Annotated in this window: 44 protein-coding genes and 1 pseudogene; 19 read left to right on the forward strand and 26 right to left on the reverse strand. The window is 65.0% G+C overall.

The window, feature by feature from the left end; genetic code table 11:
* Both AC4FIJ_RS12650 and AC4FIJ_RS12655 read left to right on the forward strand, forming a co-directional pair.
* Positions 1-200 (forward strand): annotated as a pseudogene (locus AC4FIJ_RS12650) (electron transfer flavoprotein subunit beta/FixA family protein); the annotation flags it as partial.
* 1 nt (position 201) lies between these two features.
* Positions 202-1,143 (forward strand): electron transfer flavoprotein subunit alpha/FixB family protein, encoded by a 942-nt coding sequence (locus tag AC4FIJ_RS12655; protein WP_490337074.1) that lies wholly within the window; start codon positions 202-204, stop codon positions 1,141-1,143.
* A 342-nt stretch (positions 1,144-1,485) separates the two neighbouring features.
* On the opposite strand, the gene AC4FIJ_RS12660 is transcribed toward AC4FIJ_RS12655, so the two are convergent.
* The 6 genes from AC4FIJ_RS12660 to AC4FIJ_RS12685 all read right to left on the reverse strand — a co-directional run bounded on the left by AC4FIJ_RS12660 (position 1,486) and on the right by AC4FIJ_RS12685 (position 8,837).
* Positions 1,486-2,697 carry a DUF445 domain-containing protein gene (locus AC4FIJ_RS12660; RefSeq protein ID WP_490337075.1) on the reverse strand — a complete coding sequence of 404 codons (1,212 nt, stop codon included), beginning with the start codon at positions 2,695-2,697 and terminating at the stop codon, positions 1,486-1,488.
* A 74-nt stretch (positions 2,698-2,771) separates the two neighbouring features.
* Entirely contained in the window at positions 2,772-6,242 is a 3,471-nt protein-coding gene (locus tag AC4FIJ_RS12665) for an efflux RND transporter permease subunit (protein WP_490337076.1), read from the reverse strand.
* A gap of 10 nt (positions 6,243-6,252) precedes the next feature.
* Entirely contained in the window at positions 6,253-7,464 is a 1,212-nt protein-coding gene (locus AC4FIJ_RS12670; RefSeq protein WP_490337077.1) for an efflux RND transporter periplasmic adaptor subunit, read from the reverse strand.
* Between the two features lie 225 nt (positions 7,465-7,689).
* Positions 7,690-7,956 carry a GlsB/YeaQ/YmgE family stress response membrane protein gene (locus AC4FIJ_RS12675; RefSeq protein ID WP_490337078.1) on the reverse strand — a complete coding sequence of 89 codons (267 nt, stop codon included), beginning with the start codon at positions 7,954-7,956 and terminating at the stop codon, positions 7,690-7,692.
* 98 nt (positions 7,957-8,054) lie between these two features.
* Positions 8,055-8,354, reverse strand: a complete 300-nt coding sequence (sciP, locus tag AC4FIJ_RS12680; protein ID WP_230279639.1) for a CtrA inhibitor SciP — start codon at positions 8,352-8,354, stop codon at positions 8,055-8,057.
* Positions 8,355-8,837 carry a hypothetical protein gene (locus tag AC4FIJ_RS12685; RefSeq protein ID WP_490337079.1) on the reverse strand — a complete coding sequence of 161 codons (483 nt, stop codon included), beginning with the start codon at positions 8,835-8,837 and terminating at the stop codon, positions 8,355-8,357.
* Between the two features lie 126 nt (positions 8,838-8,963).
* Here AC4FIJ_RS12685 and mnmA point away from each other — a divergent pair, with 126 nt between their 5' ends.
* Positions 8,964-10,124, forward strand: a complete 1,161-nt coding sequence (mnmA, locus tag AC4FIJ_RS12690; protein WP_490337080.1) for a tRNA 2-thiouridine(34) synthase MnmA — start codon at positions 8,964-8,966, stop codon at positions 10,122-10,124.
* Here mnmA and AC4FIJ_RS12695 read toward each other — a convergent pair.
* Positions 10,064-10,471 carry a hypothetical protein gene (locus tag AC4FIJ_RS12695; RefSeq protein WP_490337081.1) on the reverse strand — a complete coding sequence of 136 codons (408 nt, stop codon included), beginning with the start codon at positions 10,469-10,471 and terminating at the stop codon, positions 10,064-10,066. The two genes, mnmA and AC4FIJ_RS12695, sit on opposite strands and share 61 nt — an antisense overlap.
* Before the next feature lie 44 nt (positions 10,472-10,515).
* On the opposite strand from AC4FIJ_RS12695, the gene AC4FIJ_RS12700 reads away from it, so the two are divergent.
* Positions 10,516-11,652: a serine hydrolase domain-containing protein gene (locus AC4FIJ_RS12700; RefSeq protein ID WP_490337082.1), complete on the forward strand. Its 1,137-nt coding sequence runs from the start codon at positions 10,516-10,518 to the stop codon at positions 11,650-11,652.
* Here the strand turns inward: AC4FIJ_RS12700 and AC4FIJ_RS12705 are convergent.
* Genes AC4FIJ_RS12705 through pdxH form a run of 3 tightly spaced genes read right to left on the reverse strand, consistent with a single transcriptional unit; the run spans position 11,646 to position 14,068 of the window.
* Positions 11,646-12,440, reverse strand: coding sequence for a PhzF family phenazine biosynthesis protein (locus tag AC4FIJ_RS12705; protein ID WP_490337083.1), 795 nt, complete (start codon positions 12,438-12,440; stop codon positions 11,646-11,648). The two genes, AC4FIJ_RS12700 and AC4FIJ_RS12705, sit on opposite strands and share 7 nt — an antisense overlap.
* Complete coding sequence (locus AC4FIJ_RS12710) at positions 12,440-13,417, reverse strand: cation diffusion facilitator family transporter (RefSeq protein WP_490337116.1); 978 nt, start codon at positions 13,415-13,417, stop codon at positions 12,440-12,442. The genes AC4FIJ_RS12705 and AC4FIJ_RS12710 overlap by 1 nt, the downstream gene beginning before the upstream one ends.
* A gap of 24 nt (positions 13,418-13,441) precedes the next feature.
* Positions 13,442-14,068 carry a pyridoxamine 5'-phosphate oxidase gene (gene pdxH / locus AC4FIJ_RS12715; RefSeq protein WP_490337084.1) on the reverse strand — a complete coding sequence of 209 codons (627 nt, stop codon included), beginning with the start codon at positions 14,066-14,068 and terminating at the stop codon, positions 13,442-13,444.
* Between the two features lie 181 nt (positions 14,069-14,249).
* Here pdxH and AC4FIJ_RS12720 point away from each other — a divergent pair, with 181 nt between their 5' ends.
* The 9 genes from AC4FIJ_RS12720 to AC4FIJ_RS12760 all read left to right on the forward strand — a co-directional run bounded on the left by AC4FIJ_RS12720 (position 14,250) and on the right by AC4FIJ_RS12760 (position 24,955).
* Entirely contained in the window at positions 14,250-15,245 is a 996-nt protein-coding gene (locus AC4FIJ_RS12720; protein WP_490337085.1) for a DnaJ C-terminal domain-containing protein, read from the forward strand.
* Positions 15,246-15,378: 133 nt separating this feature from the next.
* On the forward strand, positions 15,379-16,266 hold the full coding sequence (locus AC4FIJ_RS12725; protein WP_490337086.1) for a YihY/virulence factor BrkB family protein: 888 nt from the start codon (positions 15,379-15,381) through the stop codon (positions 16,264-16,266).
* A gap of 68 nt (positions 16,267-16,334) precedes the next feature.
* A complete protein-coding gene (gene fabI, locus AC4FIJ_RS12730) occupies positions 16,335-17,168 on the forward strand; it encodes an enoyl-ACP reductase FabI (RefSeq protein ID WP_490337087.1) in 834 nt (277 codons plus the stop codon).
* 62 nt (positions 17,169-17,230) lie between these two features.
* Positions 17,231-18,025, forward strand: a complete 795-nt coding sequence (locus AC4FIJ_RS12735; protein ID WP_490337088.1) for a polysaccharide biosynthesis/export family protein — start codon at positions 17,231-17,233, stop codon at positions 18,023-18,025.
* A gap of 19 nt (positions 18,026-18,044) precedes the next feature.
* The gene (locus tag AC4FIJ_RS12740) at positions 18,045-20,264 is read left to right on the forward strand and encodes a GumC family protein (protein WP_490337089.1); all 2,220 of its coding nucleotides are present in this window, start codon (positions 18,045-18,047) and stop codon (positions 20,262-20,264) included.
* 7 nt (positions 20,265-20,271) lie between these two features.
* Complete coding sequence (locus tag AC4FIJ_RS12745) at positions 20,272-21,615, forward strand: hypothetical protein (protein WP_490337090.1); 1,344 nt, start codon at positions 20,272-20,274, stop codon at positions 21,613-21,615.
* A complete protein-coding gene (locus AC4FIJ_RS12750; protein ID WP_490337091.1) occupies positions 21,612-22,751 on the forward strand; it encodes a glycosyltransferase in 1,140 nt (379 codons plus the stop codon). Before AC4FIJ_RS12745 ends, AC4FIJ_RS12750 begins: the two co-directional genes overlap by 4 nt.
* Before the next feature lie 49 nt (positions 22,752-22,800).
* Positions 22,801-23,991, forward strand: a complete 1,191-nt coding sequence (locus AC4FIJ_RS12755; protein WP_490337092.1) for a cytidylyltransferase domain-containing protein — start codon at positions 22,801-22,803, stop codon at positions 23,989-23,991.
* A 7-nt stretch (positions 23,992-23,998) separates the two neighbouring features.
* On the forward strand, positions 23,999-24,955 hold the full coding sequence (locus AC4FIJ_RS12760; RefSeq protein ID WP_490337093.1) for a hypothetical protein: 957 nt from the start codon (positions 23,999-24,001) through the stop codon (positions 24,953-24,955).
* On the opposite strand, the gene AC4FIJ_RS12765 is transcribed toward AC4FIJ_RS12760, so the two are convergent.
* Positions 24,946-26,136, reverse strand: a complete 1,191-nt coding sequence (locus AC4FIJ_RS12765) for a polysaccharide pyruvyl transferase family protein (protein WP_490337094.1) — start codon at positions 26,134-26,136, stop codon at positions 24,946-24,948. The two genes, AC4FIJ_RS12760 and AC4FIJ_RS12765, sit on opposite strands and share 10 nt — an antisense overlap.
* A gap of 23 nt (positions 26,137-26,159) precedes the next feature.
* The gene (locus AC4FIJ_RS12770; protein ID WP_490337095.1) at positions 26,160-27,440 is read right to left on the reverse strand and encodes a hypothetical protein; all 1,281 of its coding nucleotides are present in this window, start codon (positions 27,438-27,440) and stop codon (positions 26,160-26,162) included.
* A gap of 143 nt (positions 27,441-27,583) precedes the next feature.
* Here AC4FIJ_RS12770 and AC4FIJ_RS12775 point away from each other — a divergent pair, with 143 nt between their 5' ends.
* The 3 genes from AC4FIJ_RS12775 (at position 27,584) to AC4FIJ_RS12785 (ending at position 30,260) form a co-directional block, all read left to right on the forward strand.
* Positions 27,584-27,751 (forward strand): hypothetical protein, encoded by a 168-nt coding sequence (locus AC4FIJ_RS12775; RefSeq protein WP_490337096.1) that lies wholly within the window; start codon positions 27,584-27,586, stop codon positions 27,749-27,751.
* A 119-nt stretch (positions 27,752-27,870) separates the two neighbouring features.
* Positions 27,871-29,907 (forward strand): acyltransferase family protein, encoded by a 2,037-nt coding sequence (locus AC4FIJ_RS12780; protein WP_490337097.1) that lies wholly within the window; start codon positions 27,871-27,873, stop codon positions 29,905-29,907.
* Entirely contained in the window at positions 29,904-30,260 is a 357-nt protein-coding gene (locus AC4FIJ_RS12785; RefSeq protein ID WP_490337098.1) for a hypothetical protein, read from the forward strand. Before AC4FIJ_RS12780 ends, AC4FIJ_RS12785 begins: the two co-directional genes overlap by 4 nt.
* On the opposite strand, the gene AC4FIJ_RS12790 is transcribed toward AC4FIJ_RS12785, so the two are convergent.
* A complete protein-coding gene (locus AC4FIJ_RS12790; protein WP_490337099.1) occupies positions 30,257-31,468 on the reverse strand; it encodes a hypothetical protein in 1,212 nt (403 codons plus the stop codon). The genes AC4FIJ_RS12785 and AC4FIJ_RS12790 overlap by 4 nt on opposite strands.
* Positions 31,465-33,054, reverse strand: coding sequence for an O-antigen ligase family protein (locus AC4FIJ_RS12795; protein WP_490337100.1), 1,590 nt, complete (start codon positions 33,052-33,054; stop codon positions 31,465-31,467). The genes AC4FIJ_RS12790 and AC4FIJ_RS12795 overlap by 4 nt, the downstream gene beginning before the upstream one ends.
* Positions 33,055-33,324: 270 nt before the next feature.
* On the opposite strand from AC4FIJ_RS12795, the gene AC4FIJ_RS12800 reads away from it, so the two are divergent.
* The 3 genes from AC4FIJ_RS12800 to AC4FIJ_RS12810 are packed head-to-tail and all read left to right on the forward strand — an operon-like array spanning position 33,325 to position 37,250.
* Entirely contained in the window at positions 33,325-34,209 is an 885-nt protein-coding gene (locus tag AC4FIJ_RS12800; protein ID WP_490337101.1) for an N-acetylneuraminate synthase family protein, read from the forward strand.
* 45 nt (positions 34,210-34,254) lie between these two features.
* The gene (locus tag AC4FIJ_RS12805) at positions 34,255-36,105 is read left to right on the forward strand and encodes a polysaccharide pyruvyl transferase family protein (RefSeq protein WP_490337102.1); all 1,851 of its coding nucleotides are present in this window, start codon (positions 34,255-34,257) and stop codon (positions 36,103-36,105) included.
* A gap of 41 nt (positions 36,106-36,146) precedes the next feature.
* Positions 36,147-37,250 (forward strand): class I SAM-dependent methyltransferase, encoded by a 1,104-nt coding sequence (locus AC4FIJ_RS12810; RefSeq protein WP_490337103.1) that lies wholly within the window; start codon positions 36,147-36,149, stop codon positions 37,248-37,250.
* Here AC4FIJ_RS12810 and AC4FIJ_RS12815 read toward each other — a convergent pair.
* The 12 genes from AC4FIJ_RS12815 to AC4FIJ_RS12870 form a co-directional block, all read right to left on the reverse strand.
* Positions 37,165-38,514: an oligosaccharide flippase family protein gene (locus AC4FIJ_RS12815; protein ID WP_490337104.1), complete on the reverse strand. Its 1,350-nt coding sequence runs from the start codon at positions 38,512-38,514 to the stop codon at positions 37,165-37,167. The two genes, AC4FIJ_RS12810 and AC4FIJ_RS12815, sit on opposite strands and share 86 nt — an antisense overlap.
* A complete protein-coding gene (locus tag AC4FIJ_RS12820) occupies positions 38,492-39,523 on the reverse strand; it encodes a hypothetical protein (protein WP_490337105.1) in 1,032 nt (343 codons plus the stop codon). The genes AC4FIJ_RS12815 and AC4FIJ_RS12820 overlap by 23 nt, the downstream gene beginning before the upstream one ends.
* 69 nt (positions 39,524-39,592) lie before the next feature.
* Complete coding sequence (locus AC4FIJ_RS12825) at positions 39,593-41,380, reverse strand: right-handed parallel beta-helix repeat-containing protein (RefSeq protein ID WP_490337106.1); 1,788 nt, start codon at positions 41,378-41,380, stop codon at positions 39,593-39,595.
* A 43-nt stretch (positions 41,381-41,423) separates the two neighbouring features.
* Positions 41,424-42,836: a sugar transferase gene (locus AC4FIJ_RS12830; protein ID WP_490337107.1), complete on the reverse strand. Its 1,413-nt coding sequence runs from the start codon at positions 42,834-42,836 to the stop codon at positions 41,424-41,426.
* A 242-nt stretch (positions 42,837-43,078) separates the two neighbouring features.
* Positions 43,079-43,648, reverse strand: coding sequence for a hypothetical protein (locus tag AC4FIJ_RS12835; protein ID WP_490337108.1), 570 nt, complete (start codon positions 43,646-43,648; stop codon positions 43,079-43,081).
* Between the two features lie 103 nt (positions 43,649-43,751).
* Positions 43,752-44,267: a demethoxyubiquinone hydroxylase family protein gene (locus tag AC4FIJ_RS12840; RefSeq protein WP_490337109.1), complete on the reverse strand. Its 516-nt coding sequence runs from the start codon at positions 44,265-44,267 to the stop codon at positions 43,752-43,754.
* A gap of 2 nt (positions 44,268-44,269) precedes the next feature.
* Entirely contained in the window at positions 44,270-44,770 is a 501-nt protein-coding gene (locus AC4FIJ_RS12845; protein ID WP_490337110.1) for a disulfide bond formation protein B, read from the reverse strand.
* 7 nt (positions 44,771-44,777) lie between these two features.
* Positions 44,778-46,118, reverse strand: coding sequence for a S41 family peptidase (locus AC4FIJ_RS12850; protein ID WP_490337111.1), 1,341 nt, complete (start codon positions 46,116-46,118; stop codon positions 44,778-44,780).
* A gap of 131 nt (positions 46,119-46,249) precedes the next feature.
* A complete protein-coding gene (locus AC4FIJ_RS12855) occupies positions 46,250-47,407 on the reverse strand; it encodes a murein hydrolase activator EnvC family protein (protein ID WP_490337112.1) in 1,158 nt (385 codons plus the stop codon).
* Positions 47,408-47,411: 4 nt separating this feature from the next.
* Positions 47,412-47,834 (reverse strand): 23S rRNA (pseudouridine(1915)-N(3))-methyltransferase RlmH, encoded by a 423-nt coding sequence (locus AC4FIJ_RS12860; protein ID WP_490337113.1) that lies wholly within the window; start codon positions 47,832-47,834, stop codon positions 47,412-47,414.
* A 78-nt stretch (positions 47,835-47,912) separates the two neighbouring features.
* Positions 47,913-48,302: a ribosome silencing factor gene (rsfS, locus tag AC4FIJ_RS12865; RefSeq protein ID WP_490337114.1), complete on the reverse strand. Its 390-nt coding sequence runs from the start codon at positions 48,300-48,302 to the stop codon at positions 47,913-47,915.
* Positions 48,303-48,483: 181 nt separating this feature from the next.
* A partial coding sequence (locus AC4FIJ_RS12870) for a nicotinate-nucleotide adenylyltransferase (protein WP_490337115.1) occupies positions 48,484-49,050 on the reverse strand: 567 nt, incomplete at its 5' end.

Genomic DNA, 49,050 nt, shown 5'->3' on the forward strand with positions numbered 1-49,050 from the left:
CGCGCTATGCGAGCCTGCCCAACATCATGAAGGCGAAGAAGAAGCCGCTCGAGACCAAGACGCCGGCCGATTACGGCGTCGACATCGCGCCGCGTCTGAAGACGCTGAACGTATCCGAACCGCCGGTGCGGCAGGCGGGCGTGAAGGTCGCCGATGTCGATGAGCTGGTCGCCAAACTCAAAGCAATGGGAGTCGCCTGAGATGAAGACGCTTGTTTATGTCGATCACGACAATGCGCATCTGGGCGATGCGACGCTGGCAACCGTAACCGCCGCATCGAAGCTGGGCGAGGTGCACCTGCTGGTCGCGGGCGCGGGCTGTAGCGCGGTCGCCGACGCCGCCGCGAAGATCGCGGGCGTGGGCAAGGTCCATGTCGCGGACGACGCGGCCTATGAGCACCAGCTGGCCGAGAATGTCGCGCCGCTGATCGTCTCATTGATGGACGCAGGTGAGCATGGGCATGACGCGGTGCTGTTCCCCGCCACCACCACCGGCAAGAACATCGCGCCGCGCGTGGCGGCTCTGCTCGACGTGATGCAGATCAGCGACATCCTGTCGGTCGAGGGCGAGAAGACATTCACCCGCCCGATCTATGCGGGCAACGCCATCGCGACGGTCGAGAGCACCGATGCCAAGCTCGTCATCACCGTACGCGGCACCGCCTTCGACAAGGCCGAAGCCGAGGGTGGCTCTGCCGAGATCGAAGCTGTGGCCAGCACCGGCGACACCGGCAAGTCCAGCTTCGTGTCCGCAGAGCTCGCCGAGAGCGAGCGGCCCGAACTGACCAGCGCCAAGATCATCGTCTCGGGCGGCCGCGCATTGAAGGACGGCGAGACCTTCGAGAGCATCATCATGCCGCTCGCCGACAAGCTCGGCGCGGGCGTGGGCGCAAGCCGCGCCGCGGTGGACGCGGGCTATGTCCCCAACGACTACCAGGTCGGCCAGACCGGCAAGATCGTAGCACCGGAAGTCTATATCGCCATCGGCATCAGCGGCGCCATCCAGCACCTTGCGGGCATGAAGGATTCGAAAACCATCATCGCCATCAACAAGGACGAGGACGCACCCATCTTCCAAGTCGCAGACATCGGGCTCGTTGCGGATCTCTACAAGGCCGTGCCGGAACTGACAGAAAAGCTGTGAGGTGAGGGGCGGTCGCAAGCGATGCGGCCGCCCCCCAATCCTGAAGCGCTTCTGTGAAAGTTATCCGGACCACTGGCCCGGTGAAATTCGTCCTGCTAGCGGCGCTGGGCGCTTTGCCGCCCTGCGTGCACGACGGATTGCACAGATCTCGCTACGATTGATCGTCGACCAGCAGGGGTCCGTTTCCGACTGCGCCGTCCTCAGTGGCACCGAGGCAAAAGAGTTCGCAGACGTCCCTTGCAAACCGTTTCTCTCGCAGCCCTATATTTTCGAGCCGGCGCGCGGCGCTGATGGGCAGCCCATCGCCTCATGGGCTCAACAGACAGTCAGATACCGGATCCCCTAGAACACCCAGACATCCACCGCGTGGATCGTCAGCCCGACCAGACCGCCAACCAGTGTGCCGTTGATCCGGATGAATTGCAGGTCGCGTCCGACAGCACTCTCGACCCGGTCGGTGATCGTCGTCGCATCCCACCGCTTGACGGTTTCCGATACCAGCCGGACGATCTGGTCGCCATAACGATTGGCGATCCCTACCGCGCTTCGGCGAGCGAAACGGTTGACCTGCAACTGCAGGCGCGGGTCGCTGCTCAGCGCCTGCCCCAGCTCGCGCAAGGCGCCGGTGAACTGGCTTCCCAGCTGGCTGTCCGGATTGCGCGCCGCCTCGATCAGACCCTCGCGCAGACGCTCCCAAACACCCTGCCACCATCCCGCCACTGCGGGGTTAGCCAGCATTTCATGCTTCATACCTTCGACCTTTGCACGCATCTCGGGATCGTGCACCAGATCGTGCGCCAGCTTATCAAGCCCCTCTTCCACCTTCTTGCGCAGGGGATGGTCGGGATCGACCAGCATTTCGGCAAGCAGGCGGTAAAGCCCGTCCAGCACAGAATTGGCCAGCCTTTCATCCAGTCCGGTAAAACGAAGCAGGGCATTGGCGCGGTCATGGATCATAGTCCGGACAAGGCTCTCGTTCGCCTCCAGGGTCTTGCCTGCCCAGCGCACGATAGCCTCCAGCAAAGGCAGGTGGCGCTTGTCCGCAATGGCCGCCGCCAGCATCTGGCCCAGCAGGGGAGACACCTCCAGCTTGCCCAGTTGCGCCGCCAGTCCATGCCGCACCTGGTCCCCCAACCGGTCGGGGTCGAGCGATTCGAGCGCATTCGCCAGCAACTCGGCTGCCCCTGCCCTTACGCCTGTTGCGGGACCACGCACCGGGGCCGCCAGATAATCGCCAGCGGCCCGCGCGATGTTCATCGCCCTCATCCGGCGCGCCACCACGGCGGGCGTCAGGAAATTGGACCGCAGGAACCGAGCCATCGAATCGGCGATGCGGTCCTTGTTCGTCGGAATGATCGCGGTATGCGGGATCGGAATACCCAGCGGGTGCCGGAACAGGGCCGTCACGGCGAACCAGTCCGCCAGCGCACCGACCATCGCCGCTTCGGCAAAGGCAGTGACGAAATCGAGCCCGGTGCCGCGCTCTTCGAAACTGCGCGCAATGACGAACACGATCGCCATCAGGACGAGAAGACCGGTGGCGACCCTGCGCATGGTTCGGCCGCGATCGGCCTGATCCTCAATGGGCGCTATGGATTGCGTATCCGCCAATAGACCCTGCGTGCCGCCTATTCGGCCGGCACGCGACCCGGCTCGGATCCGTCCTCAGCACGGTGCGAGGGATCGTAGGTCAACAGGCGCTTGCGCATCAGCGGGCCGATCCGCTTCTCGAACCCGTCGGCCAGACTGAAGCCTGCAGGCACGATCAGCAGGGTCAGCAGCGTCGACAGGATCAGCCCGCCGATCACAATGATGCCCATCGGCGCGCGCCATGCGGAATCGCCCGTCAGCGAGATCGCCGTCGGGATCATGCCCATGGTCATCGCCACCGTCGTCATGACGATAGGCTGGGCGCGCTTGTGGCCCGCCTCGATGATGGCCTGCATGCGCCCGGCGCCCGCGGCCATCTCCTCGATCGCGAAGTCGATCAGCAGGATCGAGTTCTTCGCGACGATTCCGAACAGCATCAATATGCCGATGAAGACCGGCATGGACAGTTCGTAGCCGGTCAGGATCAGCAGGATCACGCCGCCCAGCGGAGCCAGAAACAGCGAACCCATGTTGACCAGCGGCGACACGAAGCGATGGTAAAGGAGCACCAGCACCGCAAATACCAGCAGGATCCCGGACGCAAGCGCGACGGTGAACGAGCTCAGCATCTCTTCCTGGAACTGATCGACGCCAAACGCCTCGTTCGAAATGCCCGTGGGCAGGTTCTGCATGATCGGCAGCTTCTGGATCGCCTCGTCCACCGTGCCCTTGGCAACGCCTGGGGCCAGGTCGGCTCCAACGAACACGCGGCGCTGCTGGTTATAGCGCTGGATCGTCGTGGGGCCCGAGCCGAAGCCGATCTCCGCCACGCGTTCCAGAGGCACCGATCCGCCCGACGCGGTCTGCACTGGCAGGTTGCGGATCACGTCCAGGTCGCGCCGCGCGTCCTGCGACAGGCGGACCCGGATAGGGATCTGCCGGTCCGACAGCGAGAAACGCGCCGCGTTCTGGTCGATGTCGCCCATGGTCGCGATGCGGATCGTCTGGCTCAGCGCCGAGGTCGTGACGCCCAGGCTGGCGGCCAGATCGCTGCGGGGCCGGATGATCAGCTCAGGACGCTGCAAATCGGCCTCGACCCGCGGCGCGACCGTGCCGGGGATGGTCCGCATCTGGTCGGCCAGTTCGCGCGCGGTGGATTCCAGCAATTCGGGATCGGAGCCGGACAGCATGACCGAAATCGCACGACCCGTTCCGCCGCCGCCCTGATTGTCTTGGAAGCTCACGCGCGCGTCGGGAATATCCTGCAGCAGCGGAGTCAGCTCGCGCTCGAAATCCTGCTGCGTCTTCTCGCGGTCCTCGCGAAGGTTGATGAACATGCGGGCATTGCCCTCGTTCACGCGCACCAGCGCGCTGCGAACCTCTGGCCGTTCGTTCACGATGCCGGCGACGCGGTCCATCACCGCGTCGGTCTGTTCAAGCGTGGTGCCGGGCACCATTTCCAGCCGGATGCGGCTGAAGTCAGAATCGAAGTTCGGGAAGAACTGCATCGGTACGGACATGATCAGCATGACCGACCAGATCAGCGATCCCAGCCCGATGCCGACCATCCAGGTCCGATGATCACGCAGCCGGGCGGACCAGCGGCCGGTGTAATAGGCGTGATAGCGCGCGACATGGCCGCCCATCATCCTGAACAGCAGTCCCAGCAGCTTGATCGTGACGAAGGCGAACGCAGCTGGGACGACCATCACGGCAAGGAAGAAGATCGCCTCGATCAGCAGCTTGGCCAGTCCAACCAGCGGCTGCAACAGATTGCTGGGATTGGTGGGCAGGATCACGGTCAGGTCGAGCTTCGCATAGATGAACTGGAAGCCGACGACGAGACCGCCGACCAGTGCCGCCAGCACCAGCAGCGTGAACACGATCTCGAACAGGGCCGACGTGAAATGCAGCGGCTCACGCGTCAGCGTGCGGCGCACGGCCACGGCCCGCGAATTGTCGAGCGACCAGCGCAGGACGCCCATGTAGCGGTCCATCAGGCGGCCTTCGCCATGGCTGGCGTGGCCTTTGGCCTTGAGGAAATAGGCCGCGACCATCGGCGTGATCATTCGCGCGACGGCAAGGCTCATCAGCACCGACACCACGACGGTCAGGCCAAAATTCTTGAAGAACTGTCCCGGCACACCGCCCATCAGGCCGACGGGCAGGAACACCGCGACGATCGAGAAGGTCGTGGCAACGACGGCCAGTCCGATTTCGTCCGCGGCATCGATCGATGCCTGGTATGCGCTTTTGCCCATGCGCATGTGGCGCACGATGTTCTCGATCTCCACGATGGCGTCGTCGACCAGCACGCCCGCGACCAGCCCCAGCGCGAGCAATGACAGCGAGTTGAGCGTGAAGCCCAGCAGGTCCATGAAATAGAAGGTGGGAATTGCCGACAGAGGGATCGCCAGCGCCGCGATGATGGTCGCACGCCAGTCCCTCAGGAACAGGAAGACGACGAGCACGGCCAGCACCGCCCCCTCGACCATGGCGTCGATCGAGCTTTTGTACTGCGCCTTGGTATAGGGCACCGATGTGAAAAGCGTCTCGAAGGTGACGCCGGGGTTTTCTTCGGCAATCTGGTCGAGCTGCTCCGTGGCGGCGTCGAATACGGTAACGTCCGATGCACCGCGCGCACGGGCGACGGAGAAGGTGACGACCTGGCGTCCGGCCACCTTGGCGAGCGAGGTAACCTCGCTGTAGCTGTCAGTCACGGTCGCGAAATCGGCCAGCCTGACCGTGCGCCCGCCGCCCAGCGGCACTTGCAGTTGCGAAAGTTCGTAAGCCGTCTCGGCATTGCCGAGCACGCGGACCGACTGGCGCGAACCGGCCACCTCGGCCTGGCCGCCCGCGGCGTCGACGTTGAGCTGGCGCAGCTGCGCATTCACCTGGCTGGCGGTAACGCCCAGCGACTGCATGCGTGCTGGATCGAGCACGACCAGAATCTCGCGATCGACGCCGCCGGCGCGGCCGACTTCGGCGAGCCCGGGGATCGAAAGCAGGCGCTTGGTGACGGTATCGTCGACGAACCAACTCAGTTGCTCGATCGTCATGTCGGGGGCCGCCACGGCGAAGTAGCCGATGGGATCGGACGAGGTCTGCGCGCGGAATACCCGCGGCTCGAGAATGCCGTCGGGCAGTTCGCCGCGGATCTGGTCGATCGAGGCCGTCACCTCGTTCACCGCCTGTGCGACGTCGGCGCCGATCTCGAACTCCGCCACCGTCTGCGAATTGCCTTCGCTGGCGGTGGAATTGATGTTGACCACGCCTTCCACGTTCTGGACCGCGGCTTCGACAAGCTGGGTGATCTGGTTCTCGATCTCGGTCGGGGCGGCGCCCGGCTGCGAGATTTGCACGATGACCACCGGGAACTCGATATCGGGCTGGTCCTGCACTTCCATGCGCATGAAGCTGACGATGCCCGCCAGCATCAATCCTGCGAAAAGCACGATCGGAACGACCGGGTTGCGGATCGACCATGCCGATATGTTGCGAAGATCCATGCCCCGAGCCTCAGCCCGCGATTTCTTCGACGGTCGGTTCGACCACGTCGCCGGGGCTCAGGAAGCCGCCTGCGCGCAGAACGATCCGTTCCTTGCCGGTCAGACCGCCGCGGATGGTGATGCCCTTTTCGGTGACCATGCCCAGCTGAACCGACTTGCGCGCCACCCTGTTCTCATCGTCCACGACATAGACATAGCTGCCCTCGGCATCGGACATGATCGCGGATTCGGGCAGAATGGGTGCGGTGACCGAGCCGGAACGGATGCTTGCCGTGGCAAAACCGCCGGGACGCAGCGCCCTGTCATAGGGTAGCGCGATGCGCGCGATGCCCTGGCGCGATGCCTCGTCGATGGTCGGGGCCAGCTGCCAGACCTGTCCGGTAAAGGTCTGTTCACTGCCTACCGGGGTCACCTCGGCTGGCACGCCCTCGCTCAGGCGCGCAAGGTCACTCTCGCCGACACGGGCGTTCAGTTCCATTTCACCGCCGCGAGCCAGCACGAACAGGGGCCCGCCACCCGCGCCGACGACCTGTCCGCGCTCTACATTGCGTTCCAGCACCAGCCCTCCGGCAGGTGCGACGATGTTGAGCCGCGCGGTGCGCGCACGCAATTCGTTCAGCGTTGCCTCGGCCACGCGAACACGTGCATTGGCGGCATCGCGCGTCGCCGTCAGGCGATCGACGTCGGCTGTGGAGATGAAACCGCGATCGACGAGCTTGAGCGCGCGGTCGAGATTGGCCTGCGCCAGATCGGCATCCGCCCGCGCGACCTGAACCTGCGCGGCTTGCGCCTCGGCCTGGCGGCTCTGTACCGAGCGGTCGATCACGGCGAGCACCTGTCCGGCGCGAACCCAATCGCCCGCATCGACGCGCACATCTTGGACCTCGCCGCCCTCGCCAACCGAACCTATGGGCATCGGGCGGCGCGCGCCCAGCGTTCCGGTCGCGGTGATCTCACCGGCGACGGTGGTGTTGCCGGGCATGACGACGCTGACGATGGGGACCTGCACCTCGGACTGTTCGGGTGCGGCGGAACTGCGCCAGATGAAGAAACCGACGATGGCGGCAATGACGGCCAGAACGATGATCGCGATGACGATGCGGCGCTTGTTGGGCGCGCGTGCGTCATCGTCCGTGCCGAAATCGGATAGCTCGCTATCCACCATCCGGTCGTGCATCGCTGGAATCGCCCCTTCAGTCTCGATGGACCTGTCGTAATTCATTTTGGTCGCCTGCTGTCGTCCGTCCCCAGACGACTTTAAAAACGCACCGACCGTTCCCTGCGGTCAGCGGTTAAGGCTTGGGCGCCCTAGAATGAACCGGAGCACTTACGCCGAACGATGGGCCCGCAGTCACCACGGAACCCATCGATGATTTCGGCTGTTATCACTTGCTGCTCTGCGAAACAATTGCGTTTCGCAGAGCAGAATACAACGTTCGTCCGATGTTTAGCGAACTCGCCCACGCTGGACGAGGTTCACGATGGCAAGCAGGACCACCGCGCCGATAAAGGCAATGATCAGTCCGGTAAGGGAAAATTCCTGAACCGAACCCTGCACGCCGAACAGCGGACCGGCCAGAGCGTTTCCGATCAGCGAACCGATACAGCCTACGACGATATTCCAGAAAATGCCCATCGAGGCATCGCGATTCATAAGCATGCTTGCAAGCCAGCCGGCGACGCCGCCGACGATAAGCGCAATAATCCAACCCACGGCAGTTCTCCTCTTTGTTGCTGGAGGTTGAACGGTTGCGTGAGTTGGATGTTCCTGTGCGTCTCCAATATTCGACGTCAGGCTCTATTTATTGTGCTTCAGTATTTCATCTGCCGTTCGTAAAGGTCGCGGTAATGCTGGATACGCGTGACGCGCAGACCCTTCATGCCCGAACGTTCCACGGCGCGCTGCCATGACGCGAATTCCTCAAGCGTGAGGTCATAGCGCTCGCACGCATCGTCAATCGAAAGCAGACCGCCGTTCACGGCCGCGACCACTTCCGCCTTGCGGCGCACGACCCACCTTTTCGTGGAGGGAGGGGGCAAGTCATCAATCGTGAGCGGCTCGCCAAGCGGTCCGATCACCATTGATGGCCTGATGTCCTGGTTCTCGATCATCTAGTCCTCAACATTCAAGCCGGATGCCGGACCGGTTTGACCAGTCGGCACGCCGCATCCTGACCCGGTGATATGCCGCGAAGTTTTAGGATCGGGTAAACGCGTGATCGCTTTCTCGTCATGCGCGCAGCGGATCTCGAAAATCGCGAGGCCTTCCTCTTCCGAAGCATGGCCGTGTCCGCACAGCGCTTCGGCTGCGCGTGGGTCGAAACTGCCTTCGGCGCGGATCCAGCTGGCCATGGCCTCGTTCTCGCCCCGCAGCGATCCGCGCAAGTCACGTTCGGCACAAAGCTTCGCGCGAAGAGAATGCCAGTCCAGCGCGCGCGATCCATGTCCCGCGATATCGTATCCCGCAATATTGTCCGGGTCCGATCCGGCAGGCTCGTTCGCTTGTCCGCCCTGTGCCGCGTCGTTCGCCCGGTCATCCGCCCGGCGCGATCCCGTCTTTTCCGTATCGGACAGATTGGGGAATTTTGCGAACATGGCTGTCAGCATGGCCCCAATTGGTCAACAGATCGTAAACAGCCAAAGGCTTTGCGGCGGCGCGGGCCGAAAACCGGCCTTTCGGCGGTTTATCGCAAGGGGCAATCGGTGTATGGGCGGCGCATCATGAATGCCCCCGTCACGAATCCCGCCGTCGAGTCGCTCGATCCGGCCGCCTTGTTCGATCTGCCCGCCCCGCTGGCGCAGCGCCGGATCGTGGTGGCCATGTCCGGCGGTGTCGATTCCTCGGTCGTCGCCGCGCTCGCCGCGCAAAGCGGTGCCGAGGTGATCGGCGTCACTCTCCAGCTTTACGATCATGGCGAGGCGGTGAAGCGTAAGGGCGCCTGCTGCGCCGGGGACGATATCCGCGATGCGCGGGCCGTGGCCGACCGGCTGGGCATTGCGCATTACGTATTCGACCACGAAAGCAGCTTTCGCGAGAGCGTGATCGATGGCTTTGCTGACGAATATCTGCAGGGCCGCACGCCGATCCCCTGCATTCGCTGCAACATGGGGCCCAAGTTCACCGATCTGTTCAGGATGGCGCGCGATCTTGGCGCGGATTGCCTTGCGACCGGCCACTACGTGCGCCGCGTCATGGGCAGCGCGGGCCCCGAACTGCACCGCGCCCACGATCCGGCCCGCGACCAGAGCTATTTTCTCTACGCCACGACCGAGGACCAGCTCGAATACCTGCGTTTTCCCTTGGGCGGATTGCCCAAGGCGGAAGTACGGCGCATCGCGGAGACGCTGGGCCTTGGCGTCGCGGCCAAACCCGACAGCCAGGACATTTGCTTCGTCCCCGACGGCGATTACGCCTCGCTGGTCAAGAAGCTGCGGCCCGAGGCGGGCGATGCGGGCGATATCGTCCACGCCGAAACGGACGAGGTGCTTGGCCGCCATCGCGGGATTGTGCACTACACCGTCGGCCAGCGCCGCGGCATAGATATCGGCGGCCACCCCGAACCGCTCTACGTCATCCGCATCGATGCCGCGAACAACGCCGTGGTCGTCGGCCCGAAACGCCTGCTGGCGGTTCAGGCCATGCGCGTGATCGAGACCAATCGCATCGGCCCCGTTCCCTCCGAAGGGCTGACCGCCAAGGTCCGCTCGCTGGCAAAACCCGTGCCGGTTACGATCGAGGGACCGCTCGGCGACGGAGCAGAAGTGCGCGTCCGCTTTGGCCAGCCCGAATTCGGGGTCGCGCCCGGGCAGGCGGCAGTGATCTATGCGGGCGACCGCGTGATCGGCGGCGGCTGGATCGAGGAAACCTTCGCGTCCACCTGACCGGTCCACGGCTCCAGCACGCAGCCCCAGCCCTCGCGATAGCGTGCGCGCGTCGAGGCCAGCATGGGCACGGCGGCAGTGACCGTCTGCGCATCCTCGTCCAGCGACAGACGCACCATGCTCATCCCCGGCTCGAAATCGGCACGGCACTGGTCGATGTCGCGGCCCTCGACATAATGGCACGAACAGGCGATCCGCGCGCCGAAATCGGTGCCCGCCTGCGCCTGCTCGGCCATGCCCGGCCCCCAGACGAAGGCGGCGGTGACAAAACACGCCACCACGCCCAGCGCGCCCGCCAGCCACAGCCTGCGTTTCAGGGTCGGCTTCGTTTCCACAGGGCTGCTCAATGCAATCTTGCCTTTCGATGGGCGCGGGCGGATCAGGCTGCCTGATGCCTCGCCCGATCTTCCGCCACAAGTGGCCGACCGCCCTTTTCGCCGCCCTTGCGCTATACGCCTGTGGATCGGGCGGCGAAGGCCAAGTCGCACCGCCATCGGAGGAATCGCTGTCTGCCGTCGCGGCCGATCCCGGCGTGGACCGGACTGCACTGGCCTATGCCATCGACGGCCTGTTCGATGCCGAAAGGATCGGTGAAACCCGCGCGCTGCTGGTGCTGCATGACGGAAAGCCGGTAGCCGAACGATATGGTGAGGGTTTCGGCCCCAATACGCCGCAGCTTGGCTGGTCACTGTCCAAGACGGTCACCGGCCTGATCGTGGGCATGCTGGTGGCCGACGGATCGCTGGCGCTGGACGCGCCCGCACCGGTCGAACGCTGGCAAAGGCCGGGCGATCCGCGCGGGGCCATTACCCTGCGCCACTTGCTGCAGATGCGGTCGGGCCTGCGGCATAGCGAGATGGCGGAGCCCGCCTATGCCAGCGACACCGCGCGCATGCTCTATCGCGACGGGCGCGACGACATGGCGCATTACGCGCTGACCCAGCCGCTCGACCATGATGCCGGTTGGCAGTTCGCCTATTCGACAGCGGAAACGCAGATTCTGTCCGACATTGCGACCCGCGCGCTAACCGGCAGCAACAGCCCTGCCGAACGGCAAGAGGCCATGCAGGCGTGGCTGGAAAGCCGGCTTTACGAACCTCTGGGTCTGTCCACCATGCGGGCGGAATATGATGCGACTGGCACGCTGATCGGCGGCGCGATGTTCCACGCGAGCGCGCGCGACTGGGCGGCGATTGGCGAGTTGATTCGGCGCGGCGGCGTGCACGATGGCGTCCGCATCGTGCCGCGGGGCTGGATCGCCTTCATGGCCGGGCGCAATCCCGCCGACGGCGCCTATGGCGCGCATCTATGGCGAAACCATCAGCGTGAGGATGATCGCAATCCGGTGGTGTTCGGCGGCAGGGGTCCGGCCGACGCCGTCGCGGCATTGGGGCACCGCGGGCAATATGTTCTGGTCGTGCCCTCGCGCGGCCTGACCGTCGTGCGTCTGGGCAACGGCAGCAATGCCCGGCAGGACGCGTTGAACGATGCGATGCTGAATTTGACGGAACTGTTCCCCGCTCAATAGCGGAACATGCCCTCGACCACGGTGACGCATTCGCCGCCCAGCCACGCGGTGTCCCCGTCCAGTCGGCACGTCAGCGTTCCGCCCCGCCGCGAAGCCTGATGCGCGGTGAAGTCGGGCCGTCCCAGCCGCTCGGCCCAGAACGGGGTGAGCACGGCATGGGCCGATCCGGTCACGCTGTCCTCGGGCACGCCCGCGCCCGGTACGAATACCCGGCTGACGACATCGGTGCCGGTGCCCGGCGCGGTGCAGATGAACTGGTGGTCGCCCATGGCCGCAAGCGCGGCGAAATCGGGCGACAGGCCGCGCACGGCCGCTTCGTCTTCAAACAGGAAGACATTGTAGCGATCGGGCGAGCGATTGATGGCCTGTGGCACGGCGCCCAGGGCGGCGGCAGCCTCGGGCCAGTCGCCCGGCTGGGTCGGGATCGCTGGCAGGGCCAGTTCGTAGCCGGCCGCGCTGCGCCGCATCGTCAATACGCCCGCCTGCCGCGTCAGAAAGCGGATCTGGTCGCCGCCGCCCTGTTCCAGCAGCACATGCCCCGCCGCCAAAGTCGCATGGCCGCACAGACGAATCTCGCATTCTGGCGTGAACCAGCGCAGGTGCCAGTCCGCCTCGTCTGCGTCACAGGGAACGAGGAACGCTGTTTCGGCGAAATTGTTTTCCTCGCCGATCTTCTGCATGATTTCATCCGGCGGGAAGCCATCCTCCCACAGCATCACGGCGGCCTGATTTCCGCCAAAGGCGGCGGTCGTGAAGGCATCGACATGCCAATAGGGTATCGCGGGCATCAGGATCTCCCTTCAGGCTCGGGCAGCAGTTCGGGATCGGGGCCGGTTTCCAGCAAATCGACCGAGGCGTAATTGCCTTCTTCGTGCATCCCTTCGGGATCGGGATGGATCAGGAACTCGGTGCCGGGAAACTCGTCTTCCAGCTGCGCCTCGATCCGATCCATCACGTCATGCGCGTCGCGCACAGTCATGTTTCCGTCCACCCAGACATGAAACTGGGCGAAGTCGCGGTCGCCGCTGGTGCGGGTGCGCAGATCGTGCACGCCTTCCAGCCCCGGCGTGCCGCGGATCAGTTCCAGCAGTCTTTCGCGCTTTTCGACCGGCCATTCCTTGTCCATCAGATTGTCGACCGCCTCGCGTGAGGCCTGAAATGCGTTCCACGCCAGCCATCCCGCGATCGCCAGCGCAAACAGCGGGTCGGCACCCGAAAACCCGATCCAGCCATCCAGCGCAAGCGCCGCGATGACCGCAAGATTGAGCAGCACATCGGACTGGTAATGCACATGGTCGGTGCGGATCGCGACGCTTCCGGTGCGCTTGATGACATGGCGCTGCCACGCCAGCAGCGCGAAAGTAGCCAGCAGCGCGATGGCCGACACCACGATGCCGGTTTCGGCCTCCTGCGGCCTGACGCCGCCCAGCCATTGCTGGATCGCGCGCGCCGCGATGCCGACGGCGGAGATCGATATCAACACCACCTGCACCAGCGCGGCCAGCGCCTCGGCCTTGCCGTGGCCGAAACGGTGATCGTGATCCGCGGGCTGAGAGGCGACCCATACGCCGACCAATGTCGACAGGCTGGCGATGATGTCGAGCGCCGTATCGGCAAGGCTGCCCAGCATCGCCGCCGATCCCGTCCGCCACGCGGCATAGATCTTCATCGACAGCAGCAGGACGGCGACCGTCGTGCTGGCGATCGCGGCGCTGCGGGTCAGGCGCGAACGCTCTGCCTGCGAGGGAGTGGCGGCGGCGGTCATGGACAAGGCGGCTCTGTCGCAGCCTTACGGGTAAAGCAGCGTGCTGGCCCAGCTGCCTGCGCGGCGCGTGAAGCGGCGGCGTTCGTGCAGGCGGAACGGACGGTCGTGCCAGAATTCCATCGCCTGCGGCACAAGGCGATAGCCGCCCCAATAGGCAGGGCGCGGCACAGGCTTGCCCTCGTAACGCTTGCGCACTTCCTCGAACCGGTCGAGAAATTCGCGGCGGTCGCCCATCGGCGCGGACTGGTCCGAGGCATGCGCGCCCAGCTGCGAATCGCGCGCGCGGGTCGCGAAATAGGCGTCCGCATCGGCGTCGGACACAGGCTCAAGCTGGCCTTCTATGCGAATCTGGCGGCGCAGGCTCTTCCAGTGGAACAGCAAGGCCGCTTGCGGATTGGCCGCGATCTCGTCCGCCTTGCGGCTTTCGCGATTGGTATAGAAGACAAAGCCGCCGCCCTGCCCCAGATCCGGCCCATGCCCTTTAAGAAGCACCATGCGCACCGACGGCGCGCCGCCCGCGCTGACGGTTGCAAGCGCCATGGCGGTGGGATCGTTGATCTCGCTCGACTTCGCTTCTTCAAGCCATTCGTCAAACAGGCCGAACGGGTCGCCCGCAGGGATCGCGTCTTCGGCCAGCAGTTCGGGTTCCACGTGCAATCCTCATCGACTTTGCGCCGACAGCCTGGGCGCGGGTCCAACATAGTAAAGCTCTGCCGCCAGCGCAAAGCCGCGCGAAAGGGCAACGCGGATTTCTGCCCGGCAACGGGACAGGCGGTGCACATGTGCATCAGCCGGATTGCACCAAACGGCTGCGCATCCTAGCTATCGCTTCATGGCGGACCCTTATTCGATCCTTGGCATTGCGCGCGGCGCGAGCGAGCAGGACATCAAATCGGCCTATCGCAAGCTGGCGAAACAGCTGCACCCGGATGCCAACAAGGACAATCCGGGCGCGGCGGATCGTTTCAGCCAGGTGACGCAGGCCTATGACCTGCTGTCGGACAAGGACAAGCGCGCCAAGTTCGACCGGGGCGAGATCGACATGGACGGCAACCCCAAGATGCCGTTCGGCTATGGCCAGCGCGGCGGCGGGCAATACCGGCAGGCGGGCGGCAATCCGTTCGGCGGCATGGGCGGCGCGAGCACGGACGATGTCGACCTGTCCGATCTGTTCGAAGGCATCTTCGGCGGCGGCGGCCAGCGGCGCAGCCGTGGCGGCATGGGCGGCGGAATGGGCGGGGGCGCGCAGGACAATCCCTTTGTGGGCATGGGCGGCGGTTTCGGCGGCGGTCAGCAGCGACGGCCCGTAAAGGGCGCGAACGTCAATTACCGGCTGGCCGTATCGCTGACCGATATCGCCAATCTGGAAAAACAGCGGATCACGCTGGCCGATGGCAAGACGATCGACCTGAAACTTCCGGCAGGGGCCGAGGACGGCACGCAAATGCGGCTTGCCGGCAAGGGTGAGCCGGGTCCCGCGGGCAATGGCGATGCCATCGTCACCATTGTCGAGCAGGCGCACCGTTTCTTCCGCCGCGACGGCGACGATGTGCGGCTCGATCTGCCGATCAGTCTGGATGAGGCGGTGCGGGGCGCCAAGGTCAAGGTGCCGACCACCACTGGCGCGGTCATGCTGACCGTCGCGCCCGGCAGCAATTCGGGCAAGGTGCTTCGCCTCAAGGGCAAGGGATTTACCCGCAAGGACGGATCGCGCGGCGACCAGTTGGTCACGCTGACCATCGACCTGCCCGAAGACGATCCGGAACTGGCGCGGCGGCTCGAGGGTTGGAGCGATACGCGCAATATTCGCAGCAGGCTGAGCGAGTAACGCACCGACCGAAGGACCCGTCGCCATCTCCGAAGAGCAGGATCCCAACCCGCCCGTCGGTGATTCGCGGTCCAACCTGACCCCGGAAGCCCGGCGGCAGGCGGCAAAGCAGCGCAAGCTTACGTTCAAGGCGGTGAAGCGCGAAATCGGCCCCGGCACGCGGGTTTTCGCCATCGCCAAGCGTATCTGGACGGGTGTTTACCAGGACGGTTTCATCCATGCGGGCAATCTCGCCTATATGGCGATCTTGTCGTTGTTTCCCTTCTTCATCCTCGGTGCCGCGATCTTCCAGCTTTTGGGCGAAGCGGATGAACGGACCGCCGCGATCAATGCCTTCCTGCTGGCGGTTCCGCGGGTCGTGGCGGACGTGATCGAACCGGTCGCGCGCGATGTCGTCAGCGCGCGGACCGGATGGCTGCTGTGGGTCGGTGCGCTGTTCGGCCTGTGGACCGTGGGCAGCCTTGTCGAGACGATCCGCGACATCCTGCACCGCGCCTATGGCACGCGGCCCACGGCCAGCTTCCTGAAATATCGCCTGCTGTCGGCGGGCATCATCATCGGCGCGGTGCTGCTACTCTTGACGTCGCTGACCGCGCAATTCGCCATCTCGGCGGCGCAGGAAGTGATCGAGGCATGGTTTCCGCAGGCCGAGGACTGGGTCGGCAGGCTCGCCCTGTCGCGTTTCATTCCGGCGCTGGGATTGCTGGGCTCGCTCTATCTGCTCTTCTATGCACTGACGCCCAGCGCCTACCGGACGCGGGAATATCCCAAATGGCCCGGCGCGCTGCTGGTCACGGGCTGGTGGGTGCTGGTCACGGTCACCCTTCCTCCAGTGCTCAGACTGCTGTTCTCCTACGATCTTACCTATGGCAGCCTTGCGGGTGTGATGATCGCCCTTTTCTTTTTCTGGCTGGTCGGGCTAGGGCTTGTCGTCGGGGCCGAACTGAATGCCGCGCTTGCCGAAACGCCGGAGGAACGCGACATGATCGGCCGTGACAATGCTGAACCAAAGCCCGAGTAACCCGACAACCACCGACGCCCATCGAGGCCAAGCCGCATAGAGCGCACGAAACGCCCGGATCGAAAAGCATGAGCGAAACCACACAAGACACCCTTCCCCAAGGCACCCTGATGCAGGGCAAGCGCGGCCTGATCATGGGGCTTGCCAATGACAAGTCGCTGGCCTGGGGCATTTCCAGGGCGCTGGCGGCGCAAGGCGCCGAGCTAGCCTTCAGCTATCAGGGCGAGGCGCTGGAGAAGCGCGTGCGCCCGCTGGCCGAAAGCCTTGGCAGCGATTTCCTGATCGAATGCGACGTGTCCGACATGGGCAAGCTGGACGAGGCGTTCGAGACGCTCAAGCAGCGCTGGGACACCATCGATTTCGTCGTGCATGCGATCGGCTTTTCCGACAAGAACGAGCTGCGCGGCCTGTATGTCGACACCAGTCTCGACAATTTCCTGATGACGATGAACATCTCGGCCTATTCGCTCGTCGCGGTGACGCGGCGCGCGCGGGCGATGATGCCAAACGGGGGTTCCGTCCTGACGCTGTCCTACTATGGCGCCGAAAAGGTCGTGCCGCATTACAACGTCATGGGCGTCGCCAAGGCCGCGCTGGAGACCAGCGTGCGCTATCTGGCGAACGATCTGGGTCCGGAAAACATTCGCGTCAACGCGATCTCTGCCGGGCCGATCAAGACGCTGGCGGCCAGCGGGATCGGGGATTTCCGCTATATCCTCAAGTGGAACGAGCTCAATTCGCCGCTGCGGCGCAATGTCACCATCGACGATGTCGGCGGGTCGGCGCTCTACCTGCTGTCGGGCCTGTCGTCGGGCGTCACTGGAGAGGTCCATCATGTCGACGCGGGCTATCACCTCGTCGGCATGAAGCAGGAGGATGCGCCCGACATCGCGCTCAGCTGATCGGCCTGCGCGCCAGACCGTTTGGCGGGCGCATTCGGCAGGGCATGCTTGCTTGACGGCGCATGCCCGATGTTTCAATGAAATACAGCCTTTACGAGCGAGCGCCCGCCACGCTTGCGGTCAGCGAATGGCCAGGGGCCGACTGGAGGAATTTCGTGCTTCGAAAGACGTTGCCGCTTGCGGCAGTCGCGGTCTGCCTTGCGGGTTGTGCGAAGGGATACCCGCCTGTCGAATCCGTGGCCGCCGATGCCAATGCCTATGCGGTCATGGGCAGCGCCGCGCAGGCAGAGGCAGCGGCACCCTATCGCATAGGGCCCGACGACACGATCAGCATCAATACCTTCTTCGAACCCGAACTGTCGGTCGAAAGCGTGAAGGTCGACCGCAGCGGCCAGATCGGCGTTCCCGGTATCGGATCGATGACGGTCGAGGGTCTGACAACCGAAGAGCTCGCCACGGAGATCGAGAATTCCTTCCGCGGCAGGCTGCTCGAACGGCCGCAGGTCGCCGTGTCCGTCGTCGATTCGGCGGATCGCAAGGTGGTCGTATCCGGTCAGGTCAACAGCTCCGGCGTGTTCGAGATCCGGAACAGCACGACGCTGCTCGAAGCCATAGCGATGGCGAACGGCGAAAACGAAATCGCCAAGATGGACGAGGTGGTCATCTTCCGCACGATCGATGGACAGCGCATGGCCGCTCGCTTCGACGTGAACGCAATCCGCAGCGGTGCGATGGACGATCCACGTATCCTGGGCAACGATGTCGTCGTCGTAGGCCTGTCCGAGGCCAAAGCCATCTGGCGCGATATCCGGCAGATCGTGCCGATCGTCGCCGTATTCCGGCCGCTGTACAATTGATCGGGGAAGGGACCCGCGCATGAACCGCGAGACGCCGCTGAACGGCAATGGCGCTGCCAGCAAGGCGCGCGACCGCGATTTCGCGGAAGACGACGTCTATGTCACCAAGGACGAGCGCCTTGCCCATCTGACGCATAGCGAGCTGGACCTTCGCGAGATCCGGGCGGCGATCTATCGCAACCGCTGGATGATCGGCGGGATCACCGCGCTGGGCATCATCATCGGCCTTCTGATTGCGCTGCTTTCGACCTCGATCTACCGGGCGACCGCCACGCTGCAGATCGACCAGCAGGGCCCCGAAGTTCTGGGCACCGAAGCCGAGCGCACCGCCGGCACCGGAACCGACGCAGAAACCTATCTCGCCACCCAGGTCGAGGTCATCAAGAGCCGGTCGCTGGCCGACCGTGTCGCGCGCTCGATGAACTATTACCAGGATCCGGCGTTCTTCGACGCGATGGAACTGTCGCCACCGGACAGCGAGCCGGGTTCGGCCGCCTGGCAGCGCGCAGTGATCGCGAACCTTCAAAGCAATCTGACGATCACGCCGGCGACGGGCACGCGGCTTGTCGGCATCAGCTTCGACAGCCCCGATCCGCGAACCGCGGGACAGGTCGCCAACAAGTTCGCAGAGGAATTCATCGCCAGCACGCTGCAGCGACGTTTCGACATGTCGGCCTATTCGCGCGAATTCCTGCAGCAGCAGCTGGAACAGACCCGGCTGCGTCTGGAAGCGAGCGAGCGCGACCTGATCGAATATGCGCGCCGCACAGGCATCACTAATCTCGACAGCGGCACCGGCGAGGGACAGGGCGCGGGCCAGACGCTGACCGCATCGAATCTCGCCGCGCTCAACAGCGCCTTCGCCACCGCGCAGACCGATCGCATTCTTGCGCAGCAACGGTGGCAGCAGGCGCAGAACACCGCGCTGATGAGCCTGCCGGAAGTGTTGCAGAACTCGGCGATTCAGTCGCTTCAGGGACAGCGCGCGCAGGTCGAGGCAGAGCTTGAGGGCGAACGCGATCGCCACAGCGACGATTATCCGACGGTCCGCCAGCTGGAAGCCAAGCTGGGCGCTCTCGACCAGCAGATTCGGGCGCAGGCACAGCAGGTGCGCAATTCGATCCGCGACCAGTACCGCCTGTCGGTGCAGCAGGAAAACGGACTGCTGGCCAATGTACGCGAATTGCAAGGCGCCGCTTTGGGCGAACAGAGCCGCGGCGTGCAGCTGACGATCCTGCAGCGCGAGGCGGATACCAATCGCGCGCTCTATGACGCGCTGCTGCAGCGCTTCCGCGAACTGAACGCCGCCGCCGGGATCACCGCGAACAATATCCTGATCATCGACCGGGCGCAGAACCCGTCGCTGCCGATCTGGCCCAAGCCGCTGGTAAACGCCTTCCTTGGCGCGGTGCTTGGCCTCGCGATTGCCGCGGCGCTGGCCTTTGCCCGCGAACGGCTTGACGATTCGATCCGCGCACCCGACGATGTCGAACGCAAGCTGGGCCTGCCGCTGCTGGGTATCACGCCAAAGCCCGAGAACGACGATGCGGAGACCGAGATGCTCGATCCGCATTCGCCCATGTCGGAAGCGATCTATGCCCTGCGCACCGGGCTGGAACTGTCCACCCGCGACGGCGTGCCGCATACGCTGCTCGTCACCTCGACCCGTCCGGCGGAAGGCAAGTCCACCACCTCGCAGGCGCTGGCGCGTGAATTCGCGCAATCGGGCCGCCGCACGGTGCTGGTCGACGCCGACCTTCGCCGTCCGTCGGTCCATCACAATTTCGGGATCGACAACAAGCTCGGCTTCTCGTCGCTGCTGACCAGCAGCGAACTGGTACCCGGCGCGATCCATCCGACGGATATCGAAAATCTTTCGGTCATCCCCAGCGGTCCGATCCCGCCCAGCCCGCCCCGGCTGCTCAATCATGACACGCTGCACCGCATCTTCGACCGGCTGTCGCAGCAGTTCGACCTCATCATTCTCGACGCCCCACCGGTGCTCGGCCTTGCAGACGCGCCGCAGCTCGCCTCGGCCGTCGACGGCGCGCTTTATGTGATCGAGGCGAGCGGCGGATCGCAGGGGCAGACCAAGGCCGCGCTGCGCCGCCTGATCGCGGCGGATGCGCATGTCATCGGCGCGGTGCTGACCAAATATGATTTCCGCCGCGTCGGTTATAGCGATTACGGCTATAACGAATATTACAACTACGGCGGCCACGAGCGTCAGGGCGCCTGAGGCACGGATGGCGACCTCCGCCCCCGGCTATCGCGATGCACCGGCGCCCCGGCCGCGCCGGCGCCGCACGCAGCTGAGGCCGGTGGCAACGCGCCAGACCGCGCTTGCGGCGGGCGGTTTCGTCTGGCTTGGCCTCGTGGCGCTGCTGCTGTTCAATCTCGCCCTGCCGAAGGGCGGCACGCGAATTCAGGGATTTCCAATCACCTGGGGCTATGTCGTGATTGCCGCCGTTACCGTGTTCGCGGCCATTGGGACGCTCCGCAGGCGCGACATCTCTCTGCCCCCGATCATTCAGTCCTGCTGCCTGATGATGCCGCTGGCGATCTTTACCTATTACAAGGCGCAGCAGTTCGGCCTGCCGTCCAGCGGGTGGCTGCAATATGCCGTGCTGTTCGGCTTCTTCCCCATCGCCATACTGGTCTTTATGGCCCCCCATCTCGAACAATTGCAGGCGCGGCATATCGCGGGCCTTCTGCGAATATGCATCCGCTTCGCGGTCGCATGGGGCCTGTTCAATTTTCTGCTGTTCCTGGCGATCGGGCAGGTGATCGAGATCCCGTACGTCACCGTAAACGGGGCCGAGGTCATTTCGGTGCTCAAGAAGAACAACATGCGCGGCTCGGTCATGAAACTCGTGTCCAGCTTCAACAACGGCAATATTTTCGGCGTGTGCATGGTGATGCTGATGCCGCTCTACTTTCATATCGAAAAGCGCAAGGGCTGGCTGGCAGCCTTCGTCATCGCCCTGCTCTGTACGCTCAGCCGCACGACCTGGTTTGCGATGACCGGGGCCTTCATCTTGATGGTCATTTCGGGCCAGATCCGCGTCAACCGGATGTCGGTATGGGTTTCGCTGGGCGCGGCGATCTGCGTTTTTCTGGCGATCCTTCCCATGCTAGGCTGGACCAGCGCGAACCTCATCGACGACCGGCTGGGCGGAAGGCTCGACTATCTCAAGAAACTGGAAGTGACTTTTCTCGGGCAAGATTCGATCACCATTCCGGAAATCGTCTATTTTGGCCTGCTGCAAAGCTATGGCCTGATCGGCCTAGTCATCGCATTAGCCGCCCTGTCCTATGGCGCGATTTACGGACTGGCACACTGGGGCGGACTTTCACAGATGCGCCGGTCGGCAGTGCTGGGGGTGATGACCTATCTCTTCGCCTGCACCATGGACGGCGCATTCGTGTTCCCGCCGGTCTTCCCGCTGTTCCTCTTCGTCAATGCATTGATCTACCGGCGCGGCTATCGCGTGGCGCAGCGGCTGGTTCCAGCGGCCGTCAAGCCCCGGCGTCCGCGCCGCCATTCGTATGGGCTTGACGCGCAGACCCTTGCGGCATCCACGCCATGAGCGACGCCGGCCCCGAAAACTACCGCGTCCTTCACATCGCCCAGAAACTTCCGGGCGGGGTGGGGGCCTATCTGTCTGAAGTGCTGTCGTTCCAGCGCGAAGTCATGGGCCCGCGCCGCGTGTCTGCCGTCATTCCGGCCCAGGAACGTTTCGTGCTGCCCTACCTGCCCGAAGCCTCGCTGCATCTGTTCGACGATGCACAGCGCAGCCCGCGCGCCCTGCTGCGCTTTGCCGCCCATGCGCGGACCGCGATCATGCACGACCGGCCCGACATCGTGCATCTTCATTCCAGCTTTGCCGGCATGCTGCGCCCCGTTATCGCGCGGCTTCCCGCCGACGTGCGCCCTGCTGTCGTCTATTGCGCGCATGGCTGGGCCTTCAATATCCGCTGGTCGAACCGCCGCCGCGAATTGATCGCCGCGGTCGAACGGCACATGTCGACGATGACCGACCGGGTGCTATGCATCTCGCAATTCGAATATGATTGCGCGGTTCAGCGCGGCCTTCCGCGCGACAACATGGCGGTGCTGCACAATGGCGTGACCGAACGTGTGTTTCCCGGGTGCGCCGCGCCGGTGCCGATGCCCCGCGACCGGATCAACCTGCTGTTTATCGGGCGCAAGGACCGGCAAAAGGGTTTCGACATCGCCGAACGCGCGATGGCGATGCTGACCGACCTGCCCGTGCATCTTCATGTCATTGGCGCGACCGTCGTGGATGACGAACAGGAATCGCAGCGCCTGCCCAACATCACCCATTACGGCTGGCAGCAGCGCGAAGCGATCTGGAGCTTTGTCGAGGCCTGCGACGCGGTACTCGTCCCCTCGCGCTGGGAAGGCTTCGGCCTTGCCGCGATCGAGGCGCTTCGGCAGGGCAAGCCGGTGCTCGCCTCCAATGTCGATGCCTTGCCCGAAGTCGTGCGCGACGGCGTCACCGGCATGCTGTTCCCGGCAGAGGATCCGCAGGCGCTCGCCCAATTCATTCGCGGGCTCGACCGGCAAAAGCTGGCCGAAATGGGCAGCGCGGGCCGCGCCGATTTCCTCGCGCGCTTTACCGGCGAGCGGATGAACCGGGCGATCCTCGATTGCTACCGCGCGGTGCTGTACGAAAGGGCGCTGGCCACCAGACTGGCCTGAAAGACTGGACAGCGAAAACCGGCTGCAGGAACGGGGCTGAAGGGAATTCATGGAAACACTGGCGATCATTCCCGCGCGCGGCGGATCGAAAGGCATTCCGCGCAAGAACGTCCTGCCGCTGGCGGGCAAGCCGCTGATCGCGCATAATATCCTTGCGGCCAGGGCAGCCTCGCGCGTCAGCCGGGTGGTCGTGTCGACCGACGATGCGGAAATCGCAGCGGTGGCGAAGGACTATGGCGCCGAGGTGGTGATGCGCCCCGATGATCTTGCGGGCGATGTCTCTCGTTCGGAAGATGCGCTGCTGCATGTGCTGGACACGCTGGAGCAGGAGGAAGCCTACCGCCCCGACATGATCGCATTCCTGCAATGCACTTCGCCGCTGACCGCGCCCGAGGATATCGACGGCACGCTGGCGGCGCTGGAGGACAAGGGGGCGGACTCTGCGCTGGCCGTCGTGCCGTTTCATTACTTCCTGTGGTCCGAACAGGGCGATGGCGGGGCCGACGGCATCAACCACGACAAGAGCTTTCGCCTGATGCGGCAACAGCGCCAGCCCGAATTCGTCGAGACGGGCGCGGTCTATGCAATGCGCGCGGCGGGTTTCCGCGAGGCAAAATTCCGATTCTTCGGCAAGACCGTGATGCACGCGATCCCGGTGGAGCACTGGCAGGAAATCGACGAACCCGCCGACTTCCGCATCGCGGAGGAGCGGATGGCCCGCCTCGCCCGCTCGCGCCCGGCAGCGGGGATGCTGCCCGAGCGGATCGCGGCGCTGGTGATGGATTTCGACGGGGTGTTGACCGACGACCGCGTCTTCGTGTCCAGCGCGGGCGAGGAAAGCGTCGCCTGTTCGCGCGGCGACGGCATGGGCATCGAACTGCTGCGCAAGGCAGGGCTGGCGATGACCGTGCTGTCGAAAGAGCAGAACGAGGTCGTGGCCGCGCGCTGCCGCAAGCTGAAGCTGGAATGCGCGCATGGCATCGACGACAAGCTGCCGCTGCTGCGGCTGTGGCTGGACGAACGCGGCATCGCGGCCAGCGATGCGATCTATATCGGCAACGACATCAACGACGTCGCTTGCTTGGAGGCCGCAGGCTGCGCCATCACCCCTGCCGACGCGCATCCTGCCGCCCGCGCGGCTGCCGATATCGTGCTGTCGGCCGATGGCGGACGCGGCGCGATTCGCGAACTGGCGGACATGCTGATCGCATCGGGCCGGATCGTCCCCGCGCAGGGATAAGCGCCGCATGACGATTATCGCCGCCCTCCCCCGCTCGACGCTGCATCTGCGGCTGCTGGCGGCGAACGATCCCGGCGTGACCCATGTGCTCTATCGCGACGCGCATGTCGCGCCCGATGTCGAGGCGCTGTTTCCCGGCAAGGGAATCGCGCTGGGCCGCGAACAGCGTCCGGCGAAGAGCCCGCTGCAATGGCCCGCGCGCTTCGCGGCCAATCGCCGCTATTACGCGGATGTCCGTGAAAGGCTCGCCCCGCTGGGGATCGAGCGGCTGATCATCTTCCTCGAAGGCGAACCGCTGGAACGAATGCTGGCGGACTGGTTCGGCGGGCCCATCGAATTATGGGAAGACGGCCTCTCGCATTACGTCGACCTGACCAGCCCGCTCTGGTACGCGGCGCGCGGTGCGGTGCAGGCGGCGAGCGGCTTCTATGCCAAGGGCGCGATGTCGCGCCGCGCGGATCGCACCCGCATGATCGTGCGCGACCGTTTCGAAACGCGCGACCTGATCCTGCCCTCCCCCACGCTGGCCGCGCCGCAGGACCGCCTTCTGTTCATCGGATCGCCGCTGGTCGAGGACGGGATCGTTTCACGCTCGCGCCTTGCGCAGGGTCTCGGCGCCATGGCAGCCGCCAGCCCGATGCCGCTGGCCTATCTGCCCCATCCGCGCGAGGACATTTCTGCGGTCACGGCGATGCTGAAGCCTATCGCCCATATCGAACCGGCCCCCCTGCCCCACGGCATCGCCGATCATGTCTCGGCCCATGGCTATCGCGGCTATATCGCGGCGGTCTCGACCGCTCTGCTCGATCTGGACGCGTTCGACCACAGCCTGTTCGTGCCGCGCCTGTTCGGGCTGGAACGCATGCATCGCGCCTTGGCGGGCTGGCAGGCCAATCCCGTGGCGCTGGCCGCTGGCGAGACTGACCTGTCGCAATGGCTGGCCGCCACAGGCGATCAGAAATAGGGTCGCAGGCTCTCCGCATTGTCCTGCATCACCGACCATAGCCGGTCCTGCGCCGCCGTCAGACGGTCACGCGTGCCGTCGGGATCGTCCGCAATCGCTTCCATGCCTGCGATAAGCCGGTCGCGGAAACCGGGCTGGCGGATATCGACGCCCCATTCCTCGTGCCCGATGTCTTCCAGGAAATAGGTCATCTTCGGATGACTGGCGAGGGTGAAGACCGGGCGCTGCAGGCCGAACGGCACCATCTGCCCATGCCCCCGCATCCCGATGGTCAGGTCGGTGGTGCAGTAATATTCATAGATCGCCGAAATCGGGGCATGCGCGATGTCGACCACGTCGAAGGTCAGGCCGAACTGGCGCAGCAGCGGCAGATAGAACCGGTCGCGCGGATCGTGCACCGCAAAGCTCGCGCGCCAGCCCTTTGCCACCATATGCGCCGCCGCCTCAGCGATTTCCTTTACCGATGCCTCGGGCCCGGACCCGAAGCGCCGGTCCGCGCGGTCGAAGGCCAGATTGATCGCAAGGTGCCGCCCCGCCTGCCAAGGCCGGTCATATTCGGGGTAGAGGCGTGACAGAACAGTCGTCGGGCAGGGCTGCCAACGCAGCTTCTCCGCCAACGGCGGCGGCAAATGCCCCGACAGCGAGCGGATCGACCCGTTGTTGCGCAACCCGACGAAAGCCGCGCGTTCAATGGTCTCGTAAATATGCGCCTCGAACTGGGGCGAGAAACCCGTCTGGCCATGGAAATTATTATATCCCACCGCGCTCAGCACCAGTGGCCGTTCCAGCCGGCGCAGATCCTCTATCGCAAGGTTCCATTGCCAGCCCGACCGGCTGCCCGGCACGGAATCGGGAATGATCAGCCCGCCGCCGCCCACCAGCACGGCCTTGGCCTCTGCATTGATACGCGAAATGTCGCGCGCCTCGACCGGCGCGCGAACGGGCAGCATCCGCCAGTCCTGACGGCCCATCTGGCGGTCGAACAGGCGGCGCGTGGCGGTGAACAGCGCCGTATCGCCCGCATTGCCGTTGCGATGCACGCCGTAATGCACGCAATAGCCCTTGCCGCCCGGTGCGTGGCGAAACGCCAGCAGGCGCGCCTGCTCGGCCACTGCGCTGGCGGCACGGCGCGGGAAACCGGCGGGGTCGGTGCGAAGCGCCTTGATCAGTTTGGAAATCATGGAAAAACCGGCAATTAGATGGGTTACGCGTCTGCCCGATCCGGCAAGGCATCGATCAGCAGCGCCGCGACCGTAGCCGCGCCCTTGCCGTTGAGCCAGCCGATTTCTTGCTCCAGCAGGCGGGGCGGAACAGGCCGCGTCGCCTTGACCAGACCCGCCTCGAGGATCGCGGCCAGCTCGCCAGCCTCGCGCGCGACGGGAATGCCCAGCGCGCCCATCGCCCCGGCCTTGGCGGCTTCGGTCTTCTGGTCGAATGCCGCCGGGTCCAGCCGCGCCGCGACGACCGGCATCGTGCAAACCGCCGCCTCAAGCAGTGCGGAGGAATAGAAGCCGACTGCGGCATCGGCGCCCAGCATGCTTTCGTATAATCCGCGCGGCGCTTCGGCCTGAATGGTCAGCCCCCGCCCCTCCAGCAAGGCGAACAGGCGCGCCCGCTCGTTTTCGTCGGATCGCGGGTGGAGGCGGGGGATCACCCGGATCGGCAGACGCGCGCCGACGCGCGCCAGCGCCGATGCCAGCGCCTGCTCTGCCCGGTCCACCTCATCGGCCCGAACCTTACCGTCCGCTCGAAAAGGCTGGTGCAGCCACAATATGCGCCGGGCATTCTGGTCGAACGTCCTGCCCGGCCACGCCTGCGCCAGGTCCGCCAGGCGGTCGAAACGCGGCGGCGGCACGATGATCAGCTTATCCGGATCGACACCCCGCTCGATCAATTGCTCTTGCCGCCCCTTTGCCGTGACCAGCACCCGGTCGATCAGCCTGCCGGTCATGTCGCGCGGCGGCAGCAAACGAAGCCCGCGCAAGGCCCGCAATCCAACACGCGCGGTCCGGCGAGAGGATTCGGGCACCGTTCCGCGCAAGGGGAGGCTGAAAGGCCCCTCGTCGATCTGGAACACGATGATACCCCGGTCGCGCGCGGCGCGGATCAGAGCCTGTTCTGGAAATCCCCAGCTGTGGCACATCATCAGCACGCCGATGGCCGCCTCATCCATCAGGTCGCCGAACATGGCCTGCAGGCGCGCAAACGCCCGGACCCCGCCCGACAGGACCATGTTGGGCGCCGCCGTGGCAAAGCGCGAGGACAATCCCGCCTCCTGCGGATCGGGGCGCACCACCTCGGCCTTGCGCAGCGCATAATCTGCCGAGCCGCGCCGATCGAAAGCCGACATGTCGATCACCAGAGGCGTATCGGCACCCGCCCCGTCAAGCGCCGCAGTGACAAGGCGTATCATCTCCGGATGCGATCCTGCCGCTCCGGCCAGCGCGATTCGACCGCGCGCATGCCCCCGTTCGTCCGATATCATCACGGTTCGCCATGCAAAATGCCGCTCGCCAAGGCAAATCGACATCGTGGGACTTGCACAAGTCGGGCACGGCCGTATTCAGGCCTGCAAGACATTATGTCAGACGACATTACGCAACGGTGGATCGGGTTCGGGCAAGAAGCATGGCTGAAGAAATCCTTATTGGTGCGGCACTATTGTTGATACCGGCGGTCATTCTGCTGATCGTCGAAGTGAATGTCGCGCGCAAGCGCCGTGCCGCCCGCGATGTCGCGCGCCGCAACAAGGCCCGTCCGGCTGCCGCCGACGCCAAGGGCGAACAGCTGCGCTGACCGCGCGGCACGATCCCCCACCTGTCCCCTACACTGGCAGACATCACGGCCCGCGACGCGCGCAGGGTTGAGCGCCGATCCGCCTCGTGCCACTGGCCTTGCCAAGACAGGACAGGCATATGCAATCGAACTACCGCCCGGACATCGACGGACTGAGAGCGCTCGCCGTCGTGCCGGTGGTGCTGTTCCACGCCGGGCTGGGATTTCCGGGCGGATATGTCGGGGTCGACATCTTCTTCGTCATATCGGGCTATCTTATCACGGCGGGCCTGCTGAAGGATAATGCGCGGGGCATTTTCTCCATCGCCCGCTTCTACGAACGCCGCATCCGGCGCATCGTGCCCGCGCTTGCGGTCGTCACGCTGGCCACGCTGGTCGCGGGGGCCTTCGTCCTGCTCCCGTCCGAATATGAAAGGCTGGGCGCAAGCGCATTGAGCGCGGCGCTGTTCTATTCGAACATCCATTTCTGGTCGGTGCAGAACTATTTCGACGGCGGGAACATCACCCACCCGCTGCTGCACAGCTGGTCGCTGTCGGTCGAGGAGCAGTTCTATATCGTCTGGCCGGTCGCGATCTGGGCGATCTACCGGCTGTGGCTGTCGCGCTGGCTGCCCGCGCTGATGATCGCCGCGATCGCCGCGACGCTTGCGGCCAGCGAATGGATGCTGGATTATTCGCCCAAGACCGCGTTCTACATGTCGCCGCTACGCGCGTGGGAACTGCTGCTGGGGGCGCTGCTGGCCACCGGGCGCGTGCCGCCGGTACGCCGTGCCGCACTGGCGCAGGGCCTGTCACTGGCCGCGCTGGCGATGATCGGTTGGTCGATCTTCGCGCTGACAGAGGCCTCGCGCTTTCCCGGTCTGGCGGCGGTTCCGTCGTGCCTTGGCGCGGCGATACTGATCCATCTGGGCGGTCCAGAGCGTAGCATCGGCAATCGCCTGCTGTCGCTGCGTCCGCTGGTGTGGATCGGGCTGCTGTCCTACTCGCTCTATCTTTGGCACTGGCCGATCCTGTCGCTCTTCACCGTGCACAAGGGCAGTGCGGTCGATCCGGTTGAAGGCGCGGCGCTGGCGCTGCTCTCGCTCGTGCTGGCGTGGCTGTCGCTGCGCTTTGTCGAACAGCCGTTCCGCAAGCCGCCCGGCACCCCGCATCGTCGCGGCGGAAGCGACTGGCCAGTGCTGGCCGCCGGCGGTGCCACGCTGGCGGGCGTTGCCGCCTGCGGCGTGGTGCTGATGGTCACGGGCGGCTTTCCCGGCCGCGTCAATGCCGAGGCTCACGCGATCGACGCCCACAGGCGCGAGAAGGTGACGGTCGCCACCGGATGCATCGTGGGGGACGACCTGCCCGGCGACTTGATGGACCGCTGCTTCTCCGCCCCCGCCGCCAGAGAGGCGCGCATCGCGGTCTGGGGCGACAGTTTCGCGCGGCAATATGCCAACGAACTGGCCAGCCGCTACAAGGATCGGTCGGTCGAACCGCTCATGCTGATGGCCACCGGCTGCGCGCCCTTGGCAGGCGTTCGCCCGACCTTCGGCCATGGCCGGGCCGACCTGCGCTGCGAAGAGTTCAATCGGTTCGCACTCCGCTCGCTGCTGGCCATGCCCGACCTCGAACAGGTGATTATCGCAGGCCGCTGGTCCAACCTTTACGGCCTGCCGCTCCCCGGCCGAGAGCTCGTGCGGACGGCGCGCTTCTACACCGCGACGGATGCGTCCGAACGCAGCCTCGGCCATTCGCTGGCCTTGATGGAGCAATCGCTCGACCACGCGATCTCCGCGCTCGAGGCAAAGGGCGTGCGGGTCACGCTGATCGCCGAACCGCCGCGCTATCCCGAAAGCGTGCAGCGCTGCGCCGCGCGCGCCGCATGGGATGGCGCGGATCCTGCCGGGGAATGTTCCACCAGCGTGTCGGTGCAGCGCCGTTTCCGCAAGCCGGTGATGGACGTGCTGCAACGCGTCGCCGGCCGCCATCCGCAGACGCGCCTCTACGATCCGCTGATGCGCTTTTGCGGTGCGGACGGGCTCTGCCAAGGGTATCGGGATGGCATCTTGCTGACCGAGGATGTCGATCATCTGTCGCGCCAGGGCAGCATTCGGGCCCTCGACGGCCTCGATCTCCCCATGCCGCGCGCGGCCGCCGGAAAGGGACCGCAATGATCGCCGATCTCGTCTCGACCTATGAAGCGGCGAAAACCGCGCTGGTACCCGCGAACCAGGACCTGCGTGCATTGGTGCATGTGCATGTCGGGCTGGCGATCTGGCTGGGACTGGTGATCGCCTGGCGCAGGGGCCTCGGCGCGGTGCTGCCGCTTTGCGGGCTGATCGCCGCGTGCGCCCTGAACGAGGGGTTCGATCTGGCAAGCCATTGGCCAGTGACCCATGATTGGGTGTGGCGCGACATGGCCGGCGACACTTTCAACACGCTGCTCTGGCCAGTGCTGATCTGGCTTTATTGCACGATACGAGAGCGGGCCGGACCGCCTGGCGACCGAAAAGGGACCGGCGGCTAGTTCGCCTCGATCGCGATATCATCGACCCGGCCGCGGCTGTCGGTGACGAACATCGACGAACCGAACACCACGTCGAGGAACTGCACCGGGCAGTCTTCCGGAACCGCGAAAGACATCGCCACCCGCTCACCCGTTTCGGACCGGCGCAAATCGGCCAACTCGTCATCGGCGGAGGCGCAGCCTATCGTCACGCGCGGCATGCCCGCATCGGCCTCCGCATTGGCGGAAAGCCGCGCGGAGAGGCGATATTGGCCCGGCGTCAGCGCCAGCATCTGGCGCGCCACGCTGCCCAGATGGCCGCTGCCCGCATGCACCTCCAGCACGCGGCCCCGGCCTTCCTCGTCCGGCACGGGGAGAGCCGAGAGCGATGCACCCGATTCGTAGCGCCAGCCAAGCGCCCGCGAGTCCGTCTCCTCGAAATCGCCGTTCTGGACGAGGCGCGCGTCCTTGCCGCGGATCATGCCGATCAGCGTCGCCGCGTCATCCGCCGCGCCCAGCCGCAACAGCCTGCTGGTCACGGCGGCGGCGGTGCCGCGATCCGCGACGGGAACGCCCTTGCTCCACATGCCCTGCGCCATCGCGGTCAGCGCCTCGGGGTTCTCGCTCCGCCCCACGAATGTGGGCAGGAACCGGTCGCGCCAGATGGGACGGTCGGCCATGGCGGCGCCCAGCGCGCGGGCAAAGGCAAGATCCTGCGATGCCTCCAGCACCTGCGTGACGATCAGATCATAGCCGCGCCGCGTGGTGGACAGCGCATGGCCGTAATGGCGGATCGCCGCGGCATCGCCTGCGGTCTGCTGCGCATCCAGACCTAGCGCCAGCTCGGTCATCAAATCGCGGCGCGACAGGCTTTCGCCATAGCGCAGCAGGCGCATCGCCTGCTCGGCATTGCCGCGATAGGCCTGCACGAAGGACAATGTGCGGATCGCGCTGACATCCAGCGGGTCGTCCATCACCGCCGCGGTGGCCAGCCGTTCCGCCATGTCGAGCGTGGCAGGCTCCTGATCCTCGACCAGCGCGATTGCCGCGGCGGCGGACCGGGCCGCGGCGCTGGTCGCGATCGGTGCGTCGGCCAGACGGCCGCGTTCGACGCCCGGCAGGACATTGGGCAGGGTGAACATGGTCACGATGCCCGACAGCCCGGCAGCCACCACCACCAGCACGGCTCCGCCCGCCCAGCGCAGCTTGTTTCCGGCGAACACGCTCATGCCGCCTGCTCCTCGCCCGAACGGCGCGAAGACGGCTGGCCGATCGGCTTTGCGATCAGAAAGGCGGCGAACACCAACACCGCACCGGCCAGCGGTGTGCGCAAGGGATAGTCGGTCAGGCTCGCGCCCAGCAGCGCGCCCGCCATGATGGCCCCGGCCCGTACCGAGATCGCTTCCAGCGGCGGCATCGCGCGCAGGCTTTTCACCAGGCGAAAGCCGATCCAGCCGATAAAACCAGCAAGCACGATCAGCGCGGGCAAGCCGCCCGTCAGCGCCAGTTCGATCAAATCATTATGCGCATTGTTGAAATACTTGAGCGACAGTCCCCAGTCGGGCTCATTGCTGCGGAACACGGGGTCGAAGGTGCCGAAACCCGATCCGAACGGCAGGAAATCGCGCACGAGGTCGATCATCAGCGGCAGGAAAGTCACCCGCTTTTCCGCCAGCAAATCGTCGTCGACGAAACGGTCGACCGACAGCGCCTTGCCGAACAGGATCAGCAACACGACCATGATGACGGGCACGGCGATGATGCCGATGCGCAGCCAGTTCGCCTGCTCGCGCCGCATGCCCTTGCCGACCTCGTCCAGCGGCCACATCGCCAGCGACGCGGCCAGCGAGACGAAGCCCACCACCATGCCGGTGCGCGAACCGGTGACGACGATCATGACCAGCAGCACCATCGCGGCAGGCAGAGCGACCATCCGGCGGCGGCGCGCCTGCGGCGTGGTCTCGCGCCGCAACGCCCCTTCGCTGCCAAGCGACCACATTCGCAGCAGGGGGAACCCAGTCGCCAGAAAGGCCGCACTATGGTTGCGGTTCGCAAAGAAGCCGAGCACGGAATTTTCGGCAAAGAACTTGTAGGGCAGAGGCGGCCCTTCCAGCGCGCCTGCCACCTGCATGATCCCGATGACCAGGCTGAGCCCCACGAACAGCAGGAAGCCCTGAATCAGCCGGCCTTCCTGCCGATGTCCGATCCCCCACAAGGCGACCATCATGGCGGCGGCAGGCAACAGGGCGAACAGGCTGTTCCACGTGCGCCACGGCACCAGCGATATCGGACGCCACGGCTGTTCGATGCCCGCGGCGAGCGCCGCTTCGGCATAGCGGTCATGTCCGGGCAGGCCGGTCCACGTGGACGGCGGCAGCGGGATCAGCTGAACCGCGATCGTGACCGCCAGCAGGGCAAGCAGCACCGCCGGGATCCACAGCGAACGGGCGCGCCTGGGTGCAGGCAGCACCAGCAGGACGGCAATGGCGAAGAGGCAGATGGGCCGCAGGAACAACAGCCAGTTCACGTCGGGCCGCGCCGATCCGCCGAACAGCGCAATCGCGGCGAACAATATGCCGATCAGGACCAGCCGGGCGGTTTCTGCGCGCGAAGTGCGGTTCGAAGCGCGCGACCGGCGGCGGCTTTCGCCCTGCCCGCGCCCGTTGCGGCGGCCGGGATCGAAGCCGCGTGAGGCACGCGCGCTGCGTTCAGCGCCGCCATCCGGGCCACGCCTTGCCCCTGCAGCGCCCCAGCGCCCCCTTGGGTCGGACGAGCCGGTCCCGTCAGGGGGAAATGGAGGATTGCTGGATGCCATGATCCCTCATCTTCTCACGTCATCTTCTGACGGGCTCTTTTGCCCGCCCTTCCCTGCGACGGCTAGGGCGAAGGCCGCGGCTTGGCAAGTTGGTTGTGCGGGGAAACCGGCGCAGCATGGATCGGTCTGTCGCCGCACCGCACCGCAATATCCCCCCGCGCCGACATCGGCGTTTTACACCCTGTAATCGCGGTGTTAATGCGATCGGGACCGCATTTACGCCCATGGAACGCCGAAAAGCGCCACGGGCGAACTGGACTGGAGTTTGCAATGGGTGTGAAGATCATCGCCGAGGTTGGCTGCAACCACAAGGGCGATATGGAAATCGCGAAGGAGCTGATCCGCGTGGCGGCCGTCTATGCCAAGGCCGACGTGGTGAAATTCCAGAAGCGGAACAACCGCGAACTCCTGACCGAGGAGCAGTACAACGCGCCGCATCCCAACCCGGCCAATTCCTATGGCGACACCTATGGCGCGCACCGCGAATTCCTTGAATTCTCGGTCGACCAGCATCTGGAACTGATCGAGGAATGCCGGAAGAACGAGATCGAATATTCGACCTCGGTCTGGGACACGACTTCCGCGCGCGAGATCGCTTCGCTGAAGCCTTGCCTGATCAAGGTGCCGTCGGCCTGCAACCTGCATTTCGACATGCTGGACGTGCTGGCGAACGATTACGACGGCGAAGTCCATTGCTCGCTGGGCATGACCACCCATGACGAGGAGGAGAAGATCGTCTCCTTCTTCGAAAAGCGGGGCCGCGCCAAGGACCTGATCATCTATTCCTGCACCTCGGGCTATCCGGTGGAATTTCAGGACATCTGCCTCGGTGAAATCACACGGCTGAAATCGACCTTCGGCGACCGCGTGAAGGGCATTGCCTTTTCCGGCCACCACCTCGGCATCGCGGCCGACATCGCGGCGCTGACGCTGGGCGCAAGCTGGGTGGAGCGGCACTTCACGCTCGACCGCACGTGGAAGGGCACCGATCACGCCGCCTCGCTGGAACCCGATGGCCTTCGCCGCCTGTGCCGCGACCTGCGCAATGTCGAAAAGGCATTGGGCACCAAGAAGCAGGAGATCCTGCCGGTCGAGCAGGTGCAGCGCGACAAGCTGAAATGGCGCCCGCGCCCCTCGGCGGCCGAGGCTGCCTGATAGCCGACTTCGCCGATAGCGGCGCATGGATGTGATCCGGCCAGCATGACACATGCCGACAATGGAGACGCGGTGGAGGCGAACGCTTCCGCCGCGTCCCAGCAAGCGGAAAAGCAGGCGCAGCAAACCGCCGTGCTGCGCTTCATGGCGCTGCATGAATTGCTGGGCGATACGCTGGCCGAGGTCGGCAGTTGCGTCGCGGACCGCCCCGATCTGGCGACGCCGCTCGGCCTGATCCGCGGGCTGGGCGCCGAAGTCGGCGTGACCGGTCTTGCGGGGGAGCGTCTGGACGCGCTTCAATCCTTATACCGCATCCCGGCAGCGCAAGGCGATGCGCCGGCGTCAGCGGATCTGGTGCTGGCCTCGGCAGACAGCGATCCCGAAAGCCTGCTGGAAGCCATGGCGGAGGGTGCGCTGCTGGCGATCCATGTCGACATGGGCGGCGGTGCTAAGGCGATGGCCGCCAGTGCAGCCCGCCTGAACGCCATCGCCGGCAAGATCGCTTCGCGCAGCGATATCGAGGGTCTGGCCGCGCGCAACCTCTATCGCGATCGCTGGATCGTGATGCGCAAGACATCGGGCGCCCATGGCGGAGCGGCGCTGGAGATCATGGCGCGGCGTGCCGGTCAGGCAGGTGCAGCGCGGGCGGCATCGGCATTGCCCGGCGCTGGCCGATTGTTTTCGCTCGCGGAAGTGACTCGCGCGCATCCGCGTGGACGCAGGCAGGCCTCCTACAAACTTTGGGCCATGCGCCGCCGCCGCGCCCTGTCCCGGCAGGCCGACCGGCTGGAAAGCGATCCCGGCACGATCACCCATTTCGGCGTCCACGCCCCCGCCAATGCAGGCGACCGCGTCCTGTTCGAAGCGGTGCGCGCCGCCGTCGAACCCTCGCCAAATGCGCGCTGGGCGCTACGCGACGTACGCGCGCCGGTAACACCGCGCGTGATCGATGCGGTCAACCGCAGCCGAGGCATGGTGATCGGCGGCGGCGGGCTGTTCCTCGTCGACATCACATCGGGCAGTCCGTCGGGCTGGCAATGGCCCTGCCCCACCGAACTGCTGCGGCGGATCGACGTCCCGATTGCGGTCTTCGCGGTCGGCTACAACCGGTTTCGCGGTCAGGGCGAGTTTCCCGCCGCCTTTGTCGAGAGCCTGCACGCTCTGGCCGAACGCGCGGATTTCATCGGCATTCGCAACCATGGCAGCATCAGGGCGCTGTCGTCATACCTCCCCGAAGATCTCGCGGCCAAGCTGACATTCCAGCCCTGCCCGACCACGGTGATGAGCCATCTGGACATGCCGGGCACGGACTATGCCCCGCCCGCCCGTCCGCGCCGCCGGCTCGTTATCAACACCGCGTTTGACCGATTTGCCCTGCGCATGGCAGGCCGTGAGCGCGAGACGCTGGGCAGTCTGGCCCGCGTGGCCCGGCGCGCCGCGGACGAAGGCTGGGAAGTCACGCTGGTCGGTCATCTGTTCGACGACGAAGCCGTGGCGCCGTTCCTGCAGAAGGAGGGCGTACCCTTTTCGGTGCTTCATTTTACCGGCGTGGCAACGGAAGAGATCCTGCGCTTCTATCGCTCGGTCGATCTGGTGATCGGCATGCGTGGTCATGCACAGATGGTGCCGTTCGGGCTTGGCACGCCGATCCTCTCGCTGATTGCGCATGACAAGATGGGCTGGTTCCTCGACGATATCGGCCATCCCGAATGGGGCGTCGATTTCCGCGATCCGGATTTCGGCGACAGGCTGGATTCGGCGTTCGGCACCTTGTCCGGCGATCTGGACAAGGCGCGGGTGCAGATCGATGCCGCGCGGTCCCGGCTCTGGGACATCACCCGCGCCAATGTCGGGGCCGTCCGCAGCGCGATGGGCCTTGCGCCCCTCGCCGCTTGACCGCCCGGCCCGCCGGCTTCTACCGCAAGAGAGACAGGCATTTGACACAAGGACGCGGAACGATCCTCAATCCCCGGTTCGATATTGCGCGCTCCGACCGCTCGATCGTCACGCTGGGCCGCGTGCAGCAGGACGCGCTGGCCGAGCTGAAGGGCCGCATCGCCAGCGGCGAGATGCGGTTCGAATCGTTCGATTGCCCGATCTGCGGCGGCAGCGACATCCAGCCTTTGGCGACGCGCGACCGCTATGGCGTGCCCTGCGTTACGGGCGTGTGCGCCGATTGCGGGCTGATGCAGACCAACCCCTATCCCGACGGGGAATCGCTGGGCTGGTTTTATGGGACTATCTTCGCGCGGCTGCACCGCGGCACGGAAACCCCCTCTGACACAAGGTTCGAGGCGCGCCGCGCCAAGGCCGCCACCATCGTATCGTGGCTGAAAAATCATGGCGGTCCGACCGGCGGCACTATGATCGACGTCGGCTGCGCATCGGGCGGTTTTCTGCAAGGCATGGTCGATCACGGCTTTGCCGGTTTCGGGGTGGAGATCGATGCCGATTACGCCGCCGATGCACGCGAGCGCGGGCTGGACGTCCGGATCGGGACCGTCGACACCGTCGCCGAGGCGAAGCAGGCCGATCTCGTCACCTATATGCAGGTGCTCGAGCATATTCCGGGCCTGAACGAGGAGATCGAGCGGCTTGCAACCACGCTGAAGCAGGGCGCCTGCGTGTTTATCGAGGTGCCGGGACCGACCAGCGTGCCCGGCATGTACAATTACGATTTCCTCCGCCTGCTGCAACTGGCGCATGTCTGGCATTTCACGCCCGCGACGCTGACTGCCGCCATGGCCCGCCACGGCTTTAAATGCGTGGCAATCGACGATTTCGTCCGCGGCCTGTTCCGCTTTACCGGCGAGCGCAGACAACCCGGCGAGTTCCCCACCGAGACCCCGGCGGACATCGCCGCCATGCTGCGCCGGCTGGAAGGCCAGAGGCTGCGGCATTGGCGGACTTGGGCGATCAAGGCCAAGGCGCTGGCAAAGCGCCTGACCCGCGAGGTCAGATCTTCGCCCAGAAGCCGGTGTCGATCCCGGTCAGCTTGCGGGCCGCAGTCCAAAGCAGACAATTGCGCAAGACCACGCTGATCGCGGCAGCCACGGCTGCGCCAGTGCCACCGAAACGCGGAACGAGCAGTATGGCCAACGCCAAATTCACCGCCATCGCGCCGCCGAAAGCGAGCGTGTTCCATTTTTCGTTATTGGTCATGTTCAGCAAGGCGGTCGCCGATCCGAATGCACAATTGACCAGCTGGCCCGCGGTCAGAATGGCCAGTGGCAGGGCAGCGCCTGCGTATTCATCGCCGAACACCAACCGGATCAGCGGTTCACCCGCGAACAGGAAAGCAAGGGCCAGCGGCAGGGCAAAAGCAATAGAGAAACGCGCGCCCCGCCTGGCCAGGGAACGCACGGCCTCATGCCGTCCTTCTGCCCACGCGCGAGCGATGCGAGGCGCAAGCGGCGTGTTGGTCGCGGCGTAGCCCAGCGCGACCAGCGTCGCGCCCTGCATCGCCACCTTGTAGAGGCCAACCTGTGCATTGTCGGAAAACAGGCCGACCAGGATGATGCCAAGCTGTCCGTCGATCACATACATGCCGTTGGCAAGGCCCAGCGCCAGCAGGCTGGCCTTCCAGCCTGACACCTTGTAATCTTGGCCGTCGTCCGCTTCCTGGTTGGTCAGCACCCGTCTCAACAGATAGGAGCCGACGATCCACGCCACTATCGTGGCAACGACGTTCATCCCCATCACGAGCACGGCAGGATCGAAAGGCAAGCGCAGCCCGTTCTGCCAGCCGATGATAAGAGCACCGACCATCGGCAGCATGACGAGCGGGCGAACGATGGAATTGGCAAGCTGGCTCTTGGCGATATGGTTCATTCCGCGCAGCAGGGCCGAGCGGATTTCCGCAATCGGAAACAGCGCTACCAGCGCAAGCCCCACCAGCAGCAAAATGCGTTCTTCCGCATCGATCTTTTGCGGAAAGAGAGAGAGAGCAAGCACGGTAAGGACCATGACGGGCAGGCTAACGGTCAGCACGCGCACATAGGCCCACCGCTTGATCGCCAGCAAGGCCCCGCCTTGACCCGCGGCAAGGGCCTTTCCGCATTCGCGCACGATCAAAGGGGGCAAACCAAACCGCGCAGGAAGGGCAAGCAGGGTGATCGTAGACAACGCGAAAGAATAGAGCCCGAAGGAATCCACGCCGAGAAAGCGGGCCAACGCCACGCTCAGCGCATAGCCAAGCGCCATGTCGGCCATCCGCATCCCGAACGACACGCTGACCCCGCCGAGCAGGGATCCGGCGCGAAACCGGTTCCAGAACGCGAGGCTAGTAATAGCCCAGTTTCCCAAGTCCCAGTCCAAGCCGTTCGTCCAGCGCGCGATTGCCTGCCCGGTGTAAATCCATGATCCCTTCACGCAATTCCGCGTCGAAGACATGTCCGCCCGGCCGAGCCAGCATGCCTCGCTGCAGCAAGCGGCGGGGATCGAAGCAATTGTCGAACGCGGTCACAGTCTTCTGGAGCGCGCCGCCGCCTCCACGCCGGTCCAGCCATGGCCTGAAAGGATGATAGGGGATCACCCCGCCCTCGCGATGCGGCATCCGGAAAAGCGGGTTCAAATGCCGGGCGATCGCGCTCGCCCGGGGACCGAATCCCACATTGCTGCGATGCCCTTCCGGAATGGTGACGGGCCTTTGCAGGCAATCCTCAAGCGCGGATCTGAAGCGGTCCGGATCGGTCTTCAACCATTCGAACGCCACGACATGGACACGGCCCGTTCCGAAACGCCGTTCATAGGCGCGATAGAATGCGTCGAAGTTGTAGACCCTTACATCGACATTCGCCCGGGCGGGCGATTGATAATGGCCGAATTCACCATCGCGCCAGTTGCAATAGCCTTCGGGCGAATTGGCATGCCCGGTATGCAGAACCTGTTTGTACAACGATTCCAGCAAACCGTCTTGTCGGCGCAGCACCAGAAGGACATGTCCGTCCGGCGCGATATCGTGCAGAACATCTGTCATCCTGCCAAAATCGTTGTGGTTCCACAGAAACCACCCGGTCAGTGCCTCATAGCTGAAAAGCTGCAGTCCATGGGTCGAGGCGGCAATCATGCCCTGTACCTCGCGCACGATCGGATCCAAATCGTCGAAAGGCCCTGCAAGCCTGACCCTTTTCATCAGCGGGACGAATGGACTTCGATCAAAGCTGTAAAGCGCCGTATCGGAAAGTTCGGGGAAGACGGACCGCTGCAACAGCGTCGAACCGGTCTTCATGAAACCGGTATGAAACACGACGCGCCTGCGCTGTCCGAGGTCTTGATCCCCATGCATGCGGTCGCTCTCGGTCATATATGGCATTGGCGATACTGTCGGGCCATGATCAGCGCAGTCCCGCTTTTTGGGCGTGGACGCAAGATGCAATCACGATCATCCCACGACGGGATAACGCGGCGCCATCCGGTTCAACGGTCCGACCTGCAACGGGAAACCTGCGAGGTCGCTGTTACCAGAATGCGCGACCCTGCCCGTTACTTCGGGATCCAGCAGCAGCATAGATGCCTGATTATTCGTGATTTCGATCTCGCCGCGATAATTGTTCACCGTCGCGCCAGCCATAATCGGCAGCGGTGTCCCAATAAGCCGATTATTGCGTATTTCTCCGCTGGCCTGACGGCCCATCGCTTCAATCGCGATTACCGCGGTGCCTTGCGGCAAGGCGGTACCTATCGTGACCACATTGTCCTCGATCAGGGTTTCGCTGGCCGCGCCCGCGATCAGCGCGACGGGTTCGGGAACTTGCTTGTCAAAGCGCAGGCGATTGCCGCGTATCGTCAGCCGTCCTGTCAGGCGATAGCGCCAGTCTGAACAGACATTGATCAGGTCATTGTCCTCGAACACCAGATCGCCGAAATAACTGGACGCGCAGGCCCCGACAAGCGGACCGGTATATTCCATGCGATTTCGCAGAAACCGGATTGAGATCGCATCCTGCTCCTTGCCAAAGCCGGCGCTTCGCAAGGCGCACATGTACAGGGCGCGCTGGCTGCCATAGCGACCCTTGCCATAGCGCCGCCAGTTCTTCTCAGCCGAACCATCTTGAAATGCGCGATTGTCGCGGAATTCGATATTGCGCGCAGCATAAAAGGTGGCGAACGGAAAGTTGGCGATATTGGCAATATCGTTCTCGTAGGCAACGCAGTCCATGCAGCCCTCGAAATCGACACCCACGTCGGTCATGTCGCTGATGCGATTGCGGGCGACGACGATGTGCTGGCCATTGTTCCCGTAGACGCCGCCGTTCGCATGGCGAAATTCATTGTCGGCAATATAGGCCTGGCGCGCGCGTCGAAGATGCTCAGGCGCCCCGCCCTCCTTCATCCGTGCGCCGCCGCCCCACCAGCTGACTTTGGCATAATTGCCGATATTACGCCACGCGACGACACGCCGGGCAAACTCGAACCTTAGTACCGAGCCTTGATAGCGCCCGTAGTCGACCAGATTATCGAGGACATAGATATCCTCGGAAAGATCGTCGAAATCGCGGCTGGAAAACCCTGCCAGAACAGCCGGATCGCTTGCACGGGATCCTGCGCCGGTCTTGTAAAGCCCCAGCGCCTGGCGCTGATGCCGCGTCACGGCAAGGCTGACACCGTTCAGCCTGTTCCTCGTAAGATAAACGCCGCGCGCGTTATATGTGTTGATCAACGAAGCCGCATTCTCGCCATCCGCACGGTTTTGAACCGAAATATTGTCAATCCGAATGCCGTGAACATAGCTGTCCGGCCCGTTATCGGCAGGCCTGACTAGAATGGCGCAGCGATCGCTGCCGTACCAATCGATCCGGGCGCCGGGGCCGCCCAGCAAGGCAAAGCCCTTGGTGACCGTTACCTGCCCGTCCAGTCGCATGACCGCGTTTGGCGGTAACAAAATCGCAGGCGCATCCGACATCAACGCACGCTCAAGCGCGGCGCGGTCATCGGTTTCTCCGTCCAGCGCGGCGCCAAATTCGGCAAGGCTCACCGCTCGTTCGCCAAGGTCCGCAGCCTTCGCGAAGATGGCGTCAGGCTGTTCCGCCCATTCGGGCCAATCGTCGGGGACGGTCCCGGTTTGCCCCCCATCGCCATATTGCGATGGCGCAGCCTCGCAAGCACCAAGGCCTGCCACGGCGATCAGGCCGAGGGCACTCCCCGTGAGAAACCTCCGGCGTCCGATCATGAAGTCACAATCCGGCTGCCAATATGACAGCCAAGCGCCTTGTTTAGAAAGCGTTCTTGCCGAACAGCGACGTCGCCGTACGCGCCACCAGGTAGAAATCCATCCATATCGACCAACGATCGACATACTCAAGGTCGGATGCAAGCCTGTTCGTCAGGTCCTCGGTGCGATCCGTCGGACCGCGATAGCCGCGTACCTGCGCCAGACCCGTCAGGCCCGGCTTCATCGAGTGGCGATGGCGGTAACGCGTGTCGACATCCCAATAGAGCTGATCGGCAGCCTTGGCGCTCATCGCGTGGGGGCGCGGGCCAACGATGCTCATCTCGCCGCGCAGCACGTTGATCAGCTGCGGCAGCTCGTCGATGCTGGTCTTGCGGATGAAGTCGCCGACCTTGGTCACGCGCGGATCGTTCTTGGTCGTCAGCTGCGCGGCATCGGCGTCGCAGCGGTCGGTGTACATGCTGCGGAACTTGCAGCATTCGAAGATCTTGTTGTCGCGCCCGATCCGCTTTTGCATGAACAGGACCGGCCCCTTCGACTCCAGCTTGATCGCGATGGCCGTCGCCAGCAGGATCGGCGACGTCGCCAGCAGGCCGATCGACGCGACGACGATGTCGAACATGCGCTTGGTCAAGCGGTCGCGCAGGGTCAGCGGGCCGTGGCTGATGACCATGGTGGGGCGGTTCTGGTGACGGCCGACGCCCACGATGCCCAGCTTGTCGTCGCCGGGCGACAGGATCTCGCCCTTGACCGCAATGCCCTTCAGCGCGGTCGACCAGTCGGCATAGCGGTCCGGCTGGGTCACCACCACGATGCGGTCGGCATTGGTCACCGCCGCGGCCAGCGCGTGAAACCCGTGCGGGTCGGTGGAAGCCGGATCGAAACCGATCTTGCCCAGCGGCATCACGATATCATCATGGGCGGGGGCGTAATCGACGCCGTCCACGATCACCACGCGCGAATAGGGCGTGCCGCCCATCCGGTTGAGCAGGGGGCGGGCAATGGCAAGGCGCAGCATCGGAACGCCGATCAACGCCAGCAGCCAGCCGATCACGAAAACGGCGCGCGAAACCTCGTTACCCGCCTTCATCAGAAAGACGATCAGCGCCACGGCGGTCCCTGCGAACAGCACCGCCTGCGCCGATCGCGTAAAGCTCTTTTCCTGGCGCATCAGCGCATCGCCGCCATAGGACGTGTTGATCGCGGCAAAGCAGAAATAGATCGGCACCATCACCAGCAACAGGGTGAAGCCGTGATCGGCCGCAGGCTGCCGCAGATAAATGGTGTTCGCCATGACGAAGGACACCACCAGCGCGACCAGATCGGCCAGCGCCAGCGTAAGATAGCAGCGGATACGCTGCATCCGGCGATCTTCGACGAAGGGAAGCTCCGCCGAGTCGTCGGGGGTCAGCCCCTTGGTACGTCGGGCAATAGAACCGTCCGCATTGAGATACATGGTGCGCGCCTCAACATTGTGCGGTGCAACCAATGCCTGTCCCCCCTTGACCGTTCAAGCGCGATAACGCCATTTCGCAGCGGGCTAGCCGTTAAGGGTACCCGCCCCGGCAATCCCGATTTGCATAAAATTACGCAGATCGGTCAATGATTTAGTCTACGATAATCGGTTCGGCGCCGCTCGCGCATCGCGCTGCGCGAGTGAATCAGCGGTGCAGACCATATGGGTTCCGCGCCGTTCGATTACTGATTCTGATCGCCCATGATCGGTTCGGCGTCCGAAGGCTCAATGACATTGCCGGTATCGGCCTGATCCGCCGCCCGCGCTTCATATTCCTGTTCCAGCGCCTCGACCCGGGCCTGTTCGGCGGCTGCATCGGCATCGATCGATTCCAGCCTGCGCGCACGTTCCTCGGCGATCAGGTCACCGAACCTGACTGTGTCGGCGGTTTCCTTCTCGGCATAGGCCTGGTCGATCATGTCGACGACGCAGCCGGTCATGCCTTCCTGTCCTACCGCCGAGCAGCTTCCCACACCGGTCACGCCGACATCGGCATTGGCGGCGACGCGGTTGGCCCATGCCTCGTTCTGAGGCGCGCCGCTCTCCCGCAGGTCCTGTGGCACGCGATAGGGGTCTTCCTGGCGCACGCAGACGACGATCTCGCTGTCGTCACGCGCTTCCGGGCAAGGCTGGTCGCCATAGACGATGACCTGATTGACGCGCTCGCCCCCCGTCGCTTCCTGAGCGGCGGCCGGATTGGCCCACGCGCCTGCAAGGGCGAAAGCGGCAAGAACTGTGGTCTTCTTCATCATGACGGCGCCTCCCAGCGCTTCGGTCTCTTAATTCTCTGGCCTCTCGGCAGGCTCCGGCCCGGACATGCTACGCCCTATCGCGCGTGAACGATAGCTGAGCGGTTCATATCCGTTTCGAAAGGGCGATCGCGGCGCGGCATCCAAGGCGGATTGCACCCGACAACACCGGATAGGCCGGTGCCCTTTCGGCCCCTTGCTCTATGGCGATATCGTGGTGCTCCCGCTCTTCGGCGCGAAACTGTTCGACCATGGCGGACAATTCGGGATCGGTGTCGCCGATGTCCTCAAGCTGTTCGCTGTAATGACGGTCGATCTCGGTCTCGACCGCCGCGGTGCAGGCCATCGCGGCCTCGGGCCCGATCAACGCGGTGACGGCGCCCAGCGCGAAACCGGCGCGATCCCACAAGGGCTGCAGCAGCGTGGGCCGAACGCCGCGCTCTGTCATCAGCGCGTCGAATTTCCGGCGGTGCTCGGCTTCCTGCGAAGCCATCGAGGCGATCTCGCCCGATCCGGGAGCCCGGTCGCCCATCACGGCGATCTGGCCCGCATAGATCCGGGTCGCGCCATATTCGCCCGCCTGATCGACGCGGATCATGGATTCGATGTCGCGCTTTTGCATGGTCATGCCCTGATAACGCCGCGGCGGCGGCCTTGTGCCGAAAGAACGAAGATCGCGATGGCGGCGGCCCCTGAGATCAGGAAATTCCAGCCCGCCAGCGAGATGCCCAGCAGGCTCCACGGCGCGGTGTCACAACGCACGATGGGCGCGTTCAAGATTGCCTCCAGCGGGTCGCCGCCCGCCTCCACCGTCGTCGCGCAGGTGGTGATGCCTTTCCACCAGCCATATTCGACACCGGCGTGATAACCGCCCAGCAGCGCCGCGATCAATATGACCACGCCCGCGATCCGCACCATCAGGCGGCGCGCATCGCCCGGCAAGACGAATGCCAGCACCGCCGGCACCAGCGCCGCGAAATGCGCATAGCGCTGCCACCAGCACATTTCGCACGGATAGAGCCCGAAGCCGTATTGCGAGACATAGGCCCCGGCCAGCAGGGCCGCAGGCACCAGCAGCGCAATCGCGCGCGCCATGTTCAGGCGCTTGTCAGCGATCAATGGCATCGGGAATCTACTTCTCGCCCGTACCGCTCAATTGCGCGAGACGCGTGTTGCGCAAGGTTTTCAGCGCATAGTCGAGCTGGAAATCCTCGATCCCCTGCGCTTCAAGCTCTTCCGCCGTCACCTGGAACCGCGGGTCCTGCATCGTGTCTTCTTCCAGTTCCGCGTCCTCAAGGCTGATCTCGTTGATCAGATGGCCGCGCAGGTCCGATTCGCGAATCGCGTTCTTGGCGCGGGCGCGGGCATCGGGGTCCGACATCTGCGGCACCTTGATGTCAGGCTCGATCCCGCCTTCCTGCACCGAACGGCCCGACGGCGTGAAATAGCGCGCCGTGGTCAGCTTCAGCGCGCTGTCCGCGCTGATCTGTACGACGGTCTGGACGCTGCCCTTGCCGAAACTGCGCTCACCCATGACCAGCCCGCGATGGTGGTCCTGCAACGCGCCCGCGACGATCTCGGACGCAGAGGCGGTGCCCGCGTCGATCAGCACGACGATGGGCACGCCCTTGGCGATGTCGCCGGGCCTTGCGGAATAGCTTTCGTTGTCCCGCGCGAAACGCCCGCGCTGCGACACGATCTGCCCGCGCTCGAGGAAAAGGTCGCTCATCGCCACGGCTTCGTCGAGCAGTCCACCGGGATTGGACCGCATGTCGAGCACGAGGCCTTCGGGCATGGTGCCGCCAAGATCGCTGCGGATGCCCGCCATCGCCCTCTGCACCTCGCGCCCGACATTCGCGCTGAAGCTGGAGACGGTGATGATGCCGATCTTGCCGTCGACGCTGTATTCGACCGGCTTCAAATCGATGATCGCCCGTTCGACGCTGACGTCCAGAGGCTGGTCGCGGCCGGGCCGGAAGATGGTGAGATCGACCGAGGTGCCGGGGCGTCCGCGCATCTGTTCGACCGCCTCGTCCAGCGTGCCGCCGTACAGCAGCTTGCCGTTGAGATGGGTGATGTAGTCGCCCGCCTTCAGCCCGGCGAGATCGGCGGGCGTGCCCTTGGTCGGAGCGATGATCTTGACCACCCCGTCTTCCATCGTGACCGACAGGCCCAGCCCGCCATAGCTGCCCTCCGTCTGGGTGCGCAGGTTTTCTGCCGCCGTGCCGTCGAGATAGGAGCTGTGCGGGTCGAGGCTGGCGAGCATGCCGTCGATCGCGCCGCGGATCAGCTTGTCGTCGGTGACATCGTCGACGTAATAGGCCTTCACCCGCTGGTAGACGAGCATCAGCTTGCCGAATTCGGGCGCGCTGCGGCCATCGACGGCGGCCAGACCAGCGGTCGTCGCGGGCAGCATGGCCAGCGCGGTCACCAGCGCAGCGGTACGAAGCAGGGGAGCGAGGCGGATCGCCATGAAATTGTCTGCCTTTCCACGGGGCGGCTGCAAACCTCCGCCCATCGTTCATTTTGCGCTCATACTATCGCGCAGTCAGGCTTAACGCCAGATTATGCGTCTGGACGCGAAATCAGGGCGCGTCATCGGTCCTAAAGGGCAAGCAGCGGGTGAACGGCCCGCCCCGACCGGCGCAATTCGTACAGCACGCGCGGGTTCTGGCGAAGCGCATGGCCCAGCAATTCGCCCTGCCGCACCGCCTGCCCTTCCCGCACGCGCGCATCGGCCAGCCCGGCCACCACGCTGAGATAGCCGCCCCTGTGCCGCAAGATGATCGTGGTGCCATAACCGCGCCAGTCGCGCGCAAAGGCCACTGTCCCCGCCAGCGGTGCCCCCACCGGTGCACCCGGCGCGGGCGCGATCGTCAGTCCGCGGGCACGCCCGCCTGCCGCATCGCGTTCACCATAGCCCGCCAGAATGTGCCCGCTGACCGGCAGTTTGGGCCGGTTTTCCGGCAAGGCGCTGCCCGCGCGTCCGGCAGGCAGGATCGGTCCGGTCAGCTCGGCCAGCCGCGCTTCGGTCTGCTGCGTGCGTTGCTGCGCGGTGACAAGGGCGGCGATGCTGTCGGCCTCTACCCCGCGCAGGGTCGCGTCGCGCCGCGCTTCGCCCGCGGCTTGTTGCAGCGAGCGGGCCGTCAGGCGGCCTTCCGCGCCGCTGGCGCGCAATTCGGCGCGGCGGCGGTCCAGTTCCTGCGCCGCGTCCTGCCTGGCGATGCGGGCGGCGGCGCTCGTGCGGGCAAGGCTTTGCATATCGGCAAGATCACCGCGCACCGAACGCGTCTGCCGGGCGATCTGGGGCGTGATCGCCGCGACCATGGCGCGCGTGCGCACATAGTCGCGCACCGAAGACGGGCGCAGCACCAGCAGAATCGTCGGCCTGCGCGCCAGACGCTGCAGCGCCGCCAGCATGCGCGACAGGGGCGCGCGCTGCCGGGCAAAGCGTTCGCGCAAAATGCCCAGCCGGTCGGCGGCCATGGTTTCGCGCTGGCGAGCTTCCTCGATCCGGGCTTCGGATTCGGCGATCCGGGCGGACAACGCCTCGGCCTCGGCTTCTGCCTTCAGCGCCTCGTCCTCGATCGTGGCTGCCCTGTCGGCAAGCGCCCTCGCCCGCTTCTCCGCCGCGAGCCGCGCGGCCTGCGCCTCGGATAGCGCATCGGGAGAGATGGCTGAGGGCGCGATCTGCGCGGCGGCAGGCACCAGAAGGGCGGCACAAGCCAGCGGAACCGCCACGAACACGAGTGCGCGCCGCATCGCCCTAACCCGACCGGTGATAGGGATGGCCCGCGATGATCGTCGTCGCGCGGTAAAGCTGTTCGGCCAGCATGGCGCGAACCATCAGATGCGGCCATGTCATCGCGCCGAAACCCAGCAGCAGGTCGGCGCCATCGCGCGCCTCGTCCCCGTGGCCATCGGCGGCCCCGATCAGAAAACGCGCCTCGCGCATGCCGTCGTCGCGCCAGCGTCCCAGGAGGGCGGCGAAATCCTCGGACGACATCAACCTGCCGCGCTCGTCCAGCAGCACCTCTTTCGACGGCGCAAGCGGAGCGGGCACGGTGCCGCCACTATCGGGCAATTCTGTCAACTTGAACGGCCAGCCGATGCGCTTTTCATAGCGCGCAACCAGCTCCGCCTCGGGCGAGCGGCCGATCTTGCCGCGGGCGATGACATGGAGCCGCATGGCGCCTTGCTATCCCGCCTGTCGCGACAGGTCCAGAGCGGGCCGCCAGCCTGTGGCCAGCGCGGCCGCCATCATCATTCAGGCGTTGCCGCCCTCGCCAAAGCCCCACATCCGCTCAAGGTTGTAGAAGCTGCGCACTTCGGGCCGGAACAGGTGGACGATCACGTCGCCGGCATCGATCAGCACCCAGTCCGCCGCGGGCAGACCTTCGATGCGGGCCGAGCCGAAGCCGCCCTTCTTCACACGCTCGCCCAGTTTCTGCGCCATGGCAGCGACCTGACGGCTGGAACGGCCGCTGGCGATCACCATGTGATCCGCGATCGAGCTTTTGCCCGCGAGGGGGATGGAAACGATCTCCTGTCCCTGATCATCGTCGAGCGATTTGAGCACGAGTTCGTGCAGACTTCCGGGTTCTGCGTCGAAATCGGCGATATCGCCCGTCGGTACGAAACCGGATGTCTCCGGCATATGTTGAGCCTGATTCATAGGGGTATTCTATACTCCTTTGGCTGCATGCCCACTGAATACGCGTGAAAGGAATCGGGAGCAGCCGTTTGCGCGCGCCCTGCACCCGAATCGGGCAAAAGGCAAACGCCGCACACGGCCGTCGGATCTGGCATGCTTGGGATCGTGACCGGTCGCCGGGCAATCAAACCCGGCTTCCCTGTGCCGTATCATCGCTGATGGACCGGTGGGTCACCGCATCGCGCGGGCTTGCACCAGCATAAGCGGCAGCCCAGTCGGGCCTTGCCTTGCGCCGGGCCGTGGCCGAGCGCGGATCGGGATCGAAACGCAGGAACACCAGTGCCGGCGCGCTCCATCTTCCCCGTTTGCGTAGGCTGGCGGCCGGTACACGGTAGCGCCGGAGCCAGGCCATGGCGGGGCTCGTCATGGCAGCCGCATCATAACCCGGCCGGGCGATCACCGCAATCGGCATGGCGCGCGCTATCAACCGCCAGTCGCGCCACAGGTGGAACTGGGCGAGATTGTCGCTGCCCATCAGCCAGATGAAGTCGCGCTTGGGATAGCGGCGCTTCAGATGGCGCAGCGTGTCGATGGTAAAACGCGTGCCCATCTCCCGCTCGATCGCGGTCACGCGGATGGGCGCGCGGCGGGCCTGCGCGCGGGCCGACAGCATGCGCGCGGCCAGCGGTGCCATCCCCGCCTGCGTCTTCAGCGGATTGCCGGGCGAGACGATCCACCACGCCTCGTCGAG

The sequence above is a fragment of the Croceicoccus sp. genome (genome assembly GCF_983967925.1).

What these genes read in the sequence shown, in the direction of transcription:
- AC4FIJ_RS12655 (WP_490337074.1), top strand. Translation starts at nt 202, where the DNA reads ATGAAGACGCTTGTTTATGTCGATCACGACAATGCGCATCTGGGCGAT.
- AC4FIJ_RS12660 (WP_490337075.1), bottom strand. Translation starts at nt 2,697, where the DNA reads ATGCGCAGGGTCGCCACCGGTCTTCTCGTCCTGATGGCGATCGTGTTC.
- AC4FIJ_RS12665 (WP_490337076.1), bottom strand. Translation starts at nt 6,242, where the DNA reads ATGGATCTTCGCAACATATCGGCATGGTCGATCCGCAACCCGGTCGTT.
- AC4FIJ_RS12670 (WP_490337077.1), bottom strand. Translation starts at nt 7,464, where the DNA reads ATGAATTACGACAGGTCCATCGAGACTGAAGGGGCGATTCCAGCGATG.
- sciP (WP_230279639.1), bottom strand. Translation starts at nt 8,354, where the DNA reads ATGATCGAGAACCAGGACATCAGGCCATCAATGGTGATCGGACCGCTT.
- AC4FIJ_RS12685 (WP_490337079.1), bottom strand. Translation starts at nt 8,837, where the DNA reads ATGTTCGCAAAATTCCCCAATCTGTCCGATACGGAAAAGACGGGATCG.
- mnmA (WP_490337080.1), top strand. Translation starts at nt 8,964, where the DNA reads ATGAATGCCCCCGTCACGAATCCCGCCGTCGAGTCGCTCGATCCGGCC.
- AC4FIJ_RS12700 (WP_490337082.1), top strand. Translation starts at nt 10,516, where the DNA reads ATGCCTCGCCCGATCTTCCGCCACAAGTGGCCGACCGCCCTTTTCGCC.
- AC4FIJ_RS12705 (WP_490337083.1), bottom strand. Translation starts at nt 12,440, where the DNA reads ATGCCCGCGATACCCTATTGGCATGTCGATGCCTTCACGACCGCCGCC.
- AC4FIJ_RS12710 (WP_490337116.1), bottom strand. Translation starts at nt 13,417, where the DNA reads ATGACCGCCGCCGCCACTCCCTCGCAGGCAGAGCGTTCGCGCCTGACC.
- AC4FIJ_RS12720 (WP_490337085.1), top strand. Translation starts at nt 14,250, where the DNA reads ATGGCGGACCCTTATTCGATCCTTGGCATTGCGCGCGGCGCGAGCGAG.
- fabI (WP_490337087.1), top strand. Translation starts at nt 16,335, where the DNA reads ATGAGCGAAACCACACAAGACACCCTTCCCCAAGGCACCCTGATGCAG.
- AC4FIJ_RS12735 (WP_490337088.1), top strand. Translation starts at nt 17,231, where the DNA reads ATGCCCGATGTTTCAATGAAATACAGCCTTTACGAGCGAGCGCCCGCC.
- AC4FIJ_RS12740 (WP_490337089.1), top strand. Translation starts at nt 18,045, where the DNA reads ATGAACCGCGAGACGCCGCTGAACGGCAATGGCGCTGCCAGCAAGGCG.
- AC4FIJ_RS12745 (WP_490337090.1), top strand. Translation starts at nt 20,272, where the DNA reads ATGGCGACCTCCGCCCCCGGCTATCGCGATGCACCGGCGCCCCGGCCG.
- AC4FIJ_RS12750 (WP_490337091.1), top strand. Translation starts at nt 21,612, where the DNA reads ATGAGCGACGCCGGCCCCGAAAACTACCGCGTCCTTCACATCGCCCAG.
- AC4FIJ_RS12755 (WP_490337092.1), top strand. Translation starts at nt 22,801, where the DNA reads ATGGAAACACTGGCGATCATTCCCGCGCGCGGCGGATCGAAAGGCATT.
- AC4FIJ_RS12760 (WP_490337093.1), top strand. Translation starts at nt 23,999, where the DNA reads ATGACGATTATCGCCGCCCTCCCCCGCTCGACGCTGCATCTGCGGCTG.
- AC4FIJ_RS12765 (WP_490337094.1), bottom strand. Translation starts at nt 26,136, where the DNA reads ATGATTTCCAAACTGATCAAGGCGCTTCGCACCGACCCCGCCGGTTTC.
- AC4FIJ_RS12770 (WP_490337095.1), bottom strand. Translation starts at nt 27,440, where the DNA reads ATGATATCGGACGAACGGGGGCATGCGCGCGGTCGAATCGCGCTGGCC.
- AC4FIJ_RS12775 (WP_490337096.1), top strand. Translation starts at nt 27,584, where the DNA reads ATGGCTGAAGAAATCCTTATTGGTGCGGCACTATTGTTGATACCGGCG.
- AC4FIJ_RS12780 (WP_490337097.1), top strand. Translation starts at nt 27,871, where the DNA reads ATGCAATCGAACTACCGCCCGGACATCGACGGACTGAGAGCGCTCGCC.
- AC4FIJ_RS12785 (WP_490337098.1), top strand. Translation starts at nt 29,904, where the DNA reads ATGATCGCCGATCTCGTCTCGACCTATGAAGCGGCGAAAACCGCGCTG.
- AC4FIJ_RS12790 (WP_490337099.1), bottom strand. Translation starts at nt 31,468, where the DNA reads ATGAGCGTGTTCGCCGGAAACAAGCTGCGCTGGGCGGGCGGAGCCGTG.
- AC4FIJ_RS12795 (WP_490337100.1), bottom strand. Translation starts at nt 33,054, where the DNA reads ATGGCATCCAGCAATCCTCCATTTCCCCCTGACGGGACCGGCTCGTCC.
- AC4FIJ_RS12800 (WP_490337101.1), top strand. Translation starts at nt 33,325, where the DNA reads ATGGGTGTGAAGATCATCGCCGAGGTTGGCTGCAACCACAAGGGCGAT.
- AC4FIJ_RS12805 (WP_490337102.1), top strand. Translation starts at nt 34,255, where the DNA reads ATGACACATGCCGACAATGGAGACGCGGTGGAGGCGAACGCTTCCGCC.
- AC4FIJ_RS12820 (WP_490337105.1), bottom strand. Translation starts at nt 39,523, where the DNA reads ATGCCATATATGACCGAGAGCGACCGCATGCATGGGGATCAAGACCTC.
- AC4FIJ_RS12825 (WP_490337106.1), bottom strand. Translation starts at nt 41,380, where the DNA reads ATGATCGGACGCCGGAGGTTTCTCACGGGGAGTGCCCTCGGCCTGATC.
- AC4FIJ_RS12830 (WP_490337107.1), bottom strand. Translation starts at nt 42,836, where the DNA reads ATGTATCTCAATGCGGACGGTTCTATTGCCCGACGTACCAAGGGGCTG.
- AC4FIJ_RS12835 (WP_490337108.1), bottom strand. Translation starts at nt 43,648, where the DNA reads ATGATGAAGAAGACCACAGTTCTTGCCGCTTTCGCCCTTGCAGGCGCG.
- AC4FIJ_RS12840 (WP_490337109.1), bottom strand. Translation starts at nt 44,267, where the DNA reads ATGCAAAAGCGCGACATCGAATCCATGATCCGCGTCGATCAGGCGGGC.
- AC4FIJ_RS12845 (WP_490337110.1), bottom strand. Translation starts at nt 44,770, where the DNA reads ATGCCATTGATCGCTGACAAGCGCCTGAACATGGCGCGCGCGATTGCG.
- AC4FIJ_RS12850 (WP_490337111.1), bottom strand. Translation starts at nt 46,118, where the DNA reads ATGGCGATCCGCCTCGCTCCCCTGCTTCGTACCGCTGCGCTGGTGACC.
- AC4FIJ_RS12855 (WP_490337112.1), bottom strand. Translation starts at nt 47,407, where the DNA reads ATGCGGCGCGCACTCGTGTTCGTGGCGGTTCCGCTGGCTTGTGCCGCC.
- AC4FIJ_RS12860 (WP_490337113.1), bottom strand. Translation starts at nt 47,834, where the DNA reads ATGCGGCTCCATGTCATCGCCCGCGGCAAGATCGGCCGCTCGCCCGAG.
- rsfS (WP_490337114.1), bottom strand. Translation starts at nt 48,302, where the DNA reads ATGCCGGAGACATCCGGTTTCGTACCGACGGGCGATATCGCCGATTTC.